The 57,671-nt window shown below is 46.5% G+C and carries 49 protein-coding genes (1 of these 49 running past the window's edge); 27 read left to right on the forward strand and 22 right to left on the reverse strand.

Annotated elements, in window-relative coordinates; genetic code table 11:
* Positions 1–465 precede the first annotated feature (465 nt).
* On the reverse strand, positions 466–945 hold the full coding sequence (gene rsd, locus Q4Q52_RS02205; RefSeq protein WP_106648308.1) for a sigma D regulator: 480 nt from the start codon (positions 943–945) through the stop codon (positions 466–468).
* 457 nt (positions 946–1,402) lie between these two features.
* Between rsd and hemE the strand changes: the two genes are divergently transcribed.
* From hemE to Q4Q52_RS02220, 3 genes are all read left to right on the forward strand, one after another.
* Positions 1,403–2,467 (forward strand): uroporphyrinogen decarboxylase, encoded by a 1,065-nt coding sequence (gene hemE, locus Q4Q52_RS02210; protein ID WP_063884476.1) that lies wholly within the window; start codon positions 1,403–1,405, stop codon positions 2,465–2,467.
* 429 nt (positions 2,468–2,896) lie between these two features.
* Positions 2,897–5,476: an EAL domain-containing protein gene (locus Q4Q52_RS02215; protein WP_311989733.1), complete on the forward strand. Its 2,580-nt coding sequence runs from the start codon at positions 2,897–2,899 to the stop codon at positions 5,474–5,476.
* Between the two features lie 75 nt (positions 5,477–5,551).
* Positions 5,552–6,355 (forward strand): SDR family oxidoreductase, encoded by an 804-nt coding sequence (locus Q4Q52_RS02220; protein WP_220591272.1) that lies wholly within the window; start codon positions 5,552–5,554, stop codon positions 6,353–6,355.
* Positions 6,356–6,373: 18 nt separating this feature from the next.
* Here Q4Q52_RS02220 and Q4Q52_RS02225 read toward each other — a convergent pair whose 3' ends face one another.
* The 4 genes from Q4Q52_RS02225 to purH form a co-directional block, all read right to left on the reverse strand.
* The gene (locus Q4Q52_RS02225; RefSeq protein ID WP_012090366.1) at positions 6,374–6,601 is read right to left on the reverse strand and encodes a hypothetical protein; all 228 of its coding nucleotides are present in this window, start codon (positions 6,599–6,601) and stop codon (positions 6,374–6,376) included.
* A gap of 194 nt (positions 6,602–6,795) precedes the next feature.
* On the reverse strand, positions 6,796–10,023 hold the full coding sequence (locus tag Q4Q52_RS02230; RefSeq protein WP_311989734.1) for an ImpA family metalloprotease: 3,228 nt from the start codon (positions 10,021–10,023) through the stop codon (positions 6,796–6,798).
* 177 nt (positions 10,024–10,200) lie between these two features.
* On the reverse strand, positions 10,201–11,499 hold the full coding sequence (gene purD, locus Q4Q52_RS02235; RefSeq protein ID WP_311989735.1) for a phosphoribosylamine--glycine ligase: 1,299 nt from the start codon (positions 11,497–11,499) through the stop codon (positions 10,201–10,203).
* A 130-nt stretch (positions 11,500–11,629) separates the two neighbouring features.
* The gene (gene purH, locus Q4Q52_RS02240) at positions 11,630–13,228 is read right to left on the reverse strand and encodes a bifunctional phosphoribosylaminoimidazolecarboxamide formyltransferase/IMP cyclohydrolase (RefSeq protein WP_012090362.1); all 1,599 of its coding nucleotides are present in this window, start codon (positions 13,226–13,228) and stop codon (positions 11,630–11,632) included.
* A 352-nt stretch (positions 13,229–13,580) separates the two neighbouring features.
* Here purH and zntR point away from each other — a divergent pair, with 352 nt between their 5' ends.
* Together zntR and Q4Q52_RS02250 are read left to right on the forward strand one after the other, a co-directional pair.
* On the forward strand, positions 13,581–14,096 hold the full coding sequence (gene zntR, locus Q4Q52_RS02245) for a Zn(2+)-responsive transcriptional regulator (protein WP_006079912.1): 516 nt from the start codon (positions 13,581–13,583) through the stop codon (positions 14,094–14,096).
* 2 nt (positions 14,097–14,098) lie between these two features.
* A complete protein-coding gene (locus Q4Q52_RS02250; RefSeq protein ID WP_311989736.1) occupies positions 14,099–15,601 on the forward strand; it encodes a permease in 1,503 nt (500 codons plus the stop codon).
* A gap of 115 nt (positions 15,602–15,716) precedes the next feature.
* Here Q4Q52_RS02250 and Q4Q52_RS02255 read toward each other — a convergent pair whose 3' ends face one another.
* Positions 15,717–16,604, reverse strand: a complete 888-nt coding sequence (locus Q4Q52_RS02255; RefSeq protein ID WP_063884205.1) for a prohibitin family protein — start codon at positions 16,602–16,604, stop codon at positions 15,717–15,719.
* A 322-nt stretch (positions 16,605–16,926) separates the two neighbouring features.
* On the opposite strand from Q4Q52_RS02255, the gene Q4Q52_RS02260 reads away from it, so the two are divergent.
* The 3 genes from Q4Q52_RS02260 to Q4Q52_RS02270 are packed head-to-tail and all read left to right on the forward strand — an operon-like array spanning position 16,927 to position 19,100.
* Positions 16,927–17,181, forward strand: a complete 255-nt coding sequence (locus Q4Q52_RS02260) for a hypothetical protein (protein ID WP_106648299.1) — start codon at positions 16,927–16,929, stop codon at positions 17,179–17,181.
* 3 nt (positions 17,182–17,184) lie between these two features.
* Entirely contained in the window at positions 17,185–17,475 is a 291-nt protein-coding gene (locus tag Q4Q52_RS02265; protein WP_047535138.1) for a hypothetical protein, read from the forward strand.
* 5 nt (positions 17,476–17,480) lie between these two features.
* Positions 17,481–19,100, forward strand: a complete 1,620-nt coding sequence (locus Q4Q52_RS02270) for a PepSY-associated TM helix domain-containing protein (RefSeq protein ID WP_311989737.1) — start codon at positions 17,481–17,483, stop codon at positions 19,098–19,100.
* Between the two features lie 72 nt (positions 19,101–19,172).
* Here the strand turns inward: Q4Q52_RS02270 and Q4Q52_RS02275 are convergent, their stop codons facing one another.
* Positions 19,173–20,336 (reverse strand): MFS transporter, encoded by a 1,164-nt coding sequence (locus Q4Q52_RS02275; RefSeq protein WP_107950353.1) that lies wholly within the window; start codon positions 20,334–20,336, stop codon positions 19,173–19,175.
* Positions 20,337–21,263: 927 nt separating this feature from the next.
* Here Q4Q52_RS02275 and Q4Q52_RS02280 point away from each other — a divergent pair.
* On the forward strand, positions 21,264–22,664 hold the full coding sequence (locus tag Q4Q52_RS02280) for a DASS family sodium-coupled anion symporter (RefSeq protein WP_311989738.1): 1,401 nt from the start codon (positions 21,264–21,266) through the stop codon (positions 22,662–22,664).
* An 81-nt stretch (positions 22,665–22,745) separates the two neighbouring features.
* Here the strand turns inward: Q4Q52_RS02280 and trxC are convergent, their stop codons facing one another.
* Entirely contained in the window at positions 22,746–23,168 is a 423-nt protein-coding gene (trxC, locus tag Q4Q52_RS02285; protein WP_311900878.1) for a thioredoxin TrxC, read from the reverse strand.
* Positions 23,169–23,407: 239 nt separating this feature from the next.
* On the opposite strand from trxC, the gene Q4Q52_RS02290 reads away from it, so the two are divergent.
* The gene (locus Q4Q52_RS02290) at positions 23,408–23,743 is read left to right on the forward strand and encodes an FKBP-type peptidyl-prolyl cis-trans isomerase (RefSeq protein ID WP_011845636.1); all 336 of its coding nucleotides are present in this window, start codon (positions 23,408–23,410) and stop codon (positions 23,741–23,743) included.
* Positions 23,744–23,884: 141 nt separating this feature from the next.
* Positions 23,885–24,868, forward strand: a complete 984-nt coding sequence (locus tag Q4Q52_RS02295; RefSeq protein WP_063884210.1) for a sensor domain-containing diguanylate cyclase — start codon at positions 23,885–23,887, stop codon at positions 24,866–24,868.
* A gap of 27 nt (positions 24,869–24,895) precedes the next feature.
* Here Q4Q52_RS02295 and Q4Q52_RS02300 read toward each other — a convergent pair whose 3' ends face one another.
* The 5 genes from Q4Q52_RS02300 to Q4Q52_RS02320 form a co-directional block, all read right to left on the reverse strand.
* On the reverse strand, positions 24,896–25,321 hold the full coding sequence (locus tag Q4Q52_RS02300) for a DUF1850 domain-containing protein (protein WP_063884211.1): 426 nt from the start codon (positions 25,319–25,321) through the stop codon (positions 24,896–24,898).
* A 42-nt stretch (positions 25,322–25,363) separates the two neighbouring features.
* Positions 25,364–27,397: a TRAP transporter permease gene (locus Q4Q52_RS02305; RefSeq protein ID WP_311989443.1), complete on the reverse strand. Its 2,034-nt coding sequence runs from the start codon at positions 27,395–27,397 to the stop codon at positions 25,364–25,366.
* 202 nt (positions 27,398–27,599) lie between these two features.
* On the reverse strand, positions 27,600–28,556 hold the full coding sequence (locus Q4Q52_RS02310) for a TAXI family TRAP transporter solute-binding subunit (RefSeq protein WP_006079923.1): 957 nt from the start codon (positions 28,554–28,556) through the stop codon (positions 27,600–27,602).
* A 280-nt stretch (positions 28,557–28,836) separates the two neighbouring features.
* Complete coding sequence (locus tag Q4Q52_RS02315) at positions 28,837–28,959, reverse strand: hypothetical protein (RefSeq protein WP_006079924.1); 123 nt, start codon at positions 28,957–28,959, stop codon at positions 28,837–28,839.
* Between the two features lie 327 nt (positions 28,960–29,286).
* A complete protein-coding gene (locus tag Q4Q52_RS02320) occupies positions 29,287–30,795 on the reverse strand; it encodes a helicase HerA-like domain-containing protein (protein ID WP_311989739.1) in 1,509 nt (502 codons plus the stop codon).
* Positions 30,796–31,012: 217 nt separating this feature from the next.
* Between Q4Q52_RS02320 and Q4Q52_RS02325 the strand changes: the two genes are divergently transcribed.
* From Q4Q52_RS02325 to Q4Q52_RS02340, 4 genes are all read left to right on the forward strand, one after another.
* On the forward strand, positions 31,013–31,249 hold the full coding sequence (locus Q4Q52_RS02325; RefSeq protein WP_311989740.1) for a hypothetical protein: 237 nt from the start codon (positions 31,013–31,015) through the stop codon (positions 31,247–31,249).
* Between the two features lie 11 nt (positions 31,250–31,260).
* Complete coding sequence (locus Q4Q52_RS02330; protein WP_006084327.1) at positions 31,261–31,686, forward strand: hypothetical protein; 426 nt, start codon at positions 31,261–31,263, stop codon at positions 31,684–31,686.
* A 126-nt stretch (positions 31,687–31,812) separates the two neighbouring features.
* The gene (locus Q4Q52_RS02335) at positions 31,813–32,691 is read left to right on the forward strand and encodes a neutral zinc metallopeptidase (RefSeq protein WP_063884214.1); all 879 of its coding nucleotides are present in this window, start codon (positions 31,813–31,815) and stop codon (positions 32,689–32,691) included.
* 51 nt (positions 32,692–32,742) lie between these two features.
* Positions 32,743–33,177 carry an NUDIX domain-containing protein gene (locus Q4Q52_RS02340; protein WP_311989741.1) on the forward strand — a complete coding sequence of 145 codons (435 nt, stop codon included), beginning with the start codon at positions 32,743–32,745 and terminating at the stop codon, positions 33,175–33,177.
* A 25-nt stretch (positions 33,178–33,202) separates the two neighbouring features.
* Here the strand turns inward: Q4Q52_RS02340 and Q4Q52_RS02345 are convergent, their stop codons facing one another.
* The 3 genes from Q4Q52_RS02345 to Q4Q52_RS02355 form a co-directional block, all read right to left on the reverse strand.
* Positions 33,203–34,402 (reverse strand): SAM-dependent methyltransferase, encoded by a 1,200-nt coding sequence (locus Q4Q52_RS02345; RefSeq protein WP_311989742.1) that lies wholly within the window; start codon positions 34,400–34,402, stop codon positions 33,203–33,205.
* 322 nt (positions 34,403–34,724) lie between these two features.
* Positions 34,725–36,701 carry a hypothetical protein gene (locus Q4Q52_RS02350; RefSeq protein WP_311989743.1) on the reverse strand — a complete coding sequence of 659 codons (1,977 nt, stop codon included), beginning with the start codon at positions 36,699–36,701 and terminating at the stop codon, positions 34,725–34,727.
* A gap of 254 nt (positions 36,702–36,955) precedes the next feature.
* Positions 36,956–37,906 carry a response regulator gene (locus Q4Q52_RS02355; protein WP_311989744.1) on the reverse strand — a complete coding sequence of 317 codons (951 nt, stop codon included), beginning with the start codon at positions 37,904–37,906 and terminating at the stop codon, positions 36,956–36,958.
* Between the two features lie 1,342 nt (positions 37,907–39,248).
* Here Q4Q52_RS02355 and Q4Q52_RS02360 point away from each other — a divergent pair.
* From Q4Q52_RS02360 to ubiA, 5 genes are all read left to right on the forward strand, one after another.
* Positions 39,249–39,938: a hypothetical protein gene (locus tag Q4Q52_RS02360; RefSeq protein WP_311989745.1), complete on the forward strand. Its 690-nt coding sequence runs from the start codon at positions 39,249–39,251 to the stop codon at positions 39,936–39,938.
* 109 nt (positions 39,939–40,047) lie between these two features.
* Positions 40,048–40,368, forward strand: coding sequence for a hypothetical protein (locus Q4Q52_RS02365; RefSeq protein ID WP_311989746.1), 321 nt, complete (start codon positions 40,048–40,050; stop codon positions 40,366–40,368).
* Between the two features lie 93 nt (positions 40,369–40,461).
* Positions 40,462–40,821, forward strand: coding sequence for a hypothetical protein (locus tag Q4Q52_RS02370; protein ID WP_311989747.1), 360 nt, complete (start codon positions 40,462–40,464; stop codon positions 40,819–40,821).
* A gap of 617 nt (positions 40,822–41,438) precedes the next feature.
* Complete coding sequence (gene uvrD / locus Q4Q52_RS02375; protein ID WP_006084318.1) at positions 41,439–43,607, forward strand: DNA helicase II; 2,169 nt, start codon at positions 41,439–41,441, stop codon at positions 43,605–43,607.
* A 139-nt stretch (positions 43,608–43,746) separates the two neighbouring features.
* The gene (gene ubiA / locus Q4Q52_RS02380) at positions 43,747–44,607 is read left to right on the forward strand and encodes a 4-hydroxybenzoate octaprenyltransferase (protein WP_006084316.1); all 861 of its coding nucleotides are present in this window, start codon (positions 43,747–43,749) and stop codon (positions 44,605–44,607) included.
* Here ubiA and torT read toward each other — a convergent pair.
* Entirely contained in the window at positions 44,604–45,686 is a 1,083-nt protein-coding gene (torT, locus tag Q4Q52_RS02385; RefSeq protein WP_311989748.1) for a TMAO reductase system periplasmic protein TorT, read from the reverse strand. The genes ubiA and torT overlap by 4 nt on opposite strands.
* Positions 45,687–46,021: 335 nt before the next feature.
* On the opposite strand from torT, the gene Q4Q52_RS02390 reads away from it, so the two are divergent.
* The 4 genes from Q4Q52_RS02390 (at position 46,022) to Q4Q52_RS02405 (ending at position 49,946) form a co-directional block, all read left to right on the forward strand.
* Positions 46,022–46,417, forward strand: a complete 396-nt coding sequence (locus tag Q4Q52_RS02390; protein ID WP_012197687.1) for a VOC family protein — start codon at positions 46,022–46,024, stop codon at positions 46,415–46,417.
* Between the two features lie 34 nt (positions 46,418–46,451).
* Positions 46,452–47,501, forward strand: coding sequence for a nitronate monooxygenase (locus tag Q4Q52_RS02395; RefSeq protein WP_311989749.1), 1,050 nt, complete (start codon positions 46,452–46,454; stop codon positions 47,499–47,501).
* Between the two features lie 221 nt (positions 47,502–47,722).
* Positions 47,723–48,640: a redoxin family protein gene (locus tag Q4Q52_RS02400; RefSeq protein WP_311989750.1), complete on the forward strand. Its 918-nt coding sequence runs from the start codon at positions 47,723–47,725 to the stop codon at positions 48,638–48,640.
* A gap of 223 nt (positions 48,641–48,863) precedes the next feature.
* Positions 48,864–49,946 carry an AI-2E family transporter gene (locus Q4Q52_RS02405; RefSeq protein WP_310801977.1) on the forward strand — a complete coding sequence of 361 codons (1,083 nt, stop codon included), beginning with the start codon at positions 48,864–48,866 and terminating at the stop codon, positions 49,944–49,946.
* 3 nt (positions 49,947–49,949) lie between these two features.
* On the opposite strand, the gene Q4Q52_RS02410 is transcribed toward Q4Q52_RS02405, so the two are convergent.
* From Q4Q52_RS02410 to Q4Q52_RS02430, 5 genes are all read right to left on the reverse strand, one after another.
* Entirely contained in the window at positions 49,950–50,246 is a 297-nt protein-coding gene (locus Q4Q52_RS02410; protein WP_011845653.1) for a helix-hairpin-helix domain-containing protein, read from the reverse strand.
* Positions 50,247–50,370: 124 nt separating this feature from the next.
* Positions 50,371–50,949 carry a nucleoside triphosphate pyrophosphohydrolase family protein gene (locus Q4Q52_RS02415; RefSeq protein ID WP_311905602.1) on the reverse strand — a complete coding sequence of 193 codons (579 nt, stop codon included), beginning with the start codon at positions 50,947–50,949 and terminating at the stop codon, positions 50,371–50,373.
* 193 nt (positions 50,950–51,142) lie between these two features.
* The gene (locus tag Q4Q52_RS02420) at positions 51,143–51,727 is read right to left on the reverse strand and encodes a TlpA disulfide reductase family protein (protein ID WP_311905603.1); all 585 of its coding nucleotides are present in this window, start codon (positions 51,725–51,727) and stop codon (positions 51,143–51,145) included.
* Between the two features lie 35 nt (positions 51,728–51,762).
* On the reverse strand, positions 51,763–52,176 hold the full coding sequence (locus Q4Q52_RS02425; protein WP_063883679.1) for a cytochrome c-type biogenesis protein: 414 nt from the start codon (positions 52,174–52,176) through the stop codon (positions 51,763–51,765).
* Positions 52,176–54,248, reverse strand: a complete 2,073-nt coding sequence (locus tag Q4Q52_RS02430; RefSeq protein ID WP_311989751.1) for a heme lyase CcmF/NrfE family subunit — start codon at positions 54,246–54,248, stop codon at positions 52,176–52,178. The genes Q4Q52_RS02425 and Q4Q52_RS02430 overlap by 1 nt, the downstream gene beginning before the upstream one ends.
* Positions 54,249–54,758: 510 nt before the next feature.
* Between Q4Q52_RS02430 and sirA the strand changes: the two genes are divergently transcribed.
* From sirA to Q4Q52_RS02445, 3 genes are all read left to right on the forward strand, one after another.
* Positions 54,759–56,888 (forward strand): dissimilatory sulfite reductase SirA, encoded by a 2,130-nt coding sequence (sirA, locus tag Q4Q52_RS02435; protein ID WP_063883677.1) that lies wholly within the window; start codon positions 54,759–54,761, stop codon positions 56,886–56,888.
* Positions 56,889–56,946: 58 nt separating this feature from the next.
* A complete protein-coding gene (locus tag Q4Q52_RS02440) occupies positions 56,947–57,390 on the forward strand; it encodes a rhodanese-like domain-containing protein (RefSeq protein ID WP_311989752.1) in 444 nt (147 codons plus the stop codon).
* Positions 57,391–57,482: 92 nt separating this feature from the next.
* A protein-coding gene (locus tag Q4Q52_RS02445; RefSeq protein ID WP_012090329.1) for an FKBP-type peptidyl-prolyl cis-trans isomerase crosses the window boundary here: on the forward strand, positions 57,483–57,671 show its beginning. It continues 591 nt past the right edge of the window; 189 of the gene's 780 nt are visible here — the first part of the coding sequence; the start codon lies at positions 57,483–57,485; its stop codon lies off the right edge, out of view.

Consider the following 57,671-nt stretch of genomic DNA (forward strand, 5'->3'; position numbering starts at 1 on the left):
TCTCATTGAGATGTAACGAAGCCAGCTGAATAAGCTGGCTTTTTTGCGTCTGAGGTTTGTAAAAATCAGCCTAATACCATTTACATTAATTATATGTCTAATTGATTATCAAGTTATAATCATGAAGAACATGCATAATCCCAACATCGCTGCCTTAGTTAAATCAAAGAAATGCGCATACGTTTGCGCGAGTCCGTGTGTGCCGCTCATAAAGTTATTACAGACTGCTCTTGGCGTTCACTGGCTAGGTTAGTTAACACTTAACTGAGGCGTTAAAGTGTATCTCTTTGATGGGCGAGGTGCGTAAAGAGCATTTCATATTTAGTTGCAGTTTCTAGAGATAGGTTTTAACCGACGTTTCTAATGAGCCATTACTTGTTAGTGAGCCCATATATTTCGATAGTCGTTGGATTGGTCAAGATAAGCGCACCGAACACAACAAAGTGCGCTTAAATTGATTGAGGCTTACTGGGTGTGTTCTGAATGCTTACGGTGGAGTACTTCGAGTAGTTCATCTTCGAGTTCGAAGCGAGTTTCCATGTTATGGGCAAGTTCAGATAAATCTTTATCGAGTTGATACAACACGAGATCGTCTTGAGTTTCCGCATATTTATCGTTGAAGTCTAATGCCGCATTCGTGGTTGGCGTTATTTTTGGCAATACTTGTTGCGCGAGTGTTTTGCTTGATTCACCATATTCACTACAGGCATTAACGACTCTATCGTAGACTTCGAAATGGCCTTCAGAGACATAGTCCACTAATAAGTCACAGAAAGATTTAACATGTTCGAACGAGGGAAGTGATTTTTCTGATTTACTGTAAGGAGGAAGCCCAGCAATTTGGCAGTAATGCACTAACAGTTTTCGACGGTTTTTTAGCCATTGATCAATAAGCTTATTTGAACCGCCCCACTTCTGTTCTGCTTTTTCGAGTTCTCTCAGCATGATGCATTCCATTTAAGTGCCAGCACATGACTCTAATGTAGGGACAAGTTGCTAATCGATCAACTCTTTTCATGCGAATTTGCGAGAATGACGAAATGGACAAACCAGCTGTTTCGTATCGAAAAATGCAAATAAAAAGCCCAACGATAGAAACCTATCGTTGGGCGAGTAAAGTTTATAGCAGGCTCGATGCGACGAGCTTCTTGATTGTTCTTGCTAGCGCAGACTTTTTATACCAAAGGCTGGGAACCGGCGCAACTTTTTTCTGTCTGAGTGTGACTTCGTTACGAATAAATCAGCAGTATGTTATCTGGATAACAATTTCCAATTTATATGGTCAAATCGACGCCGACGATGGGGAATAGCTCACATATATTTGCACATAAAGGTTACATTATTCGCGTAAATGCTAAACTACCGACCCAGCGGATCTCAATAAGACTAGGAACCAAGCCCAATGGCAGAATTAAAGAATGATCGTTATTTACGCGCCCTACTAAAAGAGCCTGTCGATGTGACCCCTGTGTGGATGATGCGTCAAGCTGGCCGTTATCTTCCTGAATATAAAGCTACTCGCGCTCAAGCGGGTGACTTCATGTCTTTGTGTAAAAATCATGAGCTTGCCTGTGAAGTCACGCTGCAACCTTTACGTCGTTATGATCTCGATGCGGCGATTTTGTTTTCCGATATTTTAACAGTGCCCGATGCAATGGGGTTAGGTTTGTATTTTGAGGCGGGTGAAGGCCCACGTTTCGAACGCCCTACAGACACTATCGATGCGATCAAAAAGCTCTCAATTCCAGATCCAGAAGATGAGCTGGGTTATGTGATGAAAGCCGTTAGCACTATTCGCCGTGAACTGAATGGCGCAGTGCCGTTAATTGGCTTTTCTGGTTCACCTTGGACCCTAGCGACTTATATGGTTGAAGGCGGCTCGAGCAAAACTTTCGAAAAAATTAAGAAGATGGCTTACGCTGAGCCAATGGCATTACACATGCTGTTAGATAAATTAGCCGATTCAGTGATCTTATACCTGAATGCTCAAGTGGCTAATGGTGCACAATCACTAATGATTTTTGACTCATGGGGCGGCGCGTTATCACACTCTGCTTACCGTGAGTTTTCTTTGCGTTATATGCAGAAGATTGTCGATGGTCTGACACGTTTTGCCGATGGCCGCAAAGTGCCAGTGACGCTGTTCACTAAAGGTGGTGGTTTGTGGTTAGAAGCGATGGCAGAAACTGGCTGTGATGCGTTAGGTTTGGATTGGACGGTAGACATTGCCGATGCCCGTCGCCGTGTAGGCCATAAAGTTGCATTGCAAGGCAACATGGACCCTTCAATGTTATATGCACCTATTCCACGTATTGAAGAAGAAGTGGGCCATATCCTAGCGGGTTATGGTGAGGGTACTGGTCATGTATTTAACTTAGGTCATGGCATCCATCAGCATGTCGATCCAGAGCATGCTGGCGCCTTTATCAAGGCGGTTCATGCGCAATCAAAGCAATACCATAAGTAATTTTTGGTTTGCGAAACAGGCCCGCTTGCGGGCCTGTTTTATTTCTGACATTTAGAGTTGATAAAATGGAAAACTTCTCTCGCAGCTATCTTCATGGATTTGCCTTTATGGATTAGCGTATGCGGTGGTTTATCTCGTCTGCGAGCCTAATGAGTGTTACGTTAAAATAACAACTTCAATACTCTATTGTTACGCTTAGTTTATCGCATAGGATCTGGATAAAAATAAAATATCAGCAGTGTTTATTGAGCAATTTAATGCTTTAAATCAATCGGTTAAATTGATTTAATTACATAATAATGTCTACTTTAGCAACGGCTAAAGCTAAGCGATGTTTAATACTATTCGCAAATGAGATATGTTGCATGGCGCAGTGAAGGATTATGCAAGGCCGTCAATCAATTTAGTCATAACAAGCCGTGGTAAGAGATGCACATTGGCAAGAAAATATTGGTATTTATTGCGGGCTTTTGTCTCCCCGCGGTGGTCATTGTCTCCTATTGTCTGGGGTGTTGGTACGACCATCGCGTCGAACTATTGCGCCAAGACAGTGCTAATCGTGAGCTTGCTAATATCCAGCAGCAGTTTCACATTGATGTCGACCGCTTAACCTTTCTCACGAATATCTACGCTTTACCTTTGTCTCAGTTAGATGAAGAGCAACTTAAGAAACTAGAGTCCTCGTGGCACGATAGTTCAATGTCGGCCAACCTTAGTTGGTATATTTTACGCCAAGGCGAACTGCAGACTTTTTTCCCCAATGTATATACCTTTGCGTCTAATGAGCTGCGGGAAATTGCCAGCGCCATTATTAGCGCTAATAAACCCAGTGTTGCTGGTGCATATTTGATTGGTGGACAGGCTTATGTCATTACCGCCGTGGCTTCTGCACCTAATGAATCTGTACTGCTGGTGCGTCAGTTGACCGATAACGACTTGCTTGAATATGCGCAGGCCTTATTGGTAACTAAAGTGACTATGAGTCACTCTAACGCTGTCACAGCAAGTGTTGAGGGCGTTCATAGTGACACCATTGAAATACCCAGCCTGTTAAAAGACAAACCTGTTTACCTGCAAGTGCAGTTCTCCGAGGGCCCGTTCCAAGAGGTTAAATTTAAGCTCGATTGGGTATCGCTCGGTTTCATTCTATTTGGCGTGTTTATTGTTGGCCTTGGCTATATTTGGTTGCGCTCTGGTTTACTCAAACCCTTTAAAAACTTGATGCAGCAATTGGCGTTGGTCGATCCTATGTCCAGTGTCTATCAACCTGTTACCAGTGAAGGCAATGAGGAATTAGAAGTGCTTGCTTGCCGCGTTAATAGCCTGCTAGCCAGAATTTATCAGCAGAAAGAACGCGCGAAAATCACCTTAGAATCCATTGCAGAAGCGGTGATTTTGACCGATGTCGATGCCAAAGTGATTTATATGAATCCGCGGGCCGAGTCGCTTTTGGATGTTGCCAGTTGTTATGCTATAGATCAGAGCCTTGCCAGCCTATTAAAGGCTGGCGACCAGTTGAATCAGGCGGTGTTCACTTGTATTCGCCTTGGCGAGTCATCACCACAGGTCGAGAAAATCAAGTTATTGACCGCAACACCGCGGATTATGGAACGCAGCATTAGTAATTTGCGTAACCACGATAAAGTTATTGTCGGCACCGTCGTGGTATTGCGAGATATCACTCAAGAAGAGTTACTTAAGCGCCAACTCCAAAAAAGAGCCAATTTCGACAGCATTACTGGGCTGCTAAATCGTCAGGCGTTTGATGAACAGCTCCCTCAATTTGCTGTCTCAGCTAAAACCATCGCCGTTTGTTATCTCGATTTAGAGCAATTCAAGTTGATTAACGATAGCTGTGGCCATACAGCAGGCGATCGTATGCTCGCCATGGTGGCTAAGGCTATGCAGGCTTGTCTCGGGCCACAGGAGTTGTTGGCGCGGCTTGGCGGTGATGAGTTTGGTTTAGTGGTGTGTAATCGCAGTGCTTTATCTGTGGCGCAATTACTCAAGCAAATGATTGCGCAGGTCTCGCTGCAAGTGCTGAATGACAAAAACTGTAACTATAAAGTCGGCCTTAGCATAGGTGTTGCTTTTGGTCGTGCGCCTTATATTGATGCCCAAGAATTATTGAAAGACGCTGATATTGCCTGTATTGCCGCTAAAGCTAAGGGCGCCAATCAAATTCATTTTTACGATGATAAAGATAAAGAGCTCACTTACCAAAGAAACGCGCCAAAGTGGGCGGTACGTATCGCGCAGGCGATTGAAGAAAACGAGCTAATTCTTTATTACCAACCGATCCGTGGGTTAGGCAGCGGTCCACAGCGACAACGCATGGAGATCCTGCTGCGAATTCAAGAACCCTGCGGTCGTATTTTGGCGCCTGCGCAGTTTATTGCCGCGGCTGAGCGCTTTAAGCTGATGCCTGACATAGATAAAGAAGTGATCCGCAAAGCCTTTTTATGGCTGTCTTTGCATCCTGTACTTTGGCCTGATCATTGTATTTCGATCAACCTTTCGGGCAATAGTTTAGGCGCCGAAGGTATGGTGGAATATATCGCCCAGCAGCAACATATTTTTGATATTCCAAGTCAATGTATTTGCTTTGAAATTACTGAAACCACCGCGATCCAAAATCGCAATCGTGGTATGGAAATGTTGAAGCAGTTACGTAAACTCGGCTTCTCGTTTGCACTGGATGATTTTGGCAGTGGTTTCGCCTCTTATGGCTATCTGCGTGAGCTGCCCGTGGATTATGTCAAAATCGATGGCTGTTTTATCAAGAACCTTGCCGTGAACGCTAAAGACTATGCCATCGTTAAATCGATTCAGGATGTTTGTCGGGTCATGGGGATCGAGACTGTGGCCGAATTTGTTGAAAATCAGGAGATTATCGACAGATTGTTGAGCATTGGCATTAATTACGCGCAAGGTTATGCGATAGGTCGCCCACAACCCTTAGCAAATTATCGTGAACAATATGAGATGAGGCTTGCACAACGCGCGTGAAGGATTGCGCTTTTAGTGTGATTATGCCAATTTAGCCAAAGACGTAATTAACATAGCGATAACAAAGGAATGACTATGGATGGACTTACTGGCAAGGTCGTGATCATCACGGGTGCTTCAGAAGGTATTGGTCGGGCACTTGCTGTGGCAATGGCGCGAATGGGCTGCCAACTGGTGATCAGTGCACGCAATGAAACACGTCTCGCTTCACTCGCCTTAGAAATCGCTAATTATGGTCCGCCTCCTTTTGTATTTGCTGCTGATGTCTCTCGTCCTGAGCAGTGCGAAGCCTTAATAGAAGCCACGGTCGCGCATTATGGCCATCTTGATATTTTGATTAACAATGCTGGCATGACTATGTGGTCACGTTTCGACGAGCTGACTCAGCTGTCTGTACTTGAAGACATTATGCGGGTGAATTATCTTGGACCCGCGTATTTGACCCATGCCGCGTTACCTCATTTAAAGGCCAGTAAGGGCCAAGTGGTGGTAGTGGCCTCCGTCGCTGGATTAACGGGCGTTCCAACTCGTAGCGGTTATGCCGCTTCTAAACATGCTGTGATTGGCTTTTTCGATTCGTTGCGGATTGAGCTCGCGGACGATAATGTGGCAGTGACGGTAATTTGCCCCGATTTTGTGGTGTCACAAATTCACAAACGTGCCCTCGATGGTGCAGGTAATCCTTTAGGCAAGTCACCGATGCAAGAAGCTAAGATACTGACGGCCGAGCAATGCGCCAATATGATGCTACCTGTGATTGCGACTCGGGGCCGACAACTTATCACTTCACTTCGTGGCCGTTTGGGGCGTTGGCTTAAGCTGATCGCGCCAGGTTTAATCGATAAAATTGCCCGCAGGGCGATCGCCTCCGGGCACTAACATCTTTGGCATTACAAGCTATTTTCCACTCTTATTCAGATGCGTAATGATTGACTGTTCAGCCTCGCTTTGCGTTGCTTTTTCCCCTTGCTTTTCGATAGTTGCCGTGGCCATATGGCCCGTCATATCCTCTGCAATATGAAACCAATCTGGATGCCAGTAAAAGCTGGCTCCTTCTAGGGTTTGCCAGTTATGTACGCCCGATTTTTCACCTTGATAAATAAGATCTTTTATCGAATAACCCATATATTTACCTCATTAATTTCATGATTGTTAAAAATATAAGAAGTTAAATGGTGCACGTCATCTGAGCCTAGGTATGTGCTTTAGGTCACATTTTTCAGGTAAAAATAAACCCCGCCAGAGCGAGGTTTATCAGTTGCGTTAGTATCTTAGCGCGATTAAGGCTTAGTGCACTTATGGTTTAGTGCACTTATGGTTTAGTTGCACTGGGTTGGCGAACCCACGCCTTTCCACTGTGTAGTGCCATCAGTGAGTGACAGTGGCACAAAGGTTAAACCTTGGCTCATGTTCGCTGGCGGCAAGTCGGTTTCTAGCTCATACATGCCCATGGGCATAGTACCCGAGATCGCATTAGCGACCGTTTGCGCGGCTGCAAGGCTTGAGTAGCGCAGACCCAACATATCAAAGTGGCTACGCCAATCTTTGCCTGTGAGCTGACTCAAAGACACCAGCATAAAGTCGTTGCCGGGGATATCTTTCACGGTTTTGCCGCCGTAGACACTATTGCCGTCAAACGGAAATTGGCTAAAGCCCAGTTTGCTGCGGTTCGCTTCCCAATCACTGGCGTTATTCGCATATTTACCGAAAATACGACTGTGTTGATACAGCAAGGTAAAGAGATTAAAGCCATTGTTCAGAGTGGTGCCGTCACTGAGCGTTATGCCGTGAGCCTTAAGCGCCATTTGGATGTAAAACGCCATGCGATAGCCGTTATGCACAGCATAATCATTACTGGCCCAAGGCGCAGTGTATCTGTCTTCACCTGCATCAAGCACTTTACAGTTAGCCCCAAATACTACACGTTTGCCGCTGGTGTCTTTTGTGCCCGCTGCATCGGACATAAACACATAGAAGAGATCTTTGTGGTTCATGTGGCCATCGGTCACTGTGTCTGTATTGCCATCGCGCAGATAATGGGTTTTCCACTTCACTACATAAGGGAAGATATTGTTGGAGTTTTCCCCCGCGCGACTGCTATAACCTGCCCAGTTGTCACTATTGTTTGCCGCTGCATATTGCACATTGAGGCGGTTCGTTTGCAGATTATGGCCTAACTCATGGTTATCACCCCAGCCCGTTGGGTCGATATTCCATGCCGCATCCCAAGGATTACCACTACAACCGGCTCCGCACTGGGCATTTTGGTCATAATTGGCGTGTTGAATAATAGTGCGGGTATGCAGAATATTGTCGATACAGTCGTCGCCAAACAGTCCTTTGCAGGCCGCCAGCACATCGGCGGGTAAGGATTCACTGAAACTCTTACCTTGAATTTTAAGGCCAGCTAAGGTGTAAACGCTGTTGATATGGTCATCGACAATGCTGTTGAGCAGCGCGTTGACATCAGGCACATCGGTACCTATGGCGTTTAAGAAGCGGTCGCGACGTAGATGCTGCTCTGCACCATCGGTGCGCAAGTCCACATGGGGTAATTCGGTATTTTGAATGCGTTCGTTAAAGGCCGCGATTTCAGCTGGATTGGAGAAATCCATAATGGTCGGATGTTTAGCGACATGCTCAGCGTTGACATCAACACTTAACGCGCCATCAACACTCGAAGCATCACCATTGATGTATAGATAAATCGGCCCGCCGTAGGGGGAGGAAAACTCGATACTTTTCCCTTGCGCTAAGCGCAGGCGTTGTTGCGCCAGCCCCAAGGGGCCGCGGTAGATTTTCTGCTCATAGGCACGGTTAGTGTTACGTCTGTGGTAGTTGAGTTTGATCTCCACATTCGCAGCGTTGCTATCGAGGCGAGTGAGTTTGATGGTTTGCCCCGGCAATGCATACCAGCCTGTAGTCGTCCATTGGCCTGCATAGGGCACACTAATGGTTTTACGCTCTGAGACTGTCGCAGGGTAAGCGTAGTGCGCATTGCTGCCCTTGCTGAGGTTGACTCTGTCGGTGACATATTCACCCAAATCTGGCTGGGCTAAGTTATGGGCGCGAGCATAGCTTACGGCCCAATCGGCAAACAGGGCCCGCTGCCATTGTGCGTGCTCGCTGTAGGCTATGGGGTAGTCAATCTCGCTGCGATATTTATCTGCAAGCAGCAGTCCAGCCTTCATCAAAGGGAAGTCTGCCTTGGTAAACACATCAATTGCGTTGTTATCTAGGGTTTCGGCATTGCTGCGATACCAATCTGCGCCCGCTTTGAACGAGTCAACAAAGGCGGCAGCATTGCAGCTGAGATAATTGCCGGTGCAGTCGTTAAGCACTGAGGTATCGAAGCTTGCTTCATTGAGCTTGCCGAGCAAATTATTTACCTTGGTCAGGGCAGTATCTTCAGCCAAAACATCAGTCACATTGAGGTCGTTGGCATTGAGCTTTGACCAATAATTACCTGAGGTTGAAAGCCCCATTTCAAGGTAAAGCGGCGATAGCATTGGGCTTTGATTGCGCCAGTAGTTTGAGAGCAGCAAGGGAATGCCCGCCGCTTTGGCCTTAGCGATAGCAGCTTTAATGCCTGCAAAACCGAGGGACTGACGGTCTATGTCACTAATCACTATCACATCGGGCTTGAGTGTGTCGATACAGTTGCTTAACTCACTGTAGTCACAGGTGTTTGCCGCATTAATGCTATGGGCTGCGGGGTAGTTGTTTGTAAGCCAAGTGCGAATACCTTCGTTATGGGGAAAGTACCAACTGTCGGCTTTGCTCGGCATTTGCGTGGTCACTATACTGAGGCCGTCGGTTTTATCGGCGCCTTTGGTCAGCCAGCCTAAAAGATTTTTCAGCAAAGTATCGGTTTGAGCTGAAGTGTTGACGGAAAAGAGATTTCCTCCCATGGCCGCATATCTTTGCCCTTGTTGCTCGCCCGCCATGACTAAGCCGCGAACCGCGCTTGCGCCACTGCCATCGACATTCGATGGCAAGACAGTAAAAGTGTTCTCTGGCATAAAGCTCGAGAAGGTAATTGAGTCGTGAGTCGGATGCCAAGAGACGCTGCTACCGACACCTTGATATAGCTGATTTATCTGGGCTTTACGTTCGATGTCGATATTAGTGAGTTCGGCGATGCTGAAATCAATTAACTCACTCGCACTGGCAAGCCTGTGGTCTTGATGCTTAATGGCATTTTCGGCGTTAGCAATAAATGTCGGCGTGACAGTGCAATCCGCCGTCATGGACGCAGTGGTGTAAGTTAGCGCATTTAGCGTGCCACCACAGCCAGTAATGCCTTCGAGTGTAAAGCCAATATCGGCAGTGATGCTAAAAATAGCGCTTTTACCCGACTCCACTTTTTGACTGCTTGGATCTAAGGCTCCGCCATTTGCTGACACACTACTAGCAATGTATTGCACCGGCGCGGGAGGTTGGACTGGCGGCTGAGTCGGTGGTGTGGTCGTGCCAGCATCTTCTGAGCCGCCACCGCATCCGCTAAGCAGTATGGCGATGGAGGCGCACAGCAGTCTAATCCTCATGGGGAGTCCTTGATATTTAGGTATTTAACATTTGGTTGACATTGTATCTCGTTGCTCCAATTTTCAATAGAATTAATTATGTAATTTTATTGAAAATCATGACGTTATATTTGACGCTCGTCAAAATTCAGGCACAAAAAAACCGGCTTCTGGCCGGTTTTTTAACGCGCCTAGCAATTAGTCTTGCTGCTCACGTGCAATAGCACGGTAACCAATATCGGTGCGGAAATACACATCATCCCAGTGGATTTCATCAACCAATTTATAAGCCGCTTTTTGCGCTTCGGTCACTGTGTTACCCAGTGCAGTCGCGCAGAGTACGCGACCGCCGTTGGTGACTACGTGGCCGTCTTTCATCTCAGTGCCAGCATGGAAGACTTTGCCATTGTTATCACCAAGGCTGAGACCGTCAATCACATCAAACTTGCGATACTCATCTGGATAACCGCCAGCGGCTAATACCACGCCAACGGCTGCGCGCTCGTCGTATTCAGCTGTCACTTTATCTAACTCGCCACGGGTGGCGGCTAAACACAGTTCCACTAAGTCAGACTTTAAACGCATCATGATTGGCTGAGTTTCTGGATCGCCAAAGCGACAGTTGTATTCAAGTACTTTGGCGCTGCCGTCTGGAGAGATCATCAAACCAGCATACAAAAAGCCTGTGTAGATATTGCCTTCTGCGGCCATGCCATCAACCGTTGGGCGAATTACGTTTGCCACAGTCCAATCGTGTACCGCTTGAGTCACCACAGGTGCTGGCGAGTAAGCGCCCATACCACCCGTGTTTGGACCATAGTCGCCGTTATCGCGGGCTTTATGATCTTGGCTGGTCGCCATTGGCAGAATGTTTTTGCCATCGACCATGACGATGAAGCTGGCTTCTTCGCCTTTCAGGAATTCTTCAATGACCACGCGTGAACCCGCATCGCCAAACTTGTTACCAGCGAGCATGTCATCAATTGCAGCATCGGCTTCAGCTTGGTCTTGGGCGATAATCACGCCTTTACCTGCGGCTAAACCGTCAGCTTTAATGACCACTGGATAACCTGTTGTGGCCGTTAATTCACGCACGAAGGCTTTAGCATCGCTGATTTCAGTGCAGTTTTTGTAACCCGCTGTTGGAATATTGTGGCGGGCTAAAAAGTCCTTAGTGAAGGCTTTTGAACCTTCGAGCTGAGCTGCCGTCTTAGTTGGGCCAAAAATCGGTAAACCTGCGGCATTGAATGCATCAACCACGCCCATCACTAATGGCGCTTCTGGGCCGACTATGGTCAGTTCAATTTTATGGGTTTTCGCAAAATCGAGCAGAGCAGGAATGTCGGTGGCGCTGATCGCCAGATTTTCAACATTAGGTTCTAGGGCTGTGCCCGCATTGCCTGGCGCAACATAGACAGTTTCAACTTGAGCCGATTGTGCAGCTTTCCACGCTAGGGCATGTTCGCGACCGCCGCCACCAATAACTAATACTTTCATGTTAAGTCATCCCTTAGAGTTTTATGTTCTGTGTAGGCACACTGTGGTCGAAACCAGAGTGCGGTAAAACAAAGAGTGGTAAAACAAAAAAGCAGCCAGTACTGATTGAGTGCTGGCTGCTTAGTGGCGATTAGTGACGGAAGTGGCGCATGCCCGTCATCACCATGGCCATGCCGTGCTCGTCTGCTGCGGCGATGATTTCTGCATCGCGCATTGAGCCACCCGGTTGGATGATGCAGCTAATGCCCGCAGCCGCTGCGGCATCGATACCGTCACGGAAGGGGAAGAAAGCATCGGATGCCATCACAGAGTTCACTACTTCTAAGCCTTCATCGGCGGCCTTGATGCCAGCGATTTTAGCGCTGTAAACGCGGCTCATTTGGCCTGCGCCGACACCGATAGTCATGCCGTCTTTGGCATAAACGATGGCGTTAGATTTAACGAATTTCGCCACTTTCCAGCAGAACATTAAGTCTTTCAGTTCGCTTGCAGTGGGTTGACGTTTAGAAACCACTTTGATGTCTTCTAAGCCGACCATGCCTTGGTCGCGATCTTGTACTAACAAGCCGCCGTTAACGCGTTTGTAGTCTAAGGTTTGGGTCTTAGTGTTCCACTGACCACATTCCAATAAACGCACGTTGGTCTTTTTCGCCACCACATCGCGTGCCGCTTGGCTGACGCTTGGGGCGATAATCACTTCAACGAATTGACGCTCAACGATAGCACTCGCCGTCGCTGCATCTAACTCGCCGTTGAAAGCAATAATGCCACCGAAGGCTGAGGTTGGGTCAGTTTGATAAGCGCGGTTATAGGCATCGAGCAAGTCTTTACCTAAGGCCACACCACATGGGTTAGCGTGTTTAACGATAACGCAGGCGGGTTCCAAGAATTCTTTTACGCACTCAAGAGCGGCATCGGTATCGGCAATATTGTTGTAAGACAAGGCTTTGCCTTGCAACTGAATCGCCGTCGCCACAGAGGCTTCATCAATTTTCGTATCGACATAGAAGGCCGCCGCTTGATGGCTGTTTTCGCCATAGCGTAAGTCTTGCTTCTTCACTAATTGGGTGTTGAACGTGCGTGGGAACTTAGAATCAGCAAAGCATTCGTCCGTGCTATGCGCAGGAACCATAGTGCCGAAGTAGTTGGCGATCATGCCATCGTAACCCGCAGTGTGCTCAAAGGCTGCAATCGCTAAGTCGAAGCGCGTCGCATGGGTCGTGCTGCCATTGTTAGCCGTCATTTCTGCCAGTACGCGTGAGTAATCGGCGGCATTAACGACTATGGTGACGTCTTTGTGGTTTTTTGCCGCTGCGCGCACCATAGTTGGGCCGCCAATATCGATATTTTCGATAGCGTCTTCTAAGGTACAACCGGCTTTAGCCACAGTTTCAGCGAAAGGATAAAGGTTAACCGCAACCAGATCGATGGCATTGATATTGTTGTCGGCCATCACGCTTTCATCAAGACCGCGGCGCGCCAAAATGCCGCCGTGCACTTTAGGGTGCAGCGTCTTAACGCGACCGTCCATGATCTCAGGGTGTCCTGTGTAATCAGATACTTCGATAACAGGCACGCCGTTATCCGCTAACAGGCGAGCAGTGCCGCCAGTTGATAACAGTTCCACACCTTGGGCGTGAAGTGCTTTGGCGAACTCGAGAATTCCGGTTTTATCTGAAACGCTTAACAGCGCGCGACGAATGGGTCTGGCATTATTTGCAGCAGTCATTTGGGTACAGGGTCCAGTTATTTTAGTTTCAAGGATCTTTCGGAAAACAGAACAGCCTTAGCGCTGCACCGCTTTCCAAAAGTCCCTTGGTCCTATTTTTACTTTATTAGCTAACTTTTTATCCCTTCATCACGGCGCGCGTATTCTAACGTAAAACTCGATTTACGGGTGTTTTTTCTGCGTGATTTCACAATATTCATATCAGAACAAAGTGACGTGACTCGGCCGACTTTATGTAAAGTATGAATTACCCCTTGACCTTGGAGTAGGCTCCAAGGTTTATACTCGCATTATTGAGTTGTATGCTGGAAACTCCCCCTGAGTTGGGCGCGATTTCGCAAAGGATGAAGACATGTATCGTATTGGTGAACTGGCGGATTTGTGTGAGGTGAAAGCCGACACGTTGAGATTCTACGAGAAGCACGGTCTGCTCGCGCCGTCGAGCCGTACCGAGTCTGGCTATCGAGTGTATACCGAGGCCGATGCTGCGCGACTGCGTTTTATCTTACGGGCTAAAGCTGTGGGTTTTACCCTCAATGAAATCAGTGAATTGCTTTCAATCGAACTTGATAAATCTAATCGCGTCTGCGCCGATGTGAAGGGTATGGTCGATATTAAATTGGCCCAAGTGCAGGCCAAAATTGCCGAGCTGAATCATTTTCAAACCAGTTTACAGAGTCTGTCCGATGCCTGTTGTGGCGGGCCGCGTAGCGCCGAACATTGCTCTATTTTAGAGGCGTTGGAATCCAGTACTGAGCGGGTACGTGTTGAGCATCATTCTCACGATGGAAATCAGCACAAAGCACATCAAAATGAGTCGCACCAGCATACTCATGGAAAAACAATCCATGATGAGTCAGGGAATTAATTATGTTACTGAAGAATTTTATCGATCTGTTTTTAGACTCGGCGCCTTGGTTGTTATTGGGCCTGATCTTGGCTGGGCTATTAAAAGTATTCGTACCAATGGTGTGGATGCAAAAGCAGCTCGGCGGTCATGGTGTTAAAACTGTGGTGAAGGCGGCAATGCTCGGCGCACCATTACCTTTGTGTTCTTGTGGCGTGATTCCTGCGGCTGTAGGGTTACGCCGTTCTGGTGCCTCTAAAGCAGCAACGACCTCCTTTTTAGTGTCGACGCCAGAAACAGGCGTCGATTCAATCGCCGTTTCCTACGTGTTACTCGGCCCCTTTATGGCGATCGTCAGACCGATTGCAGCGATTACCAGTGCGATTGTGGCTGGCTTACTCGTTGGCCGCGATGACGACGATGGCAAGCCTGCGGTTAAATCAGAGTCTAAGTCAGCTAGCGACGCACCCGTGGCGGCATGCTGTGCGTCGAAATCGGCGACTCAGCCCCAAGCTGTTAAAGCAGAATCGGTTAAAAGCTGTTGCTCATCAACTAAAGAGCCAACTTTAGCGCCTGTTAACGCGGCTGCATCCTGCTGCAGCACTGAAAGACCAGCTGATAGTGAGCAGAATACTGAGTCTAAGAGTGCGATCAAAATGATGCCTATGGCTGCTGCGCCTAGCTTAATGACGGCTCATGGCGGTAGTGTTGCGAATGGCGGCGTGATAAAAGCTGAGAAAACAGCTTCATGCTGCGCCAGTAAAGCTGCTGAATCTGTACCCGCTACCCCTGAAAAAATCCTTGTGGTAAAAAAGGGCGCCTGTTGCGGCACTTCCAACAAGGCCGAGTCTAGAACACATGATCACAGTGCTCATGCTCCTCAAGCACAAGGTGAAGCGGATAGCTGCTGCGCTTCGACTCAAGATATGGCGACTGAGTTAAAATCACAATCTGTATTAAGCCGCGTCGGTATTGGTCTTAAATATGCGGCAACGGATTTAGTGCGTGACACTACCTTGTGGTTGCTGGTGGGTTTATTCTTCGCGGCACTGGTGCAAACTTATGTCCCCGCAGACTTTTTAGCACAATGGGGCAACGGTATCTTAGCTATGTTAGTCATGGTGTTGGTCTCTGTGCCTATGTATATCTGCGCCACGGCATCGACACCGATTGCAGCCGGACTATTATTGGCTGGCGTGTCACCGGGAGCCGTTTTAGTGTTTATGATGGCGGGCCCTGCGACCAATATCGCGACATTAGGTGTGGTGGCTAAAGAGTTAGGCAAACGTGCGTTGTGGGGATACTTGGGCGGCGTGATCGGCGTGGCCTTAGTCGCGGGTATATTGGTCAATTATCTGGTGGATAGCTTTGGCTTTGTGGTGATGCCACAGATTGGTGAGCAGCACCAAATGTTACCTCAGTGGTTAGTGGCAACCTCTGGCATAGTGCTGGCGTTACTCATGGCAAAAGTGGTGTTTGAAAAGATCCCTCGAAGCTGGATCCGCCGCAACGATTGCTGTTCTTAATCAGCTCATATTCCGCTCAGTAATTATCGAGCGAATAACGAAAAATCCCAGTGTTAGGGCTAACACTGGGATTTTTTATTGTCGATTTATGCTTTTGCTCGAGCTAAACCCAAGCTTAGTTGCCTTTTTTCACATCGATAAAGGGCAGAGTGCCTGTCGGTAGCATGGTTGTCGGTAGTTTACCGTCCCACTTTTCCGCTTTAGTTAATTCAACTAAGTTTTGATTTTGTGCCAGCGCTTCGGCGCGGCTCTTAATCGCAGAGGCTTCTGCATCACCTTTGATACGAATACTTTCGGCTTCAGCCTTGGCGCGGGCCAATTGCGAGTCGGCCTGTGCTTGCGCTTGGGTGACGGCGATTTGCGCGCTGACGCGTTCTTTTTCTAGATTCTGCAGTTGAGTTTGCACTTCGACTTCGGCGCGCATTCTGTCTTCGACGGATTTTTCATAGGCGTTGGAAAAGTCGATATTCTCAATCTGCACTGAGTTAATTTCCACCGGACCTTTGATCGAGTTAGTGATCGCGCTGGTCACATCAATACCGAATTTGATCCGCTCTTGTACCACAGAAATCGCCGTGTATTTACCGAAGATGTTTTCGACCTGAGTCGGCACTTGTCTGTCAAGCAGGCGAGTGACCATGGCATCGATACTCTTGAAGTTCGCATACACTTCTTCGACGCGGTCTGGCGGTACGCTAAATGTCACCGATGCGTTAAGTGTCGCAGGTTGTTGATCGCGGCTATAGGCTTGCAGCGAGGTATAACTGGTGGTGTGTGTTTGGGTCGAAATCTTCACCACAGTGTCTATCAGTGGGATTTTAAAACCAAGCCCAGGTTCTGCTGTACCGATAACTTTACCGTTGCGCAGCAGTACGCCACGTTCACCTTGGTCAACTGTATACCAACTGCCAAATAAGGAAATAAAGAGGATTAATAGAATAACAATGGGGATAATTTTGCTGAGGCCAATTGAGCTCGGCAGATTGAATTCATTTTTAATCATTTAGCTTCCTTTGCTGATGTCATAGTAATGAGCTTGAGGGTGAATCGGATTGTTTATCTTGGGACAAGACTATTAACGCGAAATGTATCTTAATGGTTAACAACTGGCAATGACAAGGCAGAAGTGTTGCCTATTTGTGATTTGAATATCATAAACCATCCTTACAGTGTAAATCTTATTGCGAATTATTATCACCAAGGCTAGAGTCCCGAAATTAAAATTCTTCCATTGCTTTCATGTGCTTATCTTTTTACATGATGTACAGCAAGCATAGGCAAATGGACTCGAATGCTAACGCTTTGTAGTGAGAGGATAACATCCCGTGTTGCAACTTATATTCCTGTTGTCGACGCTTCTGGCCTGTTTGTTATTTTATTTAACGAATAAGCAGCAAAAACTATTTGCAAGCTCCCTTCCTAAGCGGCCTTGGCGGTTACTCGCTTACGGTGTTGCCTTTGTCAGTCTTATCGGTTGGCTTAGCCTCTTTACCCTTAGCGCCGCAATTTTTATTTGGTTAGCCCTATTGATGTTATTGATGGGGTTAGTGCCTTTTATCTCACTTTTCGGTCGGAAATAACTCATGGCACGTTTAGCTGAACAGGATAAATTGCAACCCGACTGGTGGACTAAGTCACTGGCTGGATTGATTTTAGGATTTACTTTAGCACTTGGATTGGTGGGGTTATTTGCCTGGTTTGGCCCAGGCGGCATCGATGCCGATACTAAAGTGCAGTTCAACATGTGGCTGATTACGCCTATCTGGTTATTGATCTTAAGTTTTAGCTTTATGTTTAAAACTGGACTCAGGGCAATTGGCTACTTGGGCTTGTTTAACGTTTTGACTTATATAGTGTTATATACCTTTAGGTGACAAGGATGAAAGTTCGCAGTGATGTGTTACGTGTGTATCAGTCTATCCATATTTGGACTGGTATCATCGCCGGAATCGTATTGTTTATCGGCTTTTATGCCGGCTCGCTCACTATGTTTAAAGGGGCGATTGACGCTTGGTCAATGCCGCCAGCCCTGACCTTGCCTCAAGTGCCCACCGAGAAGCTGGATGACTTAGTCGCGCAAGTGTTAGCGCAGGATGATAAGGCCAAAACCGGTTTTAGTTTGCACTTAAATGATGAGCATCAATCGCCGATGACTTGGTATCAGCAGGGCTCGGAACGTGAACTCAGCATGAGTCACCAGCTTTGGCATGCCAGCCTTGACGAGCAGGGGCAATTAGTCACCCAACTAAGTACACCAAGCGAGTTAGCTGAATTGATTGACCAATTACATCGCACCGCGGGGATTGCCGGCGAAGTCGGTCACGATCAAGCGGGTGCCTATGTGTTGGGGATAGCCGCCGTTTTATACTTCTTGGCGCTCGTTTCTGGGGTGATTTTTTTACTGCCAACTTTAACCAAAAGTTTTTTCGCCCTGCGTAAAGATAAAGGTGAGAGTCGTTTCTGGCTCGATGCCCATAATTTAGTGGGCATTACCAGCCTGCCATTTCATCTAGTGATATGTGTAACTGTGATTGTGTTTGCTTTCCATGACCAGCTTTACGATGGGCTTAAGCATATGGTTTATGGTGAAAAACCATTATTTGCTCAATCGGCACCGGACAAAACGCTCTATACACTTGTCGATTTGCCAAAGGTCACCACTGTGTTAGCCAAGGTGCAGCAAATCGCCCCCGATTATCAAGTGAATGAAATGAGCTTTATGAACTTGAATAATCCCCGTGCGACTCTGCGCTTGGGGTTATATAACCCCAATGGTTTTATGCGTGGACCCGTTACCGATTTCTTATACCTGCATCCTTATAGTCTTAAGGTGACCAATAGCACGATTGATCAAAGCGACAAGGGGATTTGGGCCAGAACCGTTGCGGTATTCTTTGGATTACACTTTGGCAGTTATGGGGGCGATCTCGGGCGCTGGGTGTATTTCTTCCTAGGTTTGAGCGGTGCTTTTTTATTTTACAGTGGCAACTTGCTGTGGCTGGAAAAACGCCGTAAAAAGCAGGCGAGCGAGCAAACCCGTGCTTGCCGATTAATGGCGAGCGCCACGGTGGGGATTTGCTTAGGCTCGGTTGCCGCCTTAACGATAAGTATGTTGTTGGGTAAATGGTTATATGTGCATGTGAGCAATATTAACCACGTCTATTTGTGGCTGTATTATCTGGTGTTTGGCTTGCTGGTGGTTTACGCCTTTTGGCGTGGTGCTGCTAAGGCGGCGCTGCTGATTTTGCCTTTGTGCGGCTTGGCTACATTGGCGATGCCAATCACGTCTCTAGTTGCGTTAATCGCGCCAAGTTTAGGCTTATGGGCGCCTTATTCTGCGGCAACGTTAGGCGTCGATCTGGTGGCGTTAGCCTTTAGTGGAGTGTTCTTTTATGGTTACAGGCTGACTCGCCATCGGGTGCTTAATGGGCCGCAGGACAGTGTCTGGGCCATTCCCGCCACAGTGCCAGTGGCAGAATTAACCCAGCAAACATCATAATAACAATGGGCGCCGTTATCGGCGCCCATTGTTATTCACAGGGTGTAGAGACTTAGCATTAACGGCTCAGGGCTAAGCCTTCGCTGTGGGTAGACGGGCTTTGCTTCGGGCGAGTAAGTGCGCGCTTAGATAGCAAACCGTGACTAAAAAGCTTGCTGCTAAGTAGAGCGGTAAGCCATGTTCTACATCATCAAAACGACTGGCGGCAACCGGACCAATAACCGAACCCACAGAATAACTGAGCAACATAATCTGAGTGGCGGAGACGATTTGGCTGCTGGGTAAATGATCGCACGCCAGACTGATGGCGATGGGATAAAGAGCAAAGGCGCAGGCACCGAGTAACACAAAACCTAACCATAATCCCACAAGCGATGTTTGTATCAGTAACAACAGCGCCGCCGCACCCACTAAGCAAAAGGCTGTCATCAACACACTCTTTTCAACACGCGGGGATAAATAGCTCACTAAGGGTTGAACTATCATGCCGCCCATAATGATCAGCGCCATAAATTGCCCCGTCTGCTGGGCAAAACCCATGTCCCGCGACACATAAACAGGCAATAAACCGTAGATGGGACCGAGTAATAATCCTGAGACTAAACAGCCGACAATGGCAGGTTTACTTAAGGTTTTAAGGTCGGAAAGGGCAATAGCGTGTTGTTCACTGGACTGCGGTTGGCCGCGTTTAACTAACAGTGCGGGCAAGCTGGCCGCTGCCAACAAACCTATTACTACCAAGTAGGGTAAATTACCCGTGGTGCCTAAATAATCTACGGCAAGTTGCCCAATGGCAGTGCCACCGTAGAGGGCGGTCATATATAAGCCTAAGCGTTTTGCCCGTTGTTTTTGGGTGTCGGCCATAAGTAACCAAGACTCGACCACCACAAAAATCCCTGCAACAGCCAAGCCTGCAATCAGGCGTGATACTAGCCAAACACTGCTCTGTGGCAGTAATACCATTACCACAACGCTGCACAGTAAGATATTTAAGAACAAAATAAAGGCCTTACTGTGACCTATGCGGCTGACAATCGGTGCAATACAAGGTGCACCTAGTAATAAGCCAAGGTAGAAAATACTCGCCAGCCAAGGCGCAAGATCAAGGCTCAAATCAAAGTAAGTGAGCGAGAGTGGGATCAAACTCATCAAGTAGCCTGACGCTAAAGCAAATAGACTGAGTCCTGCCACAGGCACAAACAGCCCTGGCTTTTGATTGGGTTGAGCTGACAGCATATTTTCCACAAGCGGTACCAAAATAGGTAAAAAATGAACAGGAGACGAGAATACGGGCGCGACTCTAGGTTGGATTGCTCGCGGGGTAAAGTGAGTTAGATTGACTGAGATGGTGAATAATATTTGTGTTTATTATTCATAGGGATATTGAGTTGTAAATGTTATTTATTTGAGTAGGATTCTAGGGTTGTTTTCGGCTTTGATGGTTTGAAACATTTTTAATTTCTACACAGTTTTGCATCAAATAAATGATGGAACCACTAGGAGACGTTATCGAGCACTTGCTGGAGTTAAGTGGCAAGCGCCTGCACAAATTCTACAGGGAAGCTAATCAGATGTCCTTTCGCATTATCAGATAAATTTAAAAGGTTAAATCGTTTTTCCATCACCATGCCATTTAAGTTTTTAAGTATGTAAACCAACATTTTAAATGCGAAAAATGAAAGTTCTTCGTGAAATATAAAACTGAGTTGATGCCAGCTGCAATTTTGTCATTGGGATGTTCGTTTACGTATCACTTTAAGTTGCAGTCACCTTGAGGGGGCAAAGAGTGGTAAATACACTCATGGGTGTTTTATAGGCAAAAACTGTGGTTACAGGATTGAATTAGCGTTAACCACTTTATTTAAGGTTAAATTCAGTGTTTGTCACTTAGTATTAAAGTGAAACCTGATCCACGTCACAGTTTTAAACACTTATTCAATTACAGCTTTATCAAGCTTTTGCGTGATTTTTGCTCGTTTGAAAGTTTTGCACATGGCTTTAGATCAGAAATGGGTGATTTTTATCTCACTTAAGGTTTTTCTGGGCTTTTAGTCGGCAGAATGTGTGGTTGCTAAGTGGCAAAATTACAAAATAAACCGCTTTGCCAAGTGTGATCTATGCCCTAAATTTGCGTCAAAATAAAATGGTATTAAGGTTGTAACCATGTCATCAACAGATTCAAGCACTGTTCCACCTCAAAAAGCGCCCGTCAGCGAGGGGCTCGATAAAAAGAAAATGCTGATCCTAGCGGCGGATATTGTATTGTTATTCGCACTCTATTACGGCTTACCCTTCGAACAAGGGGTGAACACGGGTCTGGCGATTCTGGTTTTCGCTGGCATTCTTTGGTTGACCGAAGCGATCCACATTAGTATCACCGCGATCCTCGTGCCTATACTCGCGGTATTCTTTGGGGTGTTTGAAACCAAGGAAGCTATGAGTAGCTTTGCAAATCCTATCATCTATTTATTCTTCGGCGGCTTCGTACTGGCTGCGGCCTTACACCATCAAAAGATTGATACCTTAATCGCACAAAAGTTGTTGTTAGCCTCTAAGGGCAAACTCAGTATCGCTTGCTTTATGCTGTTCGGGGTAACGGCACTGCTCTCAATGTGGATCAGCAATACCGCCACCACGGCGATGATGTTGCCATTGGCTCTCGGGATTTTGCAGCAACTAGACCGCGAAAAATACCACAGCACGTATGTGTTTTTACTGCTCGGGATTGCCTATTCGGCCAACATCGGTGGTATCGGTACTTTAGTGGGCAGTCCACCGAATGCGATTGCTGCGGCGCAAGTTGGCTTGAGTTTTAGTGATTGGCTCAAGTTTGGTATTCCGACCGTTATCCTCATGTTGCCGTTAATGTTGATTGCCTTGTATTGGTATTTTAAGCCGGATCTTTCAGCCAAGTTCGATGTGCAAGTTGAAGCGCAGCAGCTGACGTTCCAAGGTAAATTCACCCTGCTTATCTTCCTCGCGACAGTATGTTGCTGGATTTTCAGTGTGCCATTAGCCAAAGCATTAGGTGGCATTACTCAGTTCGATACCATAGTGGCGTTAGGCGCGGTTGTTTTGCTCGCGGGCTTAGGGTTAGTTGGATGGAAGAAGATTGAATCGACCACAGATTGGGGTGTGCTGATATTGTTTGGCGGCGGTTTAACGCTAAGCGCAGTGTTGAAAACCACAGGTACTAGTGTGTTTTTAGCCCACTGGATGACAGATATTTTCGGCAGTACGCACATGTCGTTGTTTGTCTTTGCTGTGATTGCCTTTGTGGTGATGCTGACCGAGTTTGCCAGTAACACCGCCAGCGCCGCACTGTTAGTGCCTGTATTTGCTGCAATTGCCGAGGCATTAGGCGTATCGCCTGTGATGTTATCTGTGCTGATTGGTATTGCCGCATCCTGCGCCTTTATGCTGCCAGTGGCGACGCCGCCCAATGCGATCGTTTATGGTTCTGGCCATATCAAGCAATCGGAAATGGTGCGAGTAGGTATGATCATCAACTTTATCAGCATGATAGTGCTAGGCATTATCGCCCATGTTTTTTGGGATATCTGATGCTAGTAGATTGAGAACCACGTAAAACAAAATACCCAGCGAGTCTGGGTATTTTTATGGGCGCGAAATAGTTATCTGCGATTAACTATGGCTTTTTAACCATTGATTTAAGGCTGACTGAGGTAAAGCGCCCGCTTGCTGCGCGAGTATTTTCCCTTGCTTAAAAATCATAAGAGTGGGAATCGAGCGAATATTAAATTGCGCCGCAAGGGCTTGCTGTTCTTCAGTATTGATTTTGCCGAAGCGAAATTGCGGCTCCCACGTCTTAGCTGCCGCGGAAAATACCGGGGCAAAACTTTTACAGGGGCCACACCAGCTGGCCCAAAAATCAACGACTAGGGGAAGCTCTGATTTATTGGCATGGTTGGCAAAGTTTGCGCTAGTGAGTTCAATCGGCGCAGTCGTAAAGACACTGAGCTTACATTTACCGCAAGTAGGTTGCTGGTTTACACGCTCATCGGGAACGCGGTTTAACGTATCGCAATGGGGGCAGGCAATAATCATGGCAAAGCTCCAAAATAAAACGTCTATACGGCTAATATATTGGGCTAACGGACGGTTATTTAAAGGCTGAGTGATGATTATCTCGCCCATGGTGACCTTATTCTCAAGAATAAAGCAGTGAACCGAGCCGCAGAAATGTGGCAATAGCGCCGACAAGCGTGGTCGTCGGTGATAAAATCCTGCGCAAAGTTGAATATCGCGCAATTTATTAAGTGCGAACAAGAAAAGAGAGTGAAGAAATGACTGAGTTAGAAGTAATCGATCTGCAAGTGGGCGAAGGAAAAGAAGCGGTAAAAGGCGCGCTGATCACCACCCAATACCGTGGTTTTTTGCAGGATGGCACCCAATTCGATTCATCCTATGATCGCGGTCAGGCATTTCAATGTGTTATTGGCACTGGCCGTGTGATTAAAGGCTGGGACCAAGGCATTATGGGGATGAAAGTCGGTGGCAAACGTAAGTTATTAGTGCCAGCTCATTTAGCCTATGGCGAGCGCCAAGTCGGTGCGCATATTAAACCAAATTCTGATCTCACCTTTGAAATCGAATTGCTTGAAGTGCTGACGCGCGACTAAGCGTGGCATGATAGCGATAGTCTGTGTAAGCTCGATTGAGCCAGCATGATTTTGGCTCATCTTGCACTCCTCGCTATCTTGCTTCGGCATTGAGTGTTTTACACTGGACAAGATTTCCCGCTTTAATGAAAGAGATTTTTCGTGGCATCGGATACGGCAGCAGAACACATCAAGCAACTTCAGGCTGAAATTGCTCAGCTCAAACGTGAAAACGCTCAGTTAACGGCGTTGAATCGTCGTGCCGAAGAAAAACTGTTTGCCGCCCTCGATGGCAATGGCTTGTGCCTGTGGGAACAGCATATTCCAAGCGGGAATTTAACGATATTCAATATGCGCTGGGGCGAAATGCTCGGTTTTAGTCCTGAAGAATTAGCCGCCCACGTTGATATCTGGAAAAGTAAGTTACACCCAGAAGATAAAGCATGGGTGATAAAAGCCTTTGAAGATCATGTCAGTGGCAAGTCCGATTACTATCAGGCAGTACACAGAATGCTGCATAAAGATGGCAGCGTCACTTGGGTGTCTGACCGTGGGCGCATTGTTGAACGTTTTGCCGATGGCACGCCGCTGCGGATGATGGGCAGTCATATCGATATCACCCAAGAAAAACGCTACGAACTGGATTTGGCACTGTTAGCGCACAGCGATCCCCTCACCAACTTAATGAATCGCCAAGCCATAGCCAAAGCGTTCGATGAGTGTTTGCAACCTGAGATGCGCGGCGCATTATTCTTTATCGATCTGGATGGTTTTAAAGCCTTAAATGACCGTCACGGCCATAAGTTTGGCGACAATTTATTGGTGCATGTAGCGCATACATTAGTGTCTCACTCGGGTGAGTTAGCGAAGATCGCTCGGCTAGGTGGCGATGAGTTTGTGATCATACTGCCGTCCTCCGATATTGAATCTTTAGCTATGCTCGCACAGTCTTTGCTCGATGTTTATCGACAGGGCTTTTTGCTTGAAGGTTGTGACGTGGAGATAGGCCTGAGTATCGGTATCGATATATTTAGCTATGGTGATAGTTTTGCCAAAAGCTGCGATCGCGCGGATGCTGCTATGTATCGCGTGAAACACCAAGGTAAAAATGGCTATCGCTTTTACCAGCAAGCTGATGATTGCTAACCCTTAACCCGCCCGTCATTTACTCGCTTAGCGAACATCAATAGGCGCGACATTTGCCTGTTCACAACCCCACACCTCAACGGCGGCATCTTGCTTGTTCGGCTGACCAATCCAATGACTCATGGCTTGGCATTGCACCTTGCCAGAAGCCTGCGCAAAACAAAGTTCAAAATCTCCCGCCTCGGGTGTACGGCCTAAACGTAATTTAGGCAGAGTGGGTAGCTTAGGCCGATAATGCCAGCTGCCATTTTTAAGATAGGCATCATCTGGGATTTCCATGCCTGCCCCCGTGCCTTTTACTCGCGCTTCGACTAGCACTAAGCCTTGAGGCGTGACGTGATAGTCTTCCTCCCAGCGGATTTTCTCTATGGTGTGGTTCCATGCCAAGGTGAAGTGCTCTGTGGGCACTTGCGCCCACAGGGTACCTGCTAGGCCTAAACATAGGCCTAGCATAGCTTTACCTTAGACTTATTAACGACTGACAATCCCAAGGGTTTATCCTTGCTCTGCCAGACGTTTGAGTTTGCGCGCGCGCCAACTGTGCTGCACGATAAACAACAGCGCGAGTCCAAAGCCGATTTCATCGCTCAATGGCGTCGCAAGGATCAAACTTGCCCCCGCAAGGAAGCCGATAACGCGTTCCCACCAATAGAGTTTTTGTAGTAGATATCCGGTAAAGATCACGCCCCAAATACCAATACCGACCGTTGCCTTCAGCACCACAAAGCCCGTCTCTAATAAGCTATCACCTTGGAGCATCAAGGCTGGATCGTAAACCGCCATAAAGGGGATCACAAAACCGGCAATGGCAATACGAATCGCCCAGAGACTGATCTTAAGTCCGGATTCCTTCGCAATCGGCGCTGCGGCAAAGCAGGCCAAGGCAACGGGCGGGGTGAGATCGGCCATGATGCCGAAATAGAACACAAACATATGCGAGACGATAAGCGGTACGCCTAAGTCGAGCAATGCGGGTGCGGCTATTGAGCTGGTAATAATGTAGTTAGGAATCGTCGGGATCCCCATGCCGAGCACTAGGCAAGTGATCATAGTCAACACGAGTGACAAGAACAGGTTATCTTGGCCAACGGCGAGAATGTAGCTCGCGAAGGTTGAAGCAATCCCTGTGAGTGACACTATGCCGATAATCACGCCCACTAAGGCGCAGGCAATACCCACAGGCACAGCATGACGCGCGCCTTCAACCAGCGCGTGTAAGCAAACTGTGAGGGTTTCTTTGCCGCCCTTAATAAACCAACAAATGGCGACTAGCAGGGCGATAACCCCAAACACGACTCCGATCCCGAGTTGGAAGAAGCCAGCACATAACACCCCAAGGGCAATCCAAAAGGCAATCCGCATCGCCATTGAAGACAACCGCAGGACGATGGCTGAGCCTAAGATCACTATCGAGGTGAGGGCTAACCCTACCATGCCAGAGAACAGCGGCGTTCTGCCCGAAAACAGCAAGTAGACCAAAATAAACAAGGGGATAAGGAGATACCAGCGTTCTTTAATCGCCGCCCAAGGATCGGGACATTGATCTTTGGGCAGGCCACAAAGATTGGCGCGTTTGGCCTCTAAGTGCACCATCCAGAATACTGAGCAGAAATAAAGAAGCGCGGGGATCAATGCCGCTTTGGCGATCTCGATAAAGGGCACGTTAATGGTTTCGGCCATGATAAAGGCCACGGCGCCCATGATAGGCGGCATGATCTGGCTGCCCATACTCGATGTCGCTTCCACGCCACCGGCGAAGGCGGAGCGATAGCCAAATCGCTTCATCAATGGAATGGTAAATTGCCCTGTGGTGACGACGTTCGCCACTCCTGAGCCCGTAATCGTTCCCATCAGCGCCGATGAGACCACAGCGACTTTAGCAGGGCCGCCGAGCTTGTGGCCGAACAATCCCATGGCAAAGTCGGTAAACAAACGGATCATCCCGGCTTGTTCTAAAAAGGAGCCGAAAAGAATAAACAGGAAAATATACGTCGCCGACACATAGGTTGGTGTGCCGTACAAGCCTTCGGTGCCGAAGGCTAATTGGTTGATAATTTGATCGAAGCCATAGCCGCGGTGCATCAAATCGCCTGGTAGGTATTGACCCAATAAGCCATAGGCCAAAAAGATGCCACAGATAATCGGTAGTGCCCAGCCCATGACTCGGCGCGCCGCTTCAAATACCAATACGATCAAAGTGATACCTATCACCATGTCCGCATCGGTCAGCTCGCCAGAACGTTGAATTAAGTCGGCTTCGAAATACCACTGATAAGCCGCCGTTGCCATGCCTGCTAAACCGAGTAGCCAAGCGAGCGGTTGCCAAGGTTGTGATTTACCTCTGGCGGGATAACTCAAAAACACCACGAGCAGCAAAAAGCCAATATGGGTGGCGCGCAGCACTTGCGTCGACACGGGATGAAAAGCGGCAGTGATGATTTGAAAAATAGAAAAAATTAAGGCGGTATAGAATAGCGCCTTGGGCCAATCGCCAGTATTAGCGCTGAGACCTTGTTGGGGATCACTCATATTATGCCTCACAGCATTAGACTACAGAGGGCGATATATACCCAAGCTACCTCAATATACGAGTTTCAGATCCGCTTCAATTCAAGGCGCATCAATGATTGAATTCTACCGTTTGAGGCTGTTTGGATATAAAAAGATGCCGTTATTCAACGGCATCTCGATCGCTTAGTTTGGAATTAGGGTGCACAGATATCAGCAAAACTTAGAGTGCGCCTACTTCTTTGTAATAACGTTCTGCACCTGGATGTAGCGGTATCGGCAGATTTTTCGTCGCTTTCTCTAGGCTAATAGATTTAGCGGCTGAGTGCGCGTTACCGAGACGATCTAAGTGCTCGAACATGATCTTAGTCATTTGATAGGCTAAATCGTCCGACACGCCGCTTTGCGTTACCAGCAGGTTTTGAATGGCAACAGTAGAAACGTCAGTGGTTTGGCCTTCATAGGTCGATGCTGGGATCACGCCATGTTGATAGGCAGGGTTGTTAATCTTAGCAATCACATCCTCTGGAATTTCAACAAAGTTGATTGCCATAGTCGCCGCTAAATCGCGGATGGCTGCCATACCGAGACCAGACGATTGCAAGGTCGCGTCTAACTGACGATTTTTGATGAGTTCAACGGATTCGGCATAGGGCAAAAACTCGACTTTACCCATATCTTCGTAGCTTAAACCCGCTGCCTTAAAAATTGATCTGGCATTGAGTTCGGTACCCGATTTAGGTGCGCCGACAGAGATACGTTTCCCTTTTAAATCGGCCAAGGTTTTAATGCCAGACTCTTTATTGGCAACAATTTGAATGTAGTTAGGGTAAGCAGAGGCGAGCACACGGATTTTATCCAGTGGCGTTTTAAAGCCCGCATCAATATCACCTTGGTAAGCGGCTGCGACTGAGTCACCTAGCGCGAGCGCTAATTCGCCACGACCCGCTTGCAGTAGATTGAGGTTTTCTACCGAGGCTTTCGTCGCTTGAACTGAGGTTTTAGAACCTTCGATTCCAGTGCCATAGAGTTGCGATAGGGCTACACCAATAGGGTAATACACGCCACTGGTGCCACCCGTGAGTATGTTAATAAAAGCGGGTGCGGCGGCCATAGCGGCGGCACTGAGTGTGAGTGTCACGGCGGCGCCGACGGCGACAAAACGTTTTTTGATTTTCATTGTGAAATATCCTTATTTTTTATAATGTTATGTAGGGTCTTTCGAGCTTGGAATACCTTAGCCTGCTGAATATAACTACATAAAACCTGAAAAAGGTCAATTAGGCTATAGTCGATAGCTGCTACTTTTGCATCATAAAACGAAGATTTGAGGCGGTTTTGCGGCGGCGCTATCGTGGGGCTTAACGAGGTCGGTTTAAGGAAAAATGCACAATAAAAAGGGCTAACCTGAGTTAACCCTATTTGTGTTATTTGAGGATGAACCTTTGAATAACAAGACACTATTTAGTGTTATCTAAGAAACCTTTAGTGGCATTTTTCGCGTGTTTTGCTGCTTTCTTTTCTTTAGCAGACAACAGCGGTTGTTTCTTCGATTCTTTACGGTTTTTTTGCTCTTTACTCATATAAAACTCCATGTACTCTTTGGTTATTCATCAGGCTAATCATGCAAGCCGTACTTAATTGAACCTGTTCCATGATGTCCTGATTGAAGCGAAATTTTTATCTCGAATTACAACATTTTAAAATTACAAATATTTAAAATCATTGATAATTATCTGTGAATTGATTTGCCTCAATGAGCGATTACAGCAAAATAATCTTATCACCGAATTCCGTACCATGATCCATCGATCACTTAGAATAATTAACGCTAATGCTAGCGTTAACCTGTATAAGAAATATGCGATCTATCACACAGCTTTCGAATATGTGATCTAATTATGGATTGCCTAGCGTCGGCTCGATTTACCTAACATCCCGCCTAATATGCCGCGCAAAATTTGTTTGCCTAATTGGCTGCCGACAGTGCGTGCCGCTTGCTTGGACAAGGTCTCAGCTAAACCTTGGCGGCGTTTATTACCAAAAATAAGTTCACTGAACCAACCTTGTTCTTCGGCTTTTTGACCCGTTTGGCCATCATTTGCTGCATCACTTGCTGTGGATGTGGGGTTGCTGGTGGCAGCGCCACTACGTCTTTGGTTAAGGCGTTCGTAGGCCGATTCACGGTTGATGGCATGATCGTATTTACCACCAATCGGGCTTTGGGCACGGACTTGTTGTAACTCCTCATTCGTGGCGGGTCCCATGCGGCAACGCGGCGGTGCGATGAGTGCGCGCTCGACCATAGTCGGCACGCCCTTGTCGGCCAGCATAGACACTAAAGCCTCGCCTACGCCGAGCTGGGAAATAACCTCACTGACAACCAGTTTGGGGTTAGGCACAAAGGTTTCGGCGGCGGTTTTGACCGCCTTTTGATCCCTTGGCGTGTAAGCTCGCAGGGCATGTTGAATGCGATTACCCAATTGTCCGAGAATTTCACTCGGCACATCATCAGGAAATTGCGAGCAAAAATAAACGCCTACGCCTTTTGAGCGAATAAGGCGCATGATCTGTTCGACGCGTTTTAATAAACTCGGTGGACAACCTTCAAAGAGTAAATGTGCTTCATCGATAAAGAACACGAGTTTAGGTTTTTCGGGATCGCCGACTTCGGGCAAATTCTCAAATAATTCTGACAGTAGCCAGAGTAAAAAACTTGAATATAAACGTGGCGTTAAAATCAGCTTATTCGCCGCTAACAAATTGATGATGCCGCGCCCCTGTAAATTGGTGCGCATAAGATCGTCAAGCTGCAACGCGGGTTCGCCAAAAAAGTCTTTGCCGCCATCGCGCTCAAGTCCTAGCACTGAGCGCTGAATCGCTGCGAGGGATTGGGCGCTGATTAAACCATATTTGGCGGAGATTTCTTTGCGTTCCTCGGCAACTAAGGCCAGCATGGCCCGCAGATCATCTAAGTCGAGCAGTAATAACCCTTGGTCGTCCGCCAGTTGAAACACTATGTCTAAGATGCCACTTTGGGTGTCATTTAATTCTAAAATTCGACTGAGTAAGGTTGGGCCCATTTCGCTGATGGTGGTACGCAGTGGATGGCCTTGAACGCCCGCTAAATCCCATAACACCACAGGGTTAGCCTCGTTGTGATAATCCTCTATGCCAATTTGCGCCGCCCTTTGTAACAGCTTTTCACTTGGCGTCCCCGCCATCGCAAGACCCGAGATATCGCCTTTAACATCTGTGATGAACACTGGTACGCCTTGGCGTGAGAAACCTTCGGCTAGGCTCATTAGCGACACGGTTTTGCCTGTTCCTGTGGCGCCGGCAATTAATCCATGGCGATTGGCATACTTAAGATTTAAGTGAACCTGCTGATCACCTTTCCCAATCAATAGAGTATTCAAGGTCATTCCTTATATTAACTTTAGCGCCTGTACATGGATTGCAGCTCCATATTTAAGTCGCTGTAGCGCGTCGTTTAACAGTATGAAAATCCACCATTGAGTGTTGGCCTTGGTATTATTTCTGTCAATGTTAGTGTTATACAGCAAAGAGCAAGCTTGTTAATGTCATTGTGCTTAAACGTGTCATTATTGTTGTACTAATTAGAGCGCTTTAAAGATGAAAATATTATTGATTATGTTAGCCTTATTATCTTCACTGTTGATGTCTGGCTGCGCCGAATTAGCATGTTCTGCCAGAACTGATGTCGATCCCTATGAGCCTATGCGAGATAAACTGCGCTGTGTTGCCGAGGCGGATAAAAATCTCGACGAGTACCAAAAGGCAAAAGCAGCGGAAGAAAAACAACGGCTGAAAACGGCCATAGAGCAAGCCACTCAAAAATCGTTAATTTAGAAAGGATATCTATGAAAGGTGCGGGCGGAACACAGGGCGGGACAGGACAATTTTTTATGGGTCTGGCCATGATGTGTGGCGGATTTTATTTATTGTTCAATGCAATACAAGTGAGCTCTAGCTTTGGGCTGGGCTATGGTTTATATCGAGTGAATGCCTTTGGGCAAGGCATGTCGATTACCACAGGCATGGTGATGCTACCGTTTATTATCGGCATTGTGATGGTGTTTTTTGACGCTAAGAGTAAGTTAGCTTGGCTGCTGAGTTTAGGTTCGCTAACGGCCTTGATTGTGGGGGTTATTAGCTCGATTCAATTCCACTTTAAATCTATGTCGGCCTTTGAACTTATCGTGATCCTCGTTTTGGCTTTTGGTGGTTTAGGATTGTTTTTACGCTCACTGAAAGATGCGCCCACAAGCGATACACAAGCGAAATAACCACTAGACTCTTAACCACTAGGCGCTAGAGTGCAAATACGAAATAGAGCTGTGCATCTAAGCGGCTCAAATAGCGATGTAACGAACGGTTTAACGAAAGTTTTAACTACTGAGTGAAGGAATGCGATGCGCTGGCGTGACACTGACAGAAGCTCCAATATCGAAGACAGACGCGGCCAGCAAATGGCATCAGCGGGCGTGCCGAGTGCTTTGTTACTCAGGTTCTTGCCCTTTTTACTGAGAACTAAACTTGGCCGTGTGGTGTTGCTCATCGGCGGCATTTATTTCGCTTTTCAGTATTTTACTGGTGGCCTGTCACTCGACCCGAGCACTCAAGCTAATCTTAGCCAATCCCAATCTAGCTCAACGACCGCGGTACAGGATGAAAATGCCCAGTTTGTGGCGGCCATTTTAGGCACCACAGAAACCGTTTGGGGCCAGTTACTCAAGGGACAATATCGAGAGCCTAAGTTAGTGCTTTATCGCAATATGACCTCCACTGGCTGCGGTATGGGACAGGCGCAGTCTGGGCCTTTCTATTGCCCCGCCGATAGCAAGGTATATATCGATCTCAGCTTTCTTGATGAGCTTAAAACCTTAGGCGCGCCCGGCGATTTTGCCTTTGCCTATGTGATTGCCCACGAAGTAGGCCACCATGTGCAAAATCTACTGGGCACTAGCACTAAGGTGCGTCAAGCACAGCAATCTGGCAGTAAAGTGCAGGCGAATCAATTGAGTGTTGCACTCGAATTACAGGCAGATTGTTACGCGGGGATTTGGGGGCATTATGCCAATCAACAACTTAATTTACTTGAAGCGGGCGATTTAGCGGAAGGTATTGCCGCCGCCAGTGCTGTGGGTGACGATCGTCTGCAACAGATGGCGGGTCGCGCCGTACAGCCCGATGCTTTTACCCACGGCAGTTCGGCGCAGCGGGTGAAATGGTTTAAGACAGGGTTTGATTCGGGTAATCTCGCCAGTTGTAATACCTTTGCGGCGAAGTGATTTTGTTTGATATCTCAAATACGTACCGAACATAAATGCAAGGATAACTGAGTGGCCTTTAACGATACCTTTAGACTGAGCAGCCACGCGGTTATCACTAATGCGCAGGGACAAGTGCTGTTGCTTAAGGCCAATTACGGTAACTTTGCTTGGGGCTTGCCCGGCGGCGCACTCGAGCCTGGTGAGACGATTCACGAGGCCTTAGTACGCGAATGCCAAGAGGAATTAGGCTTAAGTGTGCAGGTTAACTATTTGAGCGGCGTGTATTATCACAGCGCCTATCAATCCCAAGCCTTTATTTTTCGTTGTGAACTGCTATTGCCTGATGGGCCTGAGGTGGCAGAAGGTGAGTCATTGCCGATCCACTTAAGCCACGAACATTCAGAGTTTGCCTTCCACGATATCGACACCCTTAGCGCGGTTCAGCAGCAAAGAATTAAAGATTGCCTCAATTTCAACGGGGTTGTCATGAGCGCAAAGTTTTAATGCTTTGCCAGTAAACCGCCGGCCGTTAATCGGCTTGGGTTTGCGCGAGTAAGGTTTCTAAGCAATGTTCCTTTATCCCGTAATAGGCTTTAATGTCAGCAATTTGCGCGAGGATTACGGCGCTGTCTTTCTGATTCTGTTGTGGCTTTTTAACGGCCAAAATCATCTTATTTTTATTGGTATGTTCTAGGCTGATAAATTCAAACACCTTAGTCGCATAACCGTTGGCTTCCAAAAATAGCGCACGTAATGAATCCGTCACCATTTCAGCCTGTTGGCCCATGTGCACTCCATATTGCAGCATAGGTTTGAACAATTCTGGGCTGTGCATCTGCGGCCGAATTTGTTTATGGCAGCAAGGCGAACACATGATGATGTCGGCATTGGCGCGAATGCCATAATGAATCGCATAGTCAGTGGCGATATCGCAGGCGTGCAGCGCGATCATCACATCGGTTTGCTTAGGCGCATGGGTTCTCACATCGCCGCAGACAAACGACAAGCCTTGATGATCTAGCGTTGCCGCTGTTTCATTACATAAATCGGCCAAGGCTTGGCGCAATTCTACCCCAGTCACCTGCGCATCATTGTGTAGGCTATGGCGCAGGTAATCATGGATTGCAAAGGTGAGATAGCCTTTGCCTGAACCAAAATCGACCACATTGATTGGTTGGTCATTCTTGTGGGGTGAGGCTTCGAGTGCTTGACTGAAAACCTCAATAAATTTATTGATTTGTTTCCATTTACGCGACATCGCAGGGATAAGATTATGTTGGCTGTCCGTCACCCCTAGCTTGGTCAGGAAGGGCCGTTCGATATCCACAAAACGTTTTTTCTCACGGTCATGTTCTAACGGCGCAGCGACGGTTTGTTTAACGTTATGTGTGCTGATTTGGACTTTGCCTTTTTTGCTGATCTCAAGCTGAACTTCTGCCTCTGCCGTAGCTAAGTGGGCACTCTTAAAATCGCTACCGAGTAACAGTTTTATGCTGGCTAAGCCTTCGTCATAACTCAGGTTTTTAGTGATGTGATTCGTCTGGTGTTGATACACAAACGACAGCATAGGCTCATTTTGCAAACTAATCGGCCGAATCGTAATGCGCTGCAGGCTTTTATCTGCCCCTCGGTACTTACTCAACAATAGTTTGATCAGACTATTCTTCGCCAAGCTGTCAGCCAAAAGCTGGTAAAAATCATCAAAAGAATTAAGCGCTGAATGGGACATTATTGTTTCCGAAAAAGTAACCAAGAAAAACAGGGTGAGTATTCTAACCGCGATCCGCCGCTACCTAAAGTTATTCTCATTGAAAGGAGGGTTTGGGTCTAAAGCATTGCCCATGTCTGGCTATGTTATTGCCCCCACATCTTCAAGCTAAATACTAAGCCGTAAAGGATAAAGGCGCTTTGGATAGTGAACCAAGGCGCTCCCGTATCGCGATTGCCCGTTTTTGCGAAAGTAAGCGATTAAACAACAGGTGAGATAAAGCTAAAAAAAGCGTCGGACTGCTTGCACTTGCACAGTCCGACAAAGTGGAAGATCTATTTCGTTAAGGTTGAGTTGGTGTTAGCTCTACTTGCCAAAGGGAAAGGTTATTGGCGGTGTCAGTGATGCTGACTAATGCCCTTTGATTCCCTTGACAGGATTTGCCGAGCAGAGGGCTAATGGTCATAGTTTGGGTGTTGCTGTAACTAAAGGTTGCTGTACCTGCGGTTGTTACTGAAAAATTGGTGTTGATTTGAGTATTACTAGTCACCTCAGTTAAGTTCACATCACCTATGGTGTCGCCAATATCATTCTCTGCAAGATTTCGAACCAACATAGTGTAACGCGCGCCGCAACGATTATTACCGAAACTCGTTATACAGCGGTTCTCTGTGTCGCTCGCATATTCCAAATCAAATTGCAGTGGCTTATTGACTATGTCAGCGCTAATAAAGCCTGAAATATCTCGTACTGAGGTAATTCTCCCAAGACTCGTACCCGCAGCAGAGCTAGGTTTATCAACGAGTTCTGAGACAAAGCCACCAATATAATCGAGTGAGAAAGTACCGCCCTCTGCACCATTTTGAACTGCGATCATTTCTCCCCAAGCGGTGATTTTGATTGATGAGAATAGATAGTCATCTGGTGAATCAGTACTGTAGAGTCCATTAGGTCCATCAGATTCGACTGTGGCGGTAAATTTGTAGCCGCTAGCATCTTTGATATAACGACCAAACTCGCCAGACTGCGCCTGTGGTGATTTACCTTCGTAGCTATCTGTATTCGCTGTATGGGCAATCACATAGTTTTGATTGGGCAGGAAGGTGACAAAACTGTCATTATCAGCTTCAGTATCAAGTACGTGCCAAGTACCAATCAGCGGATCGTTTTTATCTTCGATACGTGTGAGGGTAATGTCTCCTTCAGTATTGTCGATAAAACTCACCGTCAGTTTATCTAAATTCACGGTCGCGTTATTGACTGTGCTTCCTTCGTCATAAAACCCTCCTGAACCATCAGATTGCGCAATGATGCTGACACTAAAGCTGCCTGTTTGTGAATCCCAGGTGTAATGACCATATTCCACCGATGCAGCGCTTTGACCACCGTCACTTTCATGCTCGTGGATCATGATGTAGCTAGAATGGTCTTTAAATGTCAGCACTGTCCGTTGGCCATCACCTTCGGTGAATAACCAGCTGCCTAAAAGTAAGTTACGATTTGAACTGTCAAAGTGTGTTAATGCTTGAGTCTCGCTGATTAACGTTAAGCCTGAGTTCTTGGTCGTAAAGGCTGCATTGATGTTGGCATCGAAATCAGCACTAGTGATATCGAGTACGGTATCGGCTAACAGTTCGTGGCTTGTAGCCTTCACTTGAATCCCATTTTCAACATCACAATCCTTATCTAAGGTTTGTAATAGCTGCAGGATATTAACTTTGGTGACTTGGTTACCTGCGGCAATTTCTGTGGGTGTGATCAAGATTGCTGCCGCCGTTGCAGGAAACATTATCGCACCCACGGAGAAGGTGACATGCTCACCTTTAAGGTATTGATATTCACCGATATCACTCGTGATTCCTGCTTCTTTGGTTTCGATTTGGTAGTTAATGCCCGCGACTGGGCTGTCCCTCAGTATTCCGGTTAGCTCAGCATTGGGGTTATCTTCGCAAGTGACTAAAGTGGCGACCGCTGTCGTCGCATTTAAGGTGCCACTGCCATTAGTTACGCTGCAAGTTTGTGCCGCAGGTTGAGTGTTAACAGTAATCGCAAAGCTAATGCCTTCGTCTTGCATGGTGGGAAATGTAAAGGCCTTATCTGTGCCATCACTTTGAATCGACAGTGTTTCTACTGCTTGACCATTTTTTTGTAATTCGAGCTTAACTGTGTCAGAAAGCCCTTTCACATTGCCTTTGATAGCAAGCTGTGGAGTCGGGGGCGGTGTCGGTGTCACTTCATCGTCGTCATTGTCGTCACCACCACAGGCAGTCAGTATTAGTCCTGCGAGTAGCGGAATAGCAAGGAGGTAGGTCGGCTTCATTATATCAATTCCTTTTATGAAACTTAGGTAGACGTATTGAGTTACGGAGCTAAATCCACAGGCGCTTTCATTGCTTTACTGCGGTTTATGCTGAGCAATCGATATACCGAAGGCATAGAACAGTTATCGATAGAAAAGGTATATAACGGCTATCTTAAATCTGTCTTTGAAATCTATTGATTAAATTTGAATGTTATAATTATCAATTAGTTACTCTATAGCTTTAGATGATGACTAATCTGCTGAGTGCAGGGCTAGTGTGGGGACGACTCTAAATCAAAGGAGTCAATAAGTGGGGTCAAGTGTTGATATAAATCTTCTGCTTCGACGGCAATGTCATTAGCGCCATGATCGCGGGCTTTTTGCCTTAACGCTTCAGAGGGCATAATGGTATATAAGTAAATGGGGGTTGGTATGCCAAGTTCCCTGATCATCCGTGTCATTTTTAGGCCCGCCAAAGGATCGGCTTCCCGTCCCATATCGGTAATAATGGCATCGTAGCGATAGAGACCTAGTAGCGTGAGGGCATCTTGGGTTGTTTGTGTGGTGTACACCCCAATCTGTCGTTCTTCGAGGTATTGCCGTTCAGTTTGATTATTCTCAGGATGGTCATCCACCCAAAGGATCCTTGCTTTGACATTATTGGGTTCTGCTAACACTAAGGGATTGGCACGCTGAGTTTGCTGGTGGCTTGCTACTGCAAGTGTTATCGCAACGGACGCGATAAATAGCCACAGATAACGCAAGTTAACCCGTTTGTAGCTTGGCTGGGTTTGATTTGGGCTTTGCTGCTGACCACTATCAGATTGCTGTGTTTTACTGGGGTCGAGATTGACTGTCGGGGTGTCGGTATTCTGCGGCGCTGCGGGTTGTACTTCATCGTTTTGTGAACTGAGTATGGCGGCAATATCGTGGGATAAGCGGTAACCTCTGCCGTGTAATGTTTGGATTATCGGAATATCCAATCCTGCTGAAGTGAACAATTTACGGGTATCTGAAATTAACCTAGCTACCGACCAGCTACTCACGACAGTATTAGGCCAAATTTTTTCGAGTAAAAATGCTTGGTCACAGTGTGCCGGATAGGCTTCAATCAAGAGACTAATAAGTAGGATAACGCGTTCATCACAGTTAATGCGTTCACTATTACAGTGCAGAGTGCGGTTTTGAACATCCAGCATAAACGTTCGAAAAGTGTAATGCATTCATGTCCTTTTGCGTTTCTAAGTCTAAGTCAGCTTAGCGTTGTTCTGAATGTTAATTATTTGTTAGGTCCTAATTCAAGCGAAACTTAGCTGTTTAGTCAACTTGATTTGTGCTCATGGGGTGGGGAAAGCTCGAATAAAAATCTGGCTACCCAGCTTAATTTCGCGAGCTCAACCGCATTTTGACGGTCTGAAACCGCACCTAATTTGTTCTTTAGGTAGCAAAATTTAACAGTGGGTGTCTTGATAAACTGCTATTTGTATTTTTTAATAAAAATCAACGTCGTGGGGCTTCACCCCCTGATTTTTAATCAAGAGTCGACCAAGGAGGACTGCTCGTCCTATCCTCCTTCCTATTTATAACCACTCAGCCATGACGCTCCCAACGGAGTTGAAAGCCCCTTGGGCAATTAGCGCCCTTATGCTATCGCGTCAGACGCTCGTCACTGATTCGACAGACGCTATCTCGGCATCTGATAGGCAGGATGCCTGAATGTCGTAAAGTGCATGGATGCACTAGAACGACCATGCCGAGACTCACGCGCTCTTTATTAAATCAAGAGCTCTATTCGCTCTGCGGCAACTCCGAGGGGATGCGTATTCCGTCGATTTTTGAGTTGTCTGATTGGTCAATTAAAGCATTAAAGAGTTGTGGATGTCTTGTTTCACCCTCTGTTTCACTCTTCGTCCCCGCTAACGCAAAATTTAACAATTGCTGTCTCGATAAACTCTCTTGAGCTATCAGCTATTCATCCAGATGAGTTTTTATGTGATATGTTCGAGTTAAATCCAAGTGCTTGTATCAAAGCGGCTCAACAGCAAAGACGTAGCTTAAAAAATCCGCCAATGAATGCCTCTGATTTTTTAAACTGCTTACAAATACAAAGGTTACCTGTTTTTGTTTCGAAGTTGAGACCATTTGAACTAATGCTTTAAATAGTGCCCATGAATCAGCCTTCTCAAGTCTGGTTCCCGAGGCTAAAAATCCGTTTTATTGGTTTTTGGCTAGCGCATTGTCATGTCACAAACTTGTTTGCTGAATGCTTATGTGAATCGATAAATGCTGGGTTGGAACGATGTAAATCAACATCATGAATCCGCCAAAATGAGCCAGAAAGAATGATAAAGCTGAAACAATATCAAGCTATTACCCACAAAATTGTCTAAAAACAGCTACCCCAAAAAAGCAAATTCCTATAGCATCATTGATACCAATTAATATGGCCGTGGCAGCGGCCATATTTAAGATTTAGTAAACAAGCGATTTATGCCCTGCAAATAGCGCAGCGCATAAGTACTAAGACGTTAAGCCTACTGAACATGATATCTCAGGAGTGATTAAGTGTTTTTAATGAAACCAACTTTAAAAGACTGGTATGAAAGTTACCTTTCACCCGAGTTTGAGTTAATGAAAAGCTATATAGAAGGAATTGAAGAACAAGTTGCTCTTAATATACAGAAATTTAAAGATAACCAGCAAATTTACGAAGTAGATGATTACCCAGAAGAAGGGTATGTACATGCTGTTACCGTATATCAGGGCTTAGATGATGAAATGTGGGGTATTCATAAAGTTTTTAGTGAGTACTTCCCCAATATGCAACGTAAATCGGCACTACTCACACTCACTGGAATGTTTGAGCATGAGTTAGATCAGTTATGTGAAAGCTACGTCAAAGAGCATGAAGTAACAGTAGGACTGAATGATATTGCAGGCAAAGGACTTGAACGCTCAACAAAGTACTTAGAAAAAGTTTGTGGCTTCAACGTATATAAAACTAGTGACGAGTGGAAAAATATTAAGGGTATACAAGTGCTAAGAAATGCTATTGTTCATCAAAATGGCAAAACTAATGATGGAAATGGTAGAAAGATCAAGGCTATCCAATCTCATATAGAACAGGTTAAATTTATTCATGATGATGGGAAAGAGGTGGTAATTGGGAAAGAGTACTTGAATTATGTGCTAAAAAGCTATGACGATTATATTCAACTATTAGACAAATCGATAAAGCAGTCATACGAAAAGTAGGCTAACATGCGTATTAAAAATGATGTCAAACGCTTGGTAGGGCTCATTCTTTGCTAATTTTAGCCAGCATTACCCGCATATTAGGCGGGCTTTATAAATCATGGAATGTATGGATATCGAATTTATAAAATGGTTAGTCACTGGGGGACTTGGAGGGGCTGTAATATCGTTCCTTCTAAAGTCTTGGTTTGAAAGTAGGCTAAAAAATAGCATAAAACATGAATATGATTCTAAGTTACTAGAGCTGAAAAACACGTTGGATAAAGACAGTGCTGCTTTAGCTGTTATTCAAAATCACTACCGCACAACTAATGCTGCGGGTCATGATAAGGTATTAAACTCCATAAGCTACTTATGGAATGGCATGGTTGAACTAAGAAAAATTAAGCCGTCTATATTAACTATTTCTGACCTGTTAGTTGAAAGTTAATTCGGCGAAGATTTTGGGAGTGACCAGAATGAAAATATTATTGATATCACAGAAAATGATATTAATAATTTATTTTCAGGAAAACTTGAAGCAGTGAATGAGCATAGGCTTTTTGCTGGAGAGCTTATTTATTCTTACTTTTATTCTTATCAACGTATAATCGGAAGAGTTTCAATCGTGATTAAAAAAGGGAGAGTGAATAAAAACGTTCCACTTTGGTGGGAAGATGATATTTGCAAAAGCGTAATTTCAGCTGTTTGTAACGAAAATGAAAAAGAAGCGTTTAATCAACTAAAATTTCAGAGAATTAACTGGTTACTCAATCACATCGAAAAAAAGTTTCTAAGTGCTGCAAACCAAATAATTTCAGGTGAAAGTAGCATTGATAAAGCATTCGAACAATCCGCTCGTATTATGCAAAAGTATTCTAATGAAGAGTTACGTGGGAAATGATTTATAACAGAAAAGACAGGATAGACATGTTTTTCACTGTAGTAACTGTGTCGGTTATTTTTGGAATCCAAGCTTCAATAGATATGTTTACAGAGATCGCTGCCTCTTTTTGGGTATCGCAATGCACCTTGATTTAGTTATCAAAGCGGGAACAAAGATAAGGTGAGTCGCTTTTTCGCCTTCTATCTTTGCTGGCTAGCAGAGATCCGCAAAGGTTAATAGGATTAAGCACTGTCATGGAAGTGACCGTTGACGGCATGGATGCCGTCGTCGAGCCTTCAGGGATGAGTTAATGGCGTGTCACTGGAATGACAGTGCGTAATCGTTGAAACAGCATGATGAACACCCTCTCTATGAGTCATTAATACAGCCTTGTATTTGTTCAATTCCTACCCTAAAAACAAAGATCTGTTACCGAAACGCTGGATTCCCGCCCACAAGCATTGCGGGAATGGCAGTGCTTAATCAATGTCGTCATTACAACACCAGTGCAAAGCAAGATGCGGCAACTTGTCATTCGTCCTGTGGTTCTCGTCTTATGGCTCTCGTCTTGTGGATCAGGCGCGCAGGCGGGTTTTCTTCTGTTATAATGCCTCCTCGATTTTTTGGAGGCGAGAATGGACGTATCTTCTTTACTAGACGGCCTGAATGATAAGCAGCGCGAGGCTGTCGCGGCACCGCAATCTAGCATGTTAGTGTTGGCGGGCGCGGGCAGTGGTAAAACTCGGGTGTTGACCCACCGCATTGCGTGGCTGATGCAGGTTGAACAGCAGAGTCCTTACTCGATTCTTGCGGTGACATTTACCAATAAAGCTGCGGCTGAGATGCGCGAGCGAGTTGAAAAAGTCGCTGGCACCAATATGGGCCGCATGTGGATTGGCACGTTCCACGGCTTGGCGCATCGCTTGTTACGCACTCACTTCCAAGATGCGGGTTTACCGCAAAGCTTCCAAATCCTCGATTCTGACGATCAAGTGCGCTTGATCAAACGTATTCTTAAAAGCTTGAATTTGGATGAGAAACAATATCCTCCACGCCAAGCTCAGGGTTATATCAATGGTAAAAAAGACCAAGGATTACGCCCTAAACATATCGATGCGGGCGGTTTTCCACTTGAGCAAAATCTGTTAAAAATCTATCAGGTTTATCAAGAGTCTTGCGACCGCGCTGGTTTAGTCGATTTTGCCGAAATCCTATTACGTGCCCATGAGTTATGGCTCAATAAGCCGCACTTGTTGGCTCATTATCAAGACAGATTCAAGCATATTTTGGTGGACGAGTTCCAAGATACCAACGCGATCCAATATGCGTGGATCCGCGTGCTTGCCGGTCAAACCGCCAATGTGATGATAGTCGGTGATGACGACCAATCGATTTACGGTTGGCGCGGTGCTCAGGTTGAAAACCTACATAGATTCTTAAAAGATTTCCCGACGGCGACCACGATTCGCCTCGAGCAAAACTATCGCTCGAAGGGCAATATTCTTAAAGCGTCCAACGCCTTAATCGCCAATAACCCAGAACGTATGGGCAAAGAGTTGTGGACGGATGAAGCCGATGGCGATCCGATTTCGCTCTATTGCGCCTTTAATGAAATGGACGAGGCGCGCTTTATAGTCGGCCGGATTAATGATTGGCACGAAAAGGGCGGCAACCTCAGCGATTGTGCGATTTTATATCGTTCTAACGCTCAGTCGCGGGTATTGGAAGAAGCCTTATTACACAAAGGCTTAGCCTATCGAATCTACGGTGGCTTACGCTTCTTCGAACGCCAAGAAATTAAAGATGCCATGGGTTACCTGCGGCTGATTAATAACAAAGACGACGATGCGGCATTCGAGCGTGTGGTGAATACGCCGCCCCGTGGCATTGGCGATCGCACTTTAGATATTTTGCGCTCCACCGCGCGCCAGCATGAGTTAACCCTGTGGCAGGCGAGTGTGCGTTTGCTCGACGAGAAAGTGCTCGCGGGCCGCGCAGCAAATTCTGTGCGTGGTTTCATGGACTTAATCATGACGATGCGTGAAGACACCCAAGATATGGTGCTGTATCGCATGGCCGATACTGTGATCCAAGCTTCGGGTCTTAAGGCCATGTATGAAGCCGAAAAGGGCGAAAAAGCCCACGCTAGAATCGAAAACTTAGAAGAATTAGTCACGGCGGCACGTACCTTCGAAATGCCAGAAGAGCTGGAGGACATGGGCGAACTTAACGGTTTCCTGTCCCACGCGGCGCTCGAAGCGGGCGAAGGCCAAGCCGATGCCTTTACCGATGCGGTGCAGCTAATGACGCTGCATTCTGCCAAAGGGCTAGAGTTCACTATGGTGTTCATGGCGGGTGTCGAAGAAGGGATCTTCCCGAGTAAAATGGCGCTCGAAGAGGGCGATAGACTCGATGAAGAACGCCGTCTCTGCTATGTGGGCATGACCCGCGCCATGGAAAAACTCTACATTACCTATGCGGAATCACGGCGCATTTATGGCCGCGAAGATTACGCTCGGCCATCGCGTTTTATCAAAGAGATCCCGCCGCAATATGTGGATGAAATCCGCCTCAAGGCGCAGGTTTCAACCCCGATGGCGAATAATCGTTTTAGCACCCAAAAGTCGGCTGCCACAAACGATACAGGCTTTAACGTCGGCCAACGAGTCAATCACCCTAAATTTGGTGAAGGCAAAGTGACCAACTTTGAGGGCAGCGGTGCTCAAGGGCGCGTGCAAGTCAGCTTTACCGACTTTGGCAGCAAGTGGTTAGTCGTGGCTTACGCTCGTTTAGAAGCGCTGTGATGACTGACATCATCGCGATAAATGTCAGCTTTTTGTGACACGCTTTTAGGGGATGAATTCGCATCGGGAGAAGCATGGGTATATGATGCTAAGCCTGAAAACCGAGTGGAAACTTGAGGGTATTGGGAGTACCTAGTTAATGAATTTAAAGCAAAAGTGGGATGTGTATTCCCGTCTTACTCGAATCGACCGTCCAATCGGTACGCTATTATTGCTGTGGCCATGTTTGATGGCGCTAATGTTAGCTGCGGGTGGCATGCCGGATCTTAAGGTCTTGGTTATCTTCATTATTGGCGTAGTGATCATGCGTGCCTGTGGCTGCATTATTAACGACTATGCCGATCGCGATCTCGATTCTTTTGTTGAACGCACTCGATCCCGCCCACTGGCCAGTGGCGAAATCAGCACCAAAGAAGCGCTGATACTGTTCGTCATTTTAGGTTTGTCCGCTTTTGGTTTAGTCTTATTACTCAATGGATTAGTCGTTAAATTATCCGTTGTCGGCATTATCCTCACGATTATTTATCCCTTCACTAAACGCATCACCAACATGCCGCAGATGTTTTTAGGCATAGTGTGGAGTTGGTCTATCCCTATGGCTTATGCCGCACAAACGGGTGAAGTGCCGATGGAGGCTTGGTGGTTATTTGCCGCCAATTGGTGTTGGACTGTCGCCTACGACACCATGTATGCCATGGTCGATAGGGACGATGATCTCAAAGTGGGTATTAAATCCACTGCGATTTTGTTTGGTAAATATGATCGCCAAATCATAGGCTTATTCCAACTTGCCGCCTTGGCTTGTTTTATCGCCGCCGGTTGGAGCGCCGATCGTGGTTTGCTGTATGGTTTAGGTATACTGACTTTTGTCGGTTTTAGTACTTACCAACAAATGCTGATCTTTGGTCGCGAGCGAGCCCCTTGTTTTAAAGCCTTCCTCAATAATAATTGGGCAGGACTGGCCTTATTTGTTGGGCTGGGTGCGGACTATTTGATTTAACGAGCATCGTTTACGCTGGGCAGATCTTGATGGATCATCCATTGATTTTCCGGCGCTAATATTTGTTCTAAATCGATTTGGTGGATGTTGTCTTGGGAGATGACCTTGATAACAGGGCTCACTCTGTGGGGATAAGGCGCACCTTCGAGTGCGCGCACCGCGAGATCGATGGCAATTCGAGCCTGCAATACCGGTGAGTCACTGACTGTCGCGAGTAGCTGCTTTTTCTGCACTAATTCTATAGTTTGCGCATTAGAGTAAAATGCGATGACTTTGCCGGTTTGATTCCGGCGTCCATCTAAAAAGCGCGCCGCGAATGTGGCCGCCACCGCATTGGCAATTACATAATCTACGCTTTGTTTTGCAAGTACTTTTCGCACTAAATCCGCTTGAACGAATAACTCAGTCGTACCGTAACCGCCTTCAATAATCTCGAACGCTTGTTTGGCTGCCGCTTGTCTAAACCCTTGTTCCGCCGCAATTACCCAAGAGGCACCCTTAGGCCCAGGAAACCACGCCACCTTAAGCTTAGGTGAGTCCTGATTGATAGCTTCTCGCTGCTGCGCCGCAATATATTCTGTCGCCGCAACGGACATATCTTCAAAGCTGACTAAGGAGCGACTCGTGAGTTTGTCGGTCGCGATACCATTGACTAAATCGATAACCGGAATGCCCGCAGCGCTGAGTTGTTCAATATCCGCAATCAGTCCGTCAGCGGTATTGGCGGCAATAATATAAGCTTGAGCCTTGAGTGCATAACAATCATGGAGTTGCTGTCTTTGCTGCTCAATCTTGTCATATCCACCAGCATCATAAATGCCAAGCGTTACGCCTTGGCGCTCGGCTTCTTGTGATAATCCAAAGGCAACGCCCCACCAATATTGATCTTTACCGTGGGGAAGTAAGGCGCAGATCCGCCATGCTTGATTGGCCTTAGTGAGTGGCGTGTAAAGGGTCTTTTGACCGTCGGCAATGACATCGGCGGGATACCAAGCTGCCTGCACTGCAAAGACGAAACAGCTAAGGATTAAGAGGAGGCATATCCTGAGGGAACGGGCGAAGAATGCAGTCAAGTGCATAGGCTCATCATGTTAAGTGAACAGTGAACTAAGCATAGAACAAGGATCCGTAGTTGCTTAATCATAGTGATATAAAGCTAATTTATTGTTTAATAACAAGCGTAAAGCAGTACTGTTATGGTTTGGTCGCAAAGGTATAAAATGACTTAAACGCCGTGGGGACAACGCATCCGCAGGCTTTACGCTTTGACTCGTTCACTGAATGCTTAAGTTTACATTTCACGTTGAAGGCTTAATGGCAGCGGGCTAGTTTTCGCCCTCGTGCTTAGTCTATAGTCATTGGCTTATAGTGGTTTTTTATGATCAATTTCATGCTTAGGTAACAAGGAGTCGTTATGTTTATTCCGCCAGGATTTTCACGGGTTAGCCCGTATATGATTATCAACAATGCCGATAGTTTAGTGGCCTTTATGCAAAAAGCCTTTGATGCTAAAGCGCTACATATTTCCCATCGATTGGATGGCAAAATAGCCAATGCGCAGATGCAAATCGGCGACTGCCTATTTATGTTAAGCGAGGCGAGTGAAGCGTTTCCGCCAATGCCAGCATCCTACTATTTGTATGTGGCAGATGCCGATAAATCGGTAGCTCAGGCACTCGCTGCTGCGGGCGAGTTAATCATGGAAGTGGCGGATAAACCCTATGGCGATCGCCAAGGTGGAGTGCGGGATCCCGTGGGCAATTTGTGGTGGATCTCCCAGCGTTTAGCCGCAGGGCCATATCAGGATTGATCGTCAAGTGATAACCAGTCAAAGGAGGTGATGTATGCCGTGCCAGTTAACCCGATTATTTGGAATCGAATTGCCAATTATTCAAGCGCCTATGGCGGGTGTTCAGGGCAGTGCCTTAACGATAGCCGTGTCGCAAGCCGGTGCGTTGGGATCTTTGCCCTGCGCCATGTTATCCCTTGAAGCCTTAGATGCCGCGTTGACACAGATCCGCGCCCAAACGGCTAAGCCCATCAATGTAAACTTCTTTTGTCATCACGAGCCCGAACCGCAAGCGGCGAAACAAGCTGCATGGCTCAAGCAGCTCACGCCTTATTTTGCTGAGCTGGGTATCCATCCTGATACCCAAGCTGCGGGAGCACAACGCGCGCCCTACACAAGCGCTCAGGCTGAAGTGTTAGCCAAATTCAAACCTGAGGTTGTGAGTTTTCACTTTGGTTTACCCAATGAAGACTTGTTGCTGGAGATAAAATCTTGGGGATCTAAGATCATCTCGACGGCGACAACAGTAGAAGAGGCGCTCTGGTTAGAAGCGCGTGGCGTAGATGCTATTATTGCGCAGGGCTTAGAAGCTGGCGGCCATAGAGGACATTTCTTATCCGATGATTTGACTGAGCAACACGGCACTTTTAGTTTATTGCCGCAAATCATTGCCGCCGTTGATGTGCCCGTTATCGCAGCAGGTGGCATAGTCGATGCCAAAACCGTGCGCGCCGCCATGGCGATGGGCGCTTCGGCGGTGCAAGTTGGGACGGCCTATTTACTTTGCCCTGAATGCACCACCAGTGAGATCCATCGCGCCGCACTGCAAAGCGAGGCGGCGCAGCATACGGCTCTGACAAACTTATTCTCTGGTCGCCCCGCACGCGGCATAGTGAATCGTTTTATGGCTGAACTTGGACCTATCAATAACGCAGTACCGGATTTTCCGCTCGCCTCCAGTGCCGTCGCAGGATTGCGAAGCGCCGCCGAGCAACAAGGGTTCGGCGATTTTAGCCCACTTTGGTGCGGCCAAAATGCAACCGGCTGTCAGGCGATTCCCGCCGCAGAGCTCACCAAGCAATTGGCGTTAGGCTTGATAGTTTAAGATGTTGTATTAATAGACCATTAATACTCATTGATATGCTCACCAAGGCTTACATTTTACATGGCTAAATTAGCGGCTTGTTAGTTTATACTCACTGTTTAAAGGTTGGTTGCTGGGTAGACTGTCGCTCCCTTTGATTATGTATTTTCTGTGTAAATGGCTGCAAATCACTGGCCCCATAGTCGTGGATGCAAGTGGTCTATCAATTTAAGGAAAACACTATGTTGGTACGTCAAATCATTGTTATGTGCCTTGCCGTCGTGAGTTTTACTACGTTTGCGGGCGACAAAGCCTATCAAGATATCGCACTTAAAACCTATCCCGATCAGCAGCAAGTGACCTTAGGCAGCGTTGCGGGTAACAAGCCGATATACCTAAAGTTTTGGGCAACTTGGTGTCAGCCTTGTATGGAACAAATGCAGCATTTTGAAGCCCTGCAAAAGAAGTATCAGGACAAGATTAATATCGTCGCAGTTAACATCAATATTAATGAAGAGCAGCCTAAGATCGCTGACGTTATCGCGCGCTTCGGGCTCACTATGCCAGTGTGGTTGGATAATGAAGGTGAGTTGGGTGTGGCTTTAGGCTTGGTCGGCACGCCCTATAGTGTATTGATCAATCGTGCGGGTGATGTGGTTTACACTAGCCACGAGTCAGACGCTAATTTAGATAAATTTATCGATATGTTGGCGAATGGCCAAGAGTTGACCGCGCAGACAACAGAGGCGCCCAGTGCCGAGCAAACGGCTAAGTTACTGAAGCCTTGGGAACAAGGTGATCATCTACTCTTTTTCACTGCAACCTGGTGTGATTGGTACTTGGCAGAGAGCCGTCCAGAAATGTCGAAAGAGTGTATTGCCGTCCAAAAAGGCTTAAATAATCTCGCGCAAAAAGTGCCGAATAAAGCGTGGCACGGTGTGGTCAATCACCTGTGGACAGACGATAAAGCGCTCGAAGATTTTAAGCAGCTTTATCAAACTAAAATCGATTTTAGTATCGATGAGTTAGGCGTGTTATTTAATCATTTTAAAATCCGCAATATCCCGACGTTACTGTGGGTTAAGGACGGTAAAGTCGTTCAGCGCATTACCGATTTTAGTCAGCCAGAGCAACTCGTTAAGCAGCTCTCGGCGCAATAAGCTCATTTCAACTGTTAGGCCTTTGATAGATAACCAAAGGCCTTTTTCTTAAAAGATTGAATCGATACATAACGCAATATTCGGTATTAAAGTGATTGCCCATGGGAAGCACTGCGCAATAAACTGACTCGCAGAACGGGTTGAACTCAAACGTTAACGGTTGGCACAATGCCGAGTGTTTTCCATCTTATCGTTGGATTGTATTGTGGGGAGTGTTAGCACTATGACGCCGATTTTCAGTAATGCCGCGATTGGTCGTAGTTTGTTGATTTTGCTCTTATGCGCTGGTGTATTCTTTTTTATCGACTTTTTAGTGCCTGCCTTAGCTGCCTTGATTGTATGTTTTTCGAGTTGGCCTCTTTATCAAAAACTATTGGCAAAATGCGGTGGTCGCTCGGCGTTGGCGGCAACCATTGCCCTATGTTGTATTGTGCTCGGGCTGATTATCCCGCTGGTGTTTGTATTTTCCTATGCGTTACAAGAGATTAGAACTTGGGTTGATTGGTTGGTGTTTACTAACCAACATGGTTCGTCAGTGCCCTTGTGGATCAAAGATTTACCTTGGATGGGTGAGTGGTTAACCCTGCAATGGCAGCAATTTATCGGTGAACCCCACGAGCTAGGCAAAATCATCAGTGCCATCAGTGGTCAGAACCTGAGTGGCATTTCTCGCTGGGTGCTGCAATTAGGCTGGAACACGCTAGGCCTGCTACTGACCTTACTTTTTATGTTGATCACGTTGTTTTTCCTCTATAAAGATGGCGAGCAAGTGGCCAAGCAGCTGGATATTGTCGGCGAGCGAGTATTGCCCGCCCGCTGGCATAGCTTCTCCCGTGTGGTGCCTGCGACGGTCAGTTCGACGGTGATCGGCATGACGCTTATCGCGATTGGTGAGGGCATAGTGCTGGGGATTGCCTATTGGATTGCGGGTGTGCCATCGGCCGTGGCTTTTGGGGTGTTAACCGCCTTTATGGCCTTGGTTCCCGGCGGCGCGCCAACCATGTTTACCTTGATTTCACTCTATCTTGTCGGCACTGGCGATATGACGGCGGGCGTCGGCTTGTTCCTTTGGGGCAGCATAGAGCTGTTTATTGTCGATAAAACCTTAAGGCCTAATCTTGTCGGCGGACCGATTAAATTGCCTTTCTTACCGACTTTTTTCGGGTTGATCGGCGGTGTGAAAACCATGGGTTTTGTCGGTTTGTTTGTCGGCCCAGTATTGATGGCCTTGCTGGTGGCAATTTGGCGGGAATGGTTAAGGGAAGAGCCTGAAATAATACAAAGTGATAAACAGGCGGGAAGCTAAAAGCTAAGGTTTAGTCTGCCCTAAGGTATTTTTACGCTCATCGGTGTAAAACCACCAAGGTTTAGCATCTTCGCCCGCCATAAAACGGGTGATGGAGATAAACACATCGATCATGCACGGGTCGTGTCGCTGGCCCGTTTTGTTACACAGGGTTTGATACAGGTCGTAGGGATTTTGCCCCAGCAGTTGCTCTGGTTTATCTATACCAAGCAAACGTAAATCCGCCGCACAAGCTTTGCCAATATTCGGCAAATCAGTTAATTGCTTCACCTCGGCACGCACTACTTTCGCAGGATTCATACGGATTGCCTCGTTAAAACACACGCTGAAAAGTCATTACTGCAGGATAATCGCTTAGGCGAGATAATTGCCTTGGCTAAATAAGAGCCTGCAAATAACAGGCTCATAAACAAAGCTATCAAATCTAGGCTTTAACCAGTGTTGTCAGATCTGCTGGGCGGTAGTATACCGATTTTAGTACCTTACCTTGGCGCACCACTTTACCCGCCATTTCTACATCTTTGGCGCATTTGGCTATGATGAAGTCGCCTTTTTTGCTGCCGACAATTTCAACACCTTGCTTAGCATAAAAGGCAACTGTCTCAGCCAGTTCTTGCTCGTTGCGGCACACTTTGCTCATGTTGCTCGAATGTACTTCGTCCCAGCAGGCGATAAAGTCAATTTCACGGTTTTTAGCCACACACAGCAGTAAGTCAATCAGGTAGCTGATTTCGAGTCTGTCGGTCATGGCTTGTGCGCCTAAATGCACTAAACGTCCCATTAATACATACACAGAATCGACAATGGCATCGGCCTGCTCGATACGGCTATCGGCTTCGGCAAGTTCAGTTAACTCTTCAATAATCAGCGAAGTATGTAAAGTGTCTGCCTTGTCATCTAAGGAATCAACATCATTAACGGGCAAGTCGAAGGTGCTGCGAAACTCACTGATATCACGATATAAGTGGTCATAAATAGGTTGAGTTAAGCGGGTGAGTTTCATCTGGATAGCCTTGGGATCAATAAACAATAAGTAGTTGGCGGCAATTTTAAAGAAATGCGCCGCAGAATACAAAGCTCAGGTATTTGCTCTTAAGTGTAAAAAATACCCGCTGCAAATTCGGGTGCAGCGGGTTTCGGCAAATGTAGGGTGGGCTACCGAACGGAGATGTAAACTGGCTTTTAGTACAAAATGATTACTGGCCGTATTTAGCGATTAATTTATCAAGATAAGGGATGACGTCTTTATCGCCCCAATCGAGATACCCGCGTACGAAACCAACAAGATTACCTTTAGCATCAAAAAAATACGTCGCAGGAACGACGTTTGCAGGAATGATCTGTTCTATGTTTTGTGTTGGATCGAACCAAGTTTGGTAGTCGCTAAAATTATGTTGAGTGAGGAAAGGTCGCACATCCTTAGGTTCCTCATCGATGGAGATTGGGACTATGGCGATATTTTTCCCTTGATATTCTTGTTTAAGATGTTGAAGCTCTGGGATTTCACGCAGGCAGGGGGCGCACCAAGTTGCCCAAAGATTAACGAGAACCAGTTTACCTTGATGTTGTTTTAGGGTTTGAGTTTTTCCCGCTTCATCAATGAAAGGCACATCCGGTACGCCGCGTGCGTGCTGCATTTCAACGAAGCCTCTCATTACCCTAGGTTTAGGAATCGCTTCGCCAGTGTCGTAAAGCTTATTCTGTAATGAATGGGCTTGGACTGCGTTGTTTAACAGGACAAAACTGCATAGCAGAATGAGTCGCATAGAGCATAGTTTCATGGTGAATCCTTAATTTGAGATAGGGAACTCAGTGCTCAGCGCTTAATGAGTCCAAGGCAAATACCTACACCGACCAATAGCAAGAGTAGCGGGCCAAACCAAAGTGCGACCGTAGAGCCTTTCAGTTCGGGTTGATAACGAATTTTTTCACCATAGCGCTGTACCATAAAAAGAATGATTTCATCTTGGCTATCTCCTTGTTCTAACATGGAAAAAATTTGAGCTTTAAGCTCATGTGCGATAGGGGCTTGTGATTCAAACAGGCTTAGATTCGTTGCCATAGGACAGCGAAGCACTTTACTGATATCCATAGCTTGTTGTTGATGAGCAGTGTTAGAGACAGGTTGCTCTTGCGCCATAGCGAGGAATGCAGTCCCGCCTAGAAACAGCGTGGTAAAAAGCAACCAGATAAAAGCACTGAGGTAAGGTGAGCGAAATAATGGATTCATTAGGCAAGCATTTCCCTTTGCAATGAATGGGATGAGTTAGGTAAGGCTGCTGGTTTCGGGTAATAACTCAGGCTGCGAGTAGGCCAAGCGGCGACAGTTCCACCTAACATCATTAGCAGTGCCCCAAGCCAGATCCAACTGGCAAGGGGTTTATAGCTGATGCGGATCAGGTATTCGTTATCATTAAGTTGCAATCCCATCGAGACATAAATATCCCGCCATAGGCCGTGATCAATACCAGCATGGGACATTTCCATGGCATTGCTTTTGAAGGTTTGTCGTTGTGGGGTGATATAGCCTAGTACCAGCTCATCTTGGGCTGCATCACGGATACTGATATTGGCTTGAATCGCAGTAAAACTCTTGGTCTCGATATTCTCGGTACTTTCATAAACTAAGACATAACCCGCTAACGGCTTACCTTGGCCTGGGCCCATTCTTAGCAGGGCTTCTTGTTCAAAGAAAGAGACGGCCGTCGCACCTATTATAGTTACAGCCACGCCTAAATGCGCGAGCAGCATGGCCATGAGGCGTCGTTTAGGGAGAGGCTTAGCTGTATTTATATTTTCTTTAACAGGCTGTTTATTTTGGTGATTTTTATTTTTTAATCCTAATGCTGCTATCAATGTTAATAATAAGCAAACGAGTAACCAAAACGCTGCTGCAGTGCCAAGTAATAGAAATAAATTGTTGCCAGTTGCTGCCTGTAAGCTTATCCACAGAGCTGCAGTTAAGATCAGTGTACCGGGTATGATCAAAGGCTTAACTTGAGCTTTGGATGCTTTTTGCCAACCAGCTAAAGGGGCGACACCCATCAAGAGTACGAGTAAGAAGGTCAGAGGCACAAAGATCGCATTAAAATAAGGGGCACCGACAGAAAGTGTACCTAAACCAAGTAATTCATAGAGCAAGGGATAGAAGGTACCGAGTAGAACGGAAAATGCCGCTACGACTAATATTACAATACCGAGTAGCAACAGCGTTTCTTTACTGAAAATGCTATGCCGAACTGAGTGTCTGAAGTTATTGGCTTTAAGTGCAAAGGTGAGCAGAGCTGCGCTAATAAAAAGTATTAATAAACAGAGGATTGACATACCACGGGTAGGATCAGCGGCAAAGGCATGCACCGATTGCACTATGCCGGAACGTACCAAAAAACTGCCCAGCAAACTGAGTGAGAAAGCTAATAGGCACAGCAGCAATGTTGTGATTTGAAAGCCATTAGTGCGTTTCGTCAGAACAATGGAATGGACTAATGCTGTAGCGACAAGCCAAGGGATAAATGACGCGTTTTCTACAGGGTCCCAAAACCACCATCCGCCCCAGCCCAGTTCGTTATAGGCCCACCAAGAACCAAAGGCATTGCCACCAGTAAGGAAAATCCACGCCAGTAACACCCAAGGGCGAAGGTAATCGAGGTGGCGAGCAGGTAATTTGCCCCCAATGAGTGATGCCAGTGCTGCGGCAAAGCAAACCGTTAGCCCGACATAACCTAAAAACAGCATTGGTGGATGCAGTATTAAGCCAATGTCCTGCAATATGGGGTTAAGGTCGCGTCCTTCGACTGGAATGTTTGGGAGTAAGCGGGCAAAGGGATTGGAGGTAAAGAGTAAAAACAAATTAAAGCCGAGGATCACTAAGGCCAAAATAGCGAGAACTCTGCCAAAGTAAGCCCTATCAGCCTGTAAACTGGCACTATCGAGATTAACCTTATTCGTTGCTTGACGCCAATTGATCACCGCGCCCCACAGAGCAATGGCGAACACCCAAAATAACATTGAGCCTTCGTGGCTGCCCCACACCGCCGCGATTTTATAACCGAGGGCGAGCTGACTATTAGAATGATTGGCAACATAGGCGACTGAAAAGTTATCGGTAATAAAGCTAAAAATTAAGCTAAATAATGCTGTAAGTAAGGTAAAAAAGAGAGCGTAAAATAATTTATTGCCAAAGCTGATTAGGTAAAAATTATTTCGGTAGCTACCGATTAAATGATGGCTAGCCGACAATAATGCCAACACAGTACTCATGATCAGCAATATGTGCCCTAGCTCTGGAATCATATTTGTCATAGATATTTCCTGTATAGCATTGATTATCGAATCGCATTAATACTGAGATTAATGATGGGTTAACTTTTTTAGCGGTTAATCGCTACTAACTTATTTATTTTTATTGTTGCCTGGCTAAATTGGATATTGAGCCTTTAACCATTCAACGATTGACTCGCAGGGTAGCTGAGTTTTTGTGGAAGGAATGTGATCTGTCTCGGCATTAAAATGGTCATTTATGACTTTGTTTATTTTTGAAAAATCAAAGCCATTTTTAGATTTTTTTAGAGTTCAAAAAACAGCTTTTAGATCTAATTAATTACTGTTTTTCATTGCTTAAGGTATTGATTTGTTATGCTTTAATTATTTTGGCTCCTCTTGATTTCTGAATTAAAATTTAATGTGCTCTAACGCAGATTTTTTGTTTTTCCACTCCGTCATCATGCAGCCACTGGTCAATTGTTTATGTCGTTCAGTGAACAGTTAGGTTCAGTGGAGAATATAAAACTAATGATAAATTAGGAGTGAATGATGAAGCGATGGAAAATCAAAACAGCCTTAGGCGTGCTGTTTTGTTTAGGTTCTGCCGTAAGCGCTACCACAATCGCATCCGATGCTAAATCGGATGGTAAAGTGGTCCCTGGAGTGGGTAATAAACAGCAATCCCACTATACTCAAGATATTTTGGCTAATCCCAATTTAAATGACAATTTAATGGAGAAATCCCGTGGTGTTAAAACACTGCAGGATTATATTGTTCAAGAACAAGAATTATTTGATTTTTTATTTGAAAATCACCCCGTTTTTAAATATGACGCGGAAGGTCGATTAAAGGGCACTTATAAAGTCAGTGACCGCGGTGAAGAATATCTACACGGTGGTGACAGTGTTGCTTACAGTAAGCACAGTAAAGAAGTGACACCGACTGATGGCACCGCAGTACGTTATAGTGCCTATAACGATGGTCAACGTCCAAAAGCACTGCAATATCGTTTAGGGGCAAAATCGATTTTAGATTTCCCTAACAAGTTTGTTGGCCCCGAAAAATGCGGTGAGTGTCATGGTCCGCAATACGAAAAATGGAGACGTTCACGTCACTCTAAGACGATTCGCTTCCCTGGCGAACATCCAGAAGTCGATAACGACCTGAAAAAAACCATGTATACCACCAAAGATACCTCGATTCTGCCATCGGGTATTACGCCAGACGCTATCTATGCAACTGTGGGTACGCCACGTACCAAATATGGTTTTATCGACGCCTATCTGGTGCGCGGTACTTACCACGTGAAAGACGGTCTGCTGAAAGATGGCACTGGTACTATGGTCGCCGGTGGTAACCAATTCTCCCGCGGTTGGGCTGAGTGGTTAACCCCTGAAATGGCTGCAAAAATTAACAAAGCTATCCCAAGTTTCCCGGTCAAAATGGAAGATTTTGGCACCAGCGGTTCACACCAATGGGGCATGAGCTCATACGGTGCTAAGTACGAGAAGGAATTCCTATTCCAACCAGCTAGCTCCTATTGCGAAATGTGCCACAGCTTTAAGTTTGACTTCCAAACTAAAGATGAATTCTTCGCTGCCTTAGGTAACCCAAAAGAGCTGCAAAAACACACGATTTCTAAAGGGATTACCTGTGAAGAGTGTCACGGCGCAGGTGGTCACTTAGACGGTGGTATCGGTGGTGGTATGCCATCTAACTGTGAACGTTGTCACCAACGCTTCAACTTTGTTGAAGAGTTAGCTGAAACGCCACAGGGTAAAGAGAAACTGGAATACGCTTTCAACGTGAAGATGAAGTCTTCTTGCCCATCTTGTGGTACTGAAGGTTCGCAAATGTTTGCCTCTGCTCACTATGACAAAGGCATGCGTTGTTCAACCTGTCACGATCCACACGAAGTGACTGATGGTGATTGGAAATCTGGTACTACCAAGCCAAAAATCATCAAAGAGTGTACTGACTGTCATACGGCTCAAGCCGAGATCGCCAAGAACACCAACACCCACAGCAACCAAACTTGCCAAAGCTGTCACATGCCAAACATGGGAAGCTGTGAAAACTTCACGGCGATCCAATTCCCAGATATGGCGGGCTTCGACAACGTTCGTAAGTCACACATGTGGAAGATTGATGTCGACCCACTGCGTAAGACCCTCAACCCACCTGAAGGTAAGTCGCGCGATGCGACGACCAAGGGCTGGACTGTGGCGAAAGATGAAAACGGCTACAACTACCTCGACTTGATGTGGACCTGTGCCCGTACTTCAGCTTCAGACCACGATGTGACCGAAAACAAAGGTTGTCATAGCCAGTTCCAATCTGAACTTGAAGTGGGTCTGCACTTTGAAGACCAGATGGAAATCTATGGCGAAGTTCAAAAGTGGCAAAAACCAGTTAAAGAAACTTTTGCCCAAGTAGAACAAGCCCTTGCCCGTATCGACAAGCTGTTAGAAGTCACCAAGCTGTCGGTTGAAGACAAGACGCAAGTGTTGATGTTGACCGACAAAGCCCAAGATGTTGTTCGCCTGATTAAGGCTGACGGTTCATGGGGTGCGCACGGCCCAAGTTACTCACTGAAACGTCTTGATGCTGCCTTAACCTATGTGACTCAAGCCCAAGCCATTATCGATGGTAAAGGTCTGAGCGCACAGAAAATGTAGTTCGACTCGAGTCTAACTTGTCCCCGACACACCCGTGCCGGGGAATATACGAGGCCAAATGATGAATAACGTGATCCGACAAAGCCTTATCGGCGGCTTAATAGCTCTGAGCTTAGGGGGCATTAGCCTACCCGCCATCGCAGGGGGAGGTTCTGATATCTCTGAAGCGCCCTATAACGAAATTCAGTTAAATCCTATTTCCATGCGGGAAGCTGAAACCTTAGTCGGCAAGCAAGAGGTTTATTTTTTCGACGTAAACACGCTGGAAATCTGGGCGGAAGGTTTTGTCCCCGGAGCGGTTTTTTTCAATGTTCAAAATTGGAGAGAGTTACTTCCAAAGAATAAAGATGCGGTGATGGTGTTCTATTGCGCTAATCGCCTTTGTACCGCTAGCAACATGGCCGCTCGGGAGACCATGAAGCTAGGTTACACCGGAGTTCGCCATATGGCAGACGGTATTTTCGGTTGGCGTATGTCCGGAAGAGCAACAGAAAAACCATAGTAATCAAATAAATATTTTAATCGGTATGGGTAATGCCCATACGTTTTCGGCTAACGCACTAAGCCCAAGGGCTAAATAGAAGAGAATATAAAATGAAAACATCTATGCCAACGTCTTTTATCCCAAAAACCATCACAGTGGCGACCTGCGCCGCACTGTTTGTATCTATGGCGAGCTTTGCCGCCCCAAGCCTTAAAACCGATGCAGAAAAAGCGTCTTACAGTATCGGTGCATCCGTTGGTAACTACATTTCTGGCCAGGTTTATAACCAAGTAGAACTG

It is taken from the genome of Shewanella sp. SP1S2-4 (assembly GCF_031932075.1).
Classification (GTDB): Bacteria; Pseudomonadota; Gammaproteobacteria; order Enterobacterales; family Shewanellaceae; genus Shewanella; species Shewanella baltica.

Coding starts and splice junctions, on each gene's coding strand:
- rsd (WP_106648308.1), bottom strand. CDS start 945: ATGCTGAGAGAACTCGAAAAAGCAGAACAGAAGTGGGGCGGTTCAAAT.
- hemE (WP_063884476.1), top strand. CDS start 1,403: ATGGCAGAATTAAAGAATGATCGTTATTTACGCGCCCTACTAAAAGAG.
- Q4Q52_RS02215 (WP_311989733.1), top strand. CDS start 2,897: ATGCACATTGGCAAGAAAATATTGGTATTTATTGCGGGCTTTTGTCTC.
- Q4Q52_RS02220 (WP_220591272.1), top strand. CDS start 5,552: ATGGATGGACTTACTGGCAAGGTCGTGATCATCACGGGTGCTTCAGAA.
- Q4Q52_RS02225 (WP_012090366.1), bottom strand. CDS start 6,601: ATGGGTTATTCGATAAAAGATCTTATTTATCAAGGTGAAAAATCGGGC.
- Q4Q52_RS02230 (WP_311989734.1), bottom strand. CDS start 10,023: ATGAGGATTAGACTGCTGTGCGCCTCCATCGCCATACTGCTTAGCGGA.
- purD (WP_311989735.1), bottom strand. CDS start 11,499: ATGAAAGTATTAGTTATTGGTGGCGGCGGTCGCGAACATGCCCTAGCG.
- purH (WP_012090362.1), bottom strand. CDS start 13,228: ATGACTGCTGCAAATAATGCCAGACCCATTCGTCGCGCGCTGTTAAGC.
- zntR (WP_006079912.1), top strand. CDS start 13,581: ATGTATCGTATTGGTGAACTGGCGGATTTGTGTGAGGTGAAAGCCGAC.
- Q4Q52_RS02250 (WP_311989736.1), top strand. CDS start 14,099: ATGTTACTGAAGAATTTTATCGATCTGTTTTTAGACTCGGCGCCTTGG.
- Q4Q52_RS02255 (WP_063884205.1), bottom strand. CDS start 16,604: ATGATTAAAAATGAATTCAATCTGCCGAGCTCAATTGGCCTCAGCAAA.
- Q4Q52_RS02265 (WP_047535138.1), top strand. CDS start 17,185: ATGGCACGTTTAGCTGAACAGGATAAATTGCAACCCGACTGGTGGACT.
- Q4Q52_RS02270 (WP_311989737.1), top strand. CDS start 17,481: ATGAAAGTTCGCAGTGATGTGTTACGTGTGTATCAGTCTATCCATATT.
- Q4Q52_RS02275 (WP_107950353.1), bottom strand. CDS start 20,336: ATGCTGTCAGCTCAACCCAATCAAAAGCCAGGGCTGTTTGTGCCTGTG.
- Q4Q52_RS02280 (WP_311989738.1), top strand. CDS start 21,264: ATGTCATCAACAGATTCAAGCACTGTTCCACCTCAAAAAGCGCCCGTC.
- trxC (WP_311900878.1), bottom strand. CDS start 23,168: ATGATTATTGCCTGCCCCCATTGCGATACGTTAAACCGCGTTCCCGAT.
- Q4Q52_RS02290 (WP_011845636.1), top strand. CDS start 23,408: ATGACTGAGTTAGAAGTAATCGATCTGCAAGTGGGCGAAGGAAAAGAA.
- Q4Q52_RS02300 (WP_063884211.1), bottom strand. CDS start 25,321: ATGCTAGGCCTATGTTTAGGCCTAGCAGGTACCCTGTGGGCGCAAGTG.
- Q4Q52_RS02305 (WP_311989443.1), bottom strand. CDS start 27,397: ATGAGTGATCCCCAACAAGGTCTCAGCGCTAATACTGGCGATTGGCCC.
- Q4Q52_RS02310 (WP_006079923.1), bottom strand. CDS start 28,556: ATGAAAATCAAAAAACGTTTTGTCGCCGTCGGCGCCGCCGTGACACTC.
- Q4Q52_RS02315 (WP_006079924.1), bottom strand. CDS start 28,959: ATGAGTAAAGAGCAAAAAAACCGTAAAGAATCGAAGAAACAACCGCTG.
- Q4Q52_RS02325 (WP_311989740.1), top strand. CDS start 31,013: ATGAAAATATTATTGATTATGTTAGCCTTATTATCTTCACTGTTGATG.
- Q4Q52_RS02330 (WP_006084327.1), top strand. CDS start 31,261: ATGAAAGGTGCGGGCGGAACACAGGGCGGGACAGGACAATTTTTTATG.
- Q4Q52_RS02335 (WP_063884214.1), top strand. CDS start 31,813: ATGCGCTGGCGTGACACTGACAGAAGCTCCAATATCGAAGACAGACGC.
- Q4Q52_RS02345 (WP_311989742.1), bottom strand. CDS start 34,402: ATGTCCCATTCAGCGCTTAATTCTTTTGATGATTTTTACCAGCTTTTG.
- Q4Q52_RS02350 (WP_311989743.1), bottom strand. CDS start 36,701: ATGAAGCCGACCTACCTCCTTGCTATTCCGCTACTCGCAGGACTAATA.
- Q4Q52_RS02355 (WP_311989744.1), bottom strand. CDS start 37,906: ATGCATTACACTTTTCGAACGTTTATGCTGGATGTTCAAAACCGCACT.
- Q4Q52_RS02365 (WP_311989746.1), top strand. CDS start 40,048: ATGGATATCGAATTTATAAAATGGTTAGTCACTGGGGGACTTGGAGGG.
- uvrD (WP_006084318.1), top strand. CDS start 41,439: ATGGACGTATCTTCTTTACTAGACGGCCTGAATGATAAGCAGCGCGAG.
- ubiA (WP_006084316.1), top strand. CDS start 43,747: ATGAATTTAAAGCAAAAGTGGGATGTGTATTCCCGTCTTACTCGAATC.
- torT (WP_311989748.1), bottom strand. CDS start 45,686: ATGCACTTGACTGCATTCTTCGCCCGTTCCCTCAGGATATGCCTCCTC.
- Q4Q52_RS02390 (WP_012197687.1), top strand. CDS start 46,022: ATGTTTATTCCGCCAGGATTTTCACGGGTTAGCCCGTATATGATTATC.
- Q4Q52_RS02395 (WP_311989749.1), top strand. CDS start 46,452: ATGCCGTGCCAGTTAACCCGATTATTTGGAATCGAATTGCCAATTATT.
- Q4Q52_RS02400 (WP_311989750.1), top strand. CDS start 47,723: ATGTTGGTACGTCAAATCATTGTTATGTGCCTTGCCGTCGTGAGTTTT.
- Q4Q52_RS02405 (WP_310801977.1), top strand. CDS start 48,864: ATGACGCCGATTTTCAGTAATGCCGCGATTGGTCGTAGTTTGTTGATT.
- Q4Q52_RS02410 (WP_011845653.1), bottom strand. CDS start 50,246: ATGAATCCTGCGAAAGTAGTGCGTGCCGAGGTGAAGCAATTAACTGAT.
- Q4Q52_RS02415 (WP_311905602.1), bottom strand. CDS start 50,949: ATGAAACTCACCCGCTTAACTCAACCTATTTATGACCACTTATATCGT.
- Q4Q52_RS02420 (WP_311905603.1), bottom strand. CDS start 51,727: ATGAAACTATGCTCTATGCGACTCATTCTGCTATGCAGTTTTGTCCTG.
- Q4Q52_RS02425 (WP_063883679.1), bottom strand. CDS start 52,176: ATGAATCCATTATTTCGCTCACCTTACCTCAGTGCTTTTATCTGGTTG.
- Q4Q52_RS02430 (WP_311989751.1), bottom strand. CDS start 54,248: ATGACAAATATGATTCCAGAGCTAGGGCACATATTGCTGATCATGAGT.
- sirA (WP_063883677.1), top strand. CDS start 54,759: ATGAAGCGATGGAAAATCAAAACAGCCTTAGGCGTGCTGTTTTGTTTA.
- Q4Q52_RS02440 (WP_311989752.1), top strand. CDS start 56,947: ATGATGAATAACGTGATCCGACAAAGCCTTATCGGCGGCTTAATAGCT.